A 57,671-nucleotide genomic window follows, 5' to 3' on the forward strand; every position below is an offset into this window, starting at 1 on the left:
CATAAGAGGTCCATCTATTCCATCTGGGAAGAATTTACTTTCGATATCTTTTTGTTCTTCTTGCGTGATGTTATACCGATCGTCCACCATCGTTGCAGTCTTATGAAGCGGTAAAAATGTCGGCGCATGATTATCTTGTGCCTTTAACAATTCCATCATCGCTAAAAACACTTTTGCTTGTCGCTCCTTTTCCTTTAATACGAAACGATGATTTCGAATCGTAGAAGAGCTTCCAATTCCTAGCTCTGTTTGTATTTCTGCATCACTTTTACCCTCATAAAAGAGGCGTAATAGGCTATTTTGATGATCGGTTAAGCCAGTAAATTTTTTGTTAAGCCCTATTAGATATTGAAAAACAGAGTCATGCTCCGTTTCAATATGATGCTTCATGAATTTTCCTGCTTCATATAACATATTATTCTTTGGATAAATGAATCCCTTTTCAACTTTAAATCCGCACATAATACATACATACATTTCGTCTTCTTCAACATAACCTGACTTTAACTGTTCTGAAGAGGCATTCCAAAGTAATTCCGACACTTCCATATACAAACACAACCAATCTTTGTTTATTAATATACAAACATTATATAATAACGTTTGTATATTATCAATATGTAAATATGTGGTTGCTATTTATCTGAAAATAAGAAACAATATAAATACGACGTTTCGGAAATCGAAACGATAGAGAGGGGAATTACAATGGTTACATTCAAGGATTATGAGTATAAACGGCCAAATTTAGAGCAAGACAAATCTACATTTCAGGGGTTATTAACAAAATTTCAGGAAGCCTCTTCAGTAGAAGAACAAAATGAAGCAATTGAGAATATCAATGCATTTCGCAATGATTATTCTACACACGCAAACTTAGTTTATATTCGTGCGTCTATTGATACGAATGATGAGTTCTATCAAAAAGAGCGTGATTATTTTGATGAAACAAATCCTGAAATAGAAGAAATGATTACGGAATATTACAAAGCATTGGTTGAATCTCCGTTTCGAGCTGAATTAGAAGATAAATGGGGCAACCAGCTTTTTGATTTGGCAGATTACCAGATTAAAGCATTTTCCCCTGAAATCATTTCTCTTATGCAAAAAGAAAACAAGCTTGCATCAGACTACTCAAAGTTAGTTGCCTCTGCACAAGTAGAATTTAATGGAGAGACACTAACACTTGCACAACTTGGGCCATATGCCGAATCAACTGATCGCGATACTCGTAAAAAAGCGAAAGAGACTAGTAGTGGTTTTTTCCATGGAAATGAAGCTAGATTTGATGAAATTTATGATGAACTAGTAAAAGTACGTCATGAAATCGCAACGATACTTGGATACAAGAACTTTGTAGAACTGGGCTATATTCGTATGAACCGTATTGATTACAATGCGGAGATGGTAAAAAAATTCCGTGATCAGGTCCGTGATTTTATCGTTCCTGTGGCGACTAAGCTTTATGAGCGACAAGCAAAACGCATAGGCGTAGACAGTCTGAAGTATTATGATGAGCCTTTTAACTTCTTAAGTGGGAACGCAACACCACAAGGTTCTCCGGAGTGGATTGTAGAAAACGGCAAGAAAATGTACGAGGAGCTCTCTCCTGAAACAGCTGAGTTCTTCCAGTTTATGATTGATCGTGATTTGATGGATTTAGTTGCGAAAAAAGGGAAAGAAGCTGGTGGTTATTGTACATTCATCGATAACTATGAATCTCCATATATCTTCTCTAATTTCAATGGAACATCAGGAGATATTGATGTATTAACGCATGAAGCAGGTCATGCTTTCCAAGTATATACAAGTCGTAACATAGGTATCCCAGAGTATGTTTGGCCGACTTTTGAGTCCTGTGAGATCCATTCGATGAGTATGGAATTCTTTACATGGCCTTGGATGGAATTATTCTTTAAAGAGCAAACCGACAAATATAAGTTTGCCCATTTAAGTAGCGGTCTTCTTTTCCTACCCTACGGAGTCGCAGTGGATGAATTCCAACATGCTGTTTATGAAAATCCGGAGATGACTCCCGCTGAGCGTAAGGCTACTTGGAAGAAGATAGAGGAAATTTATTTACCTCATCTTGATTACGATGGAAATAGTTATTACGAAGCTGGTGGGTTCTGGCAACGTCAAGCACATATTTATGCTAGTCCATTCTATTATATCGACTACACACTTGCTCAAATATGTGCATTCCAATTTTGGAAACGCTCAAGAGAGGATCACGAAGCTGCTTGGAAGGATTATTTATATCTTTGCCAACTTGGAGGATCGAAATCATTTACTAAATTAGTAGCAGAAGCGAATTTAATCTCTCCATTTGAGGATGGTTGTGTAGAATCAGTCATTGGTTCAATTGAGGAGTATTTAAATAGTGTGGATGACTCTGCATTATAGGTATTGAAAGGAGTTGGAGAATTTGAATCCAGCTGGTTTTTGGATAAGATTTGGTGCTAGTTTATTCGATGGCATTATCATGGCGGCGCCGCTAGCCATTATTAGTTATCTTATATTTGGGGAAAGTGATACATGGTTTACTACTATTGGGTCGTATATATATTTCATATTGCTACCTGTCGTTTGGACTGGATACACTGTAGGTAAGAGAATTCTTGGGATTCGTATTGTGAACTTAGATGAGACTGATGTTAGTTTTTGGACAATGATTAAACGACAATTAATCGCTGGTCTTATTTACGCGTTAACATTTGGCATTGGTGTTATTGTTAGTGCCTTTATGGTTGGCATTCGTGAAGATAAACGAGCAATTCATGATTTTATAGCAGGAACTTACGTAACTTTCTATCCACCTTGGAAAGAATAGTATTTAGAACAAGCATTCATTAGGATGCTTGTTTTTCTTTGATATTCCTTACATTTCTATAGCTTTCTTACTTGATGAGATTCTGATATATAAGCAGAAACTCATTTTTTTATCTCTTACATTACTTTTAGTAATCAAATATATTGTGTTTAGTTAATAACTATATTATATTAAGTTACGTTAAGTAACTTATATGGAGGATTTTTATTATGAAGAAGCAACAACTTGCAACACTTATTTTACGTGTCGTGTTTGGACTTATGTTCTTAATACACGGCATAGCAAAATTCCAAGGGGGGATTTCAAATACTGTTGGATATTTTGATTCTCTTGGTTTACCAGGATCTCTAGCATACGGAATTGCAATTATTGAATTAGTCGGTGGATTATTATTAATAATTGGGTTTGGAACACGTATCATTGGGGCTCTATTTGCGGTAATAATGCTAGGAGCAATTTTCTCAGCGAAACTATCATTAGGATTATTAGGCGATGGTGTATCAGCTGGATACGAATTAGAATTAGTTTTCTTAGGAATCGGTGTCTATTTTGTCTTAGCTGATCCGATTAATTTATCACTTGATGAAAAACTGTCACAAAAAAATAAATATTGATTAGAGGGAATAACATGAGCTTTATGAAAAAAATATTCGGATCAAATTCAAATGATGAGCAAACAGGAGGAAATAACATGATGAAAATTGGTATTGTTTTAGGAAGTACACGTGAAGGACGCGTTAGTCCACAAGTTGGAGCATGGGTAAAAGAACTAGCGGACAAGCGTGGAGACGCAGAATATGAAATTATCGATATTGCAGATTTTAAATTACCACTGTTAGGTGAAACAGGCGGAGACGCATCCGGTGCAGCAGCTTGGTCAGCAGCGGTTGCAAAACAAGACGGTTTTGTATTCATCGTTCAAGAATACAATCACTCAATCACTGGAGCACTTAAAAATGCATTAGATTATCTACGTGAAGAATGGAACAACAAAGCAGCAGGTATCGTATCTTACGGTTCTGTAGGTGGAGCTCGAGCAACAGAACATTTACGTGGAGTTTTATCTGAATTGCAAGTAGCACATGTACGTGTTCATCCGGCTTTATCATTATTTACAGACTTCGAAAACGGTACAGATTTCAAACCAGCTGCAGTTCAAGCTGATTCAGTCAACCAAATGCTTGACCAAGTTATTCCTTGGACAAAAGCTTTAAAAACTGTACGTAATTAGTCTAGACATTTATAATAATAAAAACTCATCTTCTTGGATGAGTTTTTTTGTTTACTTTTATCTTCTGTACTTCTTCCCTGAATTCAACAAGGATTAGTAGTAAATGAGCTACTAAACTCACTAAATTCTCAAATCCCCAATCTTTTCACATAGATCCTTAGCTCTTTTTGACATTAGAATCTCCTGGTGCAAATATTTGGCTGCCTTAGACCTAAGAAACTCATCTATACACCAAAAGAGACTTGAAGCTAGTAGGGAGGTAATGAAATAAAAGTTACCAAATAAACTCCTGAAATTTGAAAGTAGCAAATCCCTTTCCCATTCTGAAAATAAGATTGGGATCAAAACAAATAAAGCAGCAAGGGATAAGTGAATTAACAATGCCAAACTTCCTCTATGAGATACTCTTAGTTTTTTTGTGACGAAATCAGAGAGAATAGATGCTGGCACTCCATAAATCAATAGAATTGGTAATAGATACATACCCATAATAATTACAAAACCAGTCTGTTCTATGAGGAAATAAATTAACATAACCAATACACAAGCCATTACCGCCGAAACAAGCTTTCTTATAATTATATGGACCACCCCAATCTAAACAATCTCTACCTGCATACGTCCTTTAGCTAATTTTTCCAATCGAATACAGAAATTCACCTGTTATTTTAATAAAAAATAAAACAAAATTGCCACTACAAAACTTGGAATTGCCATTAATGCTGAACGAAAACTAACATTATTTCTTTGATTTCTATCTTCAACAGATTCAGTTGCTAGGTTAGCTCTCATTCTATCTCCACTTACTAATACACCCGAAAAAATGAATGATATCGCAATTAAGAAAAACCCAATTCCACTTGTAATAGTAGTAACCATTTCAATATTCCATATCACAATAGCCACTAAAACACCTAGTAAAGATAGTAGCATTCCAAATAATAAGTATTTCAAGTTATCCCCCCTTGCTATTTAATACGATTATGTATGACGAAGGTTTCAGATATTTAATGAGTACAACTGCTTAGCTTAATAATAGGGGGTGCCAATATTGTTTAGCCTTATAAGGTGACTAATTTACTACTTCCCCTTTGACATTCAATATTTTTATTTCATAAGAGTCAATATGAGATATCGAGTTTAGTTCGTTAGAAAGTAATATTTCATTTGCCGCCTCTTCCATCTCCATTACTAACGTATGTGCATCCTTATCGGAACTTTTTATGGAAGTTTGTATGGTAATGGATTTTTGATACTCAGCATTTATATTGCCGAATACGTCGTAATCTTTAAGCCCTTCCATTAAAGTTGATGTTAAGTGTACAAGTTCTTTGTTTATATTTTCAACTTCTTCGTTAATGAAAGCTAAATCCATTCTCTCTACAACAACTGTATAGTCTTTTAATATGGATGATTTAATTACACTTTTTGCAATAGACTCTATATCATTTTTTACTGTATGAAAATATTCCTCATTCTCTTTAACTTGTACCCTCAATTCTATCTTCGAGTTCGAACTTACACCAAATTCCAACTGCTCGTATTTCTCATGAATTTTTTCAGTTACCTTATTCAATGTAGTAAAAGTTTGTTCACGTTCTTTAGTAGATAAAGGTTTTGGCTCCTCCTTATTCGCAACAGCAGTATCAGCTTCTAAAGGCTTCTCCAACAAGCTAAATGAAACTACTCCAAGCATAAATATTCCAGCTATAATCAGTATCCTTATTAACATATAATCCCTCCTGTTAAGAAGGTATGACCTAAGCGACCAATAAATTCCATGAAAGCTTGATGCCCTCTTCATGAAGTATCTGTATATTTAATTAGTTCTGCAAAGTTTCCGCTCAAATGCTATCTTTATAAATAATATTCTCTAGCTTCTAGTTATGACATTCAATGTTTCGACTAAATGAATATTCATGTCATCAACGGATTCTTCAAAATTAGTCCGATACCATTCAATTATTAATCCAATGATTGCATTTGTCATAAAGGAATATACGAATTTTTTAGACTCATCATACTCTCCGATTTTGCTGTCCTCTATGAAATTCGAACGGATTGCATCAAAAAACATATAATAGTATGTTGTCGATACGTTATCCGATAAAATAATTCGATAAAAATCTTCATACTTTTTGACATGATGAAAAATACGAACTGTTTTTGGATCTATGTTTTTATAATCTAAAGTTTGTACTTGTAGTGCAGAAATATATTTGTATGGCTCTTTGTATGATTCTTCTAGATCTACAATCACCTCTTCAAAAAACTCCTTAAACACATCTCCGACTTCTTCATAGTGAAAGTAAAATGTTCCTCTATTTATACTTGCTTCTCGACAAAGCTCAGAAACGTTGATGTCTGTTAGAAGCTTATCTTTTAATAGTTTAGTTAAAGCTTGGTAGATAGCTTTCTTAGTCTTCACGACTCTTAAATCTTTTACTTTCAATAATATCACTCCCTAATTGAACACTTATATCGATAACTGTTCAATATTATACAATAACTGTAAAAACTGTTGATTGAATACGTTTTCATTTCAAACTATACTGTTATTGTACAACTGTATGATAACATATGAGGAGGAAATAAAAATGAGATTACAAGACAAAGTAGCTATCATTACAGGCGCGGCTTCTGGGATGGGGAAATCTATCGCTGAGGCTTATGCAAAACAAGGTGCAAAAGTGGTTGTTTCTGACTACGATTTGGAAGGTGCAGAAACTGTTGCTGCGGCTATTAAAGCTGCTGGCGGTGAAGCAATTGCTAACCGTGCAAACGTGGCAGAGCTAGCTGACTTAGAAAACTTATTTGCTGAAACAAAGGCAGCGTTTGGTAAATTAGATATTTTAGTAAACAACGCAGGTATTATGGATGGAATGGAGCCTGTCGGTGAAATTTCGGATGAAAAATGGGATCGTTTATTCGCAGTAAATACTACAGGCGTCATGCGTGCAATGCGTATCGCAACTAACATCTTCTTAGAACAAGGACATGGAGTATTCGTTAACAACATTTCTGCAGGCGGATTACGTGGGGCTCGAGCTGGTGCAGCCTACACAGCTTCTAAACATGCAGTTTCAGGTTTAACTAAAAATACAGCTTATATGTACGCTAACTCAGGAATTCGTTGTAATGGAATTGCTCCAGGTGGCGTAATGACTAATATTCAATCTTCTATGACTAGCCTTTCCGAATTCGGTATGGGTCGTCAGCAAACAGGTAGCGGGACAATGCCACGTGTTGGTCAACCGGAAGAAATTGCGCAACTTGCAGTATTCTTAGGTTCTGACGAGTCAAGCTTCGTAAATGGGCAAATTATAGCTGCTGACGCGGGCTGGACTGCTTACTAATAAATTTAACAAGCTAGGTAGACCTATTTCAATATTAACTGAATACCACCAGTTACTGATATTCAATCGGTGACTGGTTTTTTGCTTATATTGATATCAGGCCTGTTTTTTTCTTTGAAATTCGCATACAATGTGAAGGAAGTTTAACCTCCAGTACCGAATTTAAAGGAAAGGGGAGTGTTTTTTATGTGGGGTAAAATAATTGGAGTTTTAATTGGGGTTATGGGTATTATTTATATATTTTTCATACCAAGTGATCCTGTGTCAACAAAGATTATTTTCAAACTTATACCGATGTTGCTTATAATATTGTTTGCGTTTCTACAACCAGTAGGAGAATCTAAAAAGTACAAAACACTTATATTAATCGGACTCACTGTATGCATGCTTGCTGATGGATTAATCTATTGGTTTATTGTCGGACTTATAACCTTTTTAATCGGGCATATTTGGTATATCTTTGCGTTTAAACAGATCAAACAAACATCTATTCCGAAGTGGGCTATCGCCTTACTACTTGTATACGGATTCTCCATGGTTATTTTGCTAGCTGGAACACTATGGTCTCAAGGAGATACCGTATTAGCTTTTGCAGTTATTATTTACATTGTAGTTATTCTGGCAATGGGATGGAACGCTTTCCAAACTGCCAATAAGTATGTGATTATCGGGGCTATTCTATTTATCTTTTCGGATTCAACTCTCGCTATTAATAAATTTATCGTAGATGTTCCTTTCTCACATGCTCTTATCATGATTTCTTATTACGGTGCTCAATTCATGTTCGCTCTTAGTATTCATTATTCCGTAAGTCGAAAGAATCTGTTAAGATAAGAGCAAGCTTTACAAATCGAAAGGAGATTTATTCTCATGAAAGAGACTTTAATCGAGCGACTAGTTCGCTATGCAAAAATAGATACACAATCAGATGCGTCAAGTACAACGTGCCCAACCACTGATGGACAATGGGACTTACTCCATGAACTACAGAAAGAATTAGCTAAAGTTGGCTTAGAGGAAATTACATTAGATGAAAATGGATACCTTTTCGCAACTTTACCTGCTAATACAGACAAAGAGATGCCAACGATTGGCTTCTTAGCACATGTAGATACCGCTACAGATTATACGGGGAAAAATGTAAACCCACAACGAATCGACAGCTATGACGGACAAGATATTACCCTAAACGAAAAGACAATCATGACGGTTCAAGACTTTCCTGAATTAAAAAATTATGTTGGTCACACTTTGTTGACTACAGATGGTACTACGCTTCTTGGCGCGGACGATAAAGCAGGAATTGCCATCATTATGACGGCAATGGAATATTTCATCCAAAATCCAGAAGTAAAACACGGGAAAATTCGTGTTGCTTTCACACCAGACGAGGAAATCGGACGAGGTCCACATAAATTTGATGTAGAAAAATTTGGAGCAAAATTTGCCTATACAATGGATGGCGGTCCATTAGGAGAATTACAATTTGAAAGCTTTAACGCAGCTGGTGCCAAAGTTGTCACAAACGGGAAAAGTGTTCACCCAGGTTCTGCCAAAGACAAAATGGTGAACTCCATTACGATGGCTACGAAATTCCAATCTCATATGCTATCAGATGCTGTCCCTGAAAAAACAGAAGGATACGAAGGCTTTATACACTTGATGAATATTACAGGAGACACAGAAAAAACTGAGCTTAGCTATATAATTCGTGACCATGACCGGGGAAAATTCGAAGCTAAAAAACAATTATTCCTTGATACAGCTGAGAAAATAAAAGCAGAATACGGAGAACATGCTATTTCTGTAGAGTTAAACGATCAATACTACAATATGGGTGAAAAAATTTCGCCTGTTATGGAAATTGTTAATGTAGCAAAAGATGTGATGATTGCATTAGGCATCGAACCACTTATTATTCCAGTACGTGGGGGAACAGATGGCTCTCAGCTTTCCTATATGGGAATGCCTACACCAAACGTATTTACTGGTGGAGAAAACTATCATGGGAAGTATGAGTTCATCTCTGTAGATGCAATGGAAAAATCAACAGAAGTCGTAAAAGGGATTATTCAGTCGTTTGAAAAACAAGCTTAAGTTGGTGCTGATATGCGTGAATTATTACTAGGAGTTTTAGCTTCATTATTTTTTGCAGTTACCTTTATACTTAATCGTTCGATGGAAATATCAGGAGGGAGTTGGATTTGGAGCTCCTCCCTCCGATATTTTTTCATGCTTCCTTTTTTATTTTTCATTGTTTATTATCGAAAAGGTTTGTCTGCTACATTTAAAGAAATAAAATCTGCTCCTGCTCCTTGGTTTCTATGGAGCTTTGTAGGTTTTGTATTATTTTATGCACCACTCACTTTTGCAGCAGCTTATGGACCTGGTTGGTTAATATCTGGAATGTGGCAATTCACGATTGTAGCCGGGGTTCTGCTTGCCCCCTTATTTTTGGTGAAAGTGGAAAACAGAGTCATTAAACAAAAAATCCCAGTTGTTTCATTATTTATTTCTCTACTCATTTTAATTGGAATCATCCTTATACAAATTCCAAATACCGAATCATTAAATTTGCAAATGTTTTTTTTAGGGATTTTACCTGTACTGGTAGCAGCATTCGCCTATCCTTTGGGTAATCGTAAAATGATGGGACATTTAAATGGACGTTTAGATACTTTTCAGCGTGTTTTAGGTATGACTGTTGCATCTATGCCAGCTTGGATTATATTGGCAAGTTATGCTGTTTTCACTGTAGGCTTACCATCTTCAGGTCAAGTATTTCAATCTTTTATTGTAGCTATCAGTTCGGGAGTAATTGCCACTATATTATTCTTTATGGCAACCGATCGGGTTCGTGATCACCAAGGTAAATTAGCAGCAGTAGAAGCAACACAATCAACTGAAATTATTTTCGTTATCATTGGTGAAATGTTCTTACTACATGTGCCCCTACCAACACCAATTGCACTTATAGGACTTGGAATTATTATATTAGGTATGTTCTTACATAGTTATTATACGAAAATATTAAACAAAAAACCTTAAACGAAAATAGAGCAGCAATAATCGTAGAGTATCGTGGGTAGACCATGATACTCTATTTTTTTTATTTCAGGTCATTTTCTGACAAACTAACAGAAGAATGATAAATTTCATTGCAAATTAACTACTAGTAACGGAAATTAGTGCTCTTATTTAGAGTACGTTGGAATAATTGATGGTTTAGTTGGATAAATGAACGCGGTAGTTGGAATAGGGGTTTTTATCCATTTTTAAAATCTATTTCAAAGCGGCTTTGAGTAAATGGCATATAAAAGAGGATTGATAGCTATCATTAGCTGTCAATCCTCTTTTGGCTTTTTAACTCTCTAATACGGGCTGATAAAGTAAGGACACTCCCGATGAAATTGCTACTTCACTTACTGCCGCAGCCACGACTTGAACTACTCTTTCATCTAAAGCTCTTGGAATGATGTAGTCATCCGTTAGTTCGTTTTCATTCACTAGCGAAGCAATTGCCTCGACAGCAGCCAACTTCATCTGTTCGTTAATATCGGTTGCTCTCACATCTAGGGCACCTCTGAAAATTCCTGGAAATGCCAACACATTATTCACTTGGTTTGGATAATCAGACCTTCCAGTTGCTACTACTCTAACTCCCCATTCTTTTGCAAGTTCATATGGGATTTCAGGATTAGGATTAGCTAGGGCGAAAATAATGGAGTCCGCATTCATCGATTGAACTAATTCTTTTGTTAATAAATTGGCTACAGAAACGCCGATGAATATATCTGACCCTTCCATTGCATCTTTTAAAGAACCAGTTAAACCAAGTGGATTCGTTAAATTAGCAATTGATAGTTTAACGGGATTCATGCCTTGTTCTCGACCTTCATAAATAATTCCTGTTGAATCACACATAACAATATTAGTATATCCTAACTGAAGAAGTACTTTTAAAATGGCCATTCCAGCAGCACCAGCTCCATTAATGACAACTTTAACATTATTATTTGTTTTATTTACGAGTTTCATCGCATTTTGAAGCCCTGCACCTACGACAATAGCCGTACCGTGTTGGTCATCATGAAAAACGGGTATATCCAACTCCATTCGAAGTCGATCTTCTATTTCAAAACAACGTGGTGCAGAAATATCTTCCAAGTTTATAGCACCAAAGGTTGGACTTATTGCTTTTACGATTTGAACTATTTCATCTACATTTTTTGTATCTAAACAAATTGGAAATGCATCAACGCCAGCAAATCTTTTTAGTAAAATTGCTTTTCCTTCCATAACGGGTAAAGCAGCCCCTGGTCCAATATCACCTAGGCCTAATACGGCAGTACCATCTGTAACTACCGCAACCAAATTCCCTTTAGCGGTATAGTCGTAAATAGTGGCTGGGTTGTGATGAATTTCAATACATGGTTCTGCAACACCTGGTGAGTAGGCCAAACTTAAATCCTCCATGCTGTCCATTGGAACTTTATAGACAACTTCCATCTTTCCCTTACTTTCGCGATGCAATCTTAATGCTCTTGATCTCAAATCCATTTTCACACACACCATCCTTTTAGTATTTTCCCCTTTGATAAGGATTATTAGAGTTTTCTCTCCAAAATCTTTATATTCTGAGAATTATAGATAGTATTAAAGTGGATGTCAATGATTAATACTTAGTGAACATATTCACAAATAACTTCCTATGTTTATATTTTAATGGAAAATAAAGTTAAATTAATTGAATTATACTTTATTTTTAATAAAAAATTGCGTCAAAAAAATCGGCAACCATTTTATGGCTACCGACATGTTTATGCACTATCTCAACTTTGAGGGGGTTAAGGTGTGCCAATCATCAGCTACAATTTGGAGAAAAGTCGCTGTCTAGAGCTTCTCAACTAGGGAGAAACTTTCTATATGGTAATGATAATCATTTTCAATTAAAAAGTCAACAATTTGTATAAAAGATTGTATACTACATGTATGACAATCTTATCGAATGACCAAATTAAACAATTAAATAACTATAGTGTTTTTACCCAGCCGAATGGAACAACGTTATTCCAGGGAAATAATGTAGCTAGTGCTCTCCCTGTTATTAAGCTAATCACTTCTGCACCTAACGATCCTATTGCTGCCTCTTTCTTTATGAGACGAGTGGGAATGTTCATCTCTATGCAGTTTTACATGATGACTATGTATGATGAAATTTGGGATGGTCCTCTAGATCAGCTTCAGTTTTTTGGCACGACCGAATACGGAAACAAAACAATTAGTACGTTTGTTCCTCCAGAATATTTTCGAGATGTACAAGAAAATCGTAAAGTCGATGTTCAGCTTATTTGGGAGCAACAGTGTTTTCCTATTATTGAACAACTTCGCTCAGCATGCAGTATTTCTCCCTTAACGCTTTGGGAAAATGTTTTTGGTTACTTACTATGGCATTACTATACATTTTTAGAAAATCCAAATTTAGAAGGAAAAGCAAGGCACGACTGGAATCTGTTAAAGGATTCAACAATTTGGAAGGCATTTACTTCTAAAGAATATTTACGCTTATATTTGAAAGACCGAAATCCGATAGACCTCATCAATACAACAGTTAGAACAACTTGTTGCTTTTCAAAGGATATGCCTGGGTTGCAAAAGTGTGGTTTTTGCCCACAAGTAAAATAATTTTCAGATAATCTATGCATGATTGCTCACTCTTTGGACATACCTAAGAAGAGTTCAATAAAAAGGAGTGAGGAAGATTGGGAAACAATATAGACGAACGTGTCGAAGCTAAGCTTGATAGTATTGGTCAAGATGAAAAAGAAGAAATTCTAAAAAATTTTACTAGCTTTAAATCGTATTTGTCCGGAAAAGTAGCGGCCGGCGAGAAAATGGGACTTAGTGATGAAACTTTAGCTAAAGCGACCGAAAAAGTGGCTGGTTATTTAGCCAACCACGAAGAACCAAGGAATCGAGAGGAACACGTTCTTCAACAATTGTGGAAAAGCGGGGATAAAGATCAGCAACAAGCGCTTAGTCATATGCTTTTAAACATGGTTAAGAATGGCTGAAGATATTCGCAAGGATGCAACAGGAAGATTCCTTGACAATCCCGACGGTGTACGCACCACGAAGGAAAGTTTGTTTGATATGCATGAGGATATGCAAACTGTAGATGCCCTCCCTGTCGAGGATATAAATATTGAGTTTCAAGATGAAAAAGACCACAACCACACAAAAAATCGTTCGCTTAGTTCAGAACGATACCCCAAATAAAAAAAGCTTGCTCCTATCCCACTCTGGAGCAAGCTTTTTTATGCGACGAGCTTTGTCCTATCCACTACCCTTATATTAGTCTCGCTGCTACCAGCCTTGTACGAATGATAATACCTATTAAGGCTGCAACAACTGCTTTTGCTAGGTCAGGAAGAATAAATGGCAGCATTCCACCTTTAAACGCAGCATCCCAAGACAGTTCTGCTGCTACCTTAAGCCAAATTGTACCTAGGACTAATATGATAAATACAGCTATTATATTGGCAATTATCGCTTGTTTCTTCGAATGCTTAAAAGTATCTAAATACCATCCAATAAATAAAGCAGCAGGTATTATGGCTACTAAGTATCCACCCGTAGGTCCAAATAGATAACCAAATCCACCTTTCATCCCAGCATATACCGGAATCCCGATTGCTCCCATTAGTACATACACAGTTACCGCAAGAGTCCCATACCTCGCTCCTAATATGGTTGCTGTTAGCATTACCGCAATTGTCATTAATGTAAACGGTACTGGTGGAACATTAATCATGATTTGCGCAGCAACTGCTATGATAGCTGCAAATAAAGCCGCTACTATCATCATTTTTAAACGTTCATTTCTCATAAATATTCTCCCCCATCAAATGTGTTAACCTATTTATAATTATTGGTTAACTCATTTATATTTTAGTGAGAAAATGAACACTCGTCAATACAAATATTTGCGGGGTACATTAATGGACAATAAAAACGCCACAACCCTAAGGATTGTGACGCAGTTCTTATGACCATCTACTACTAGCAATATCTATTGTTTCTAATCTCACAGTTCCTTTTTGCATAGGTGGTGGACAGACTTTGTTGTACTGTATTATTTTCTCATTCACTTTTGTTACTCTAAAATGCAACCCTTCCTTTTCCCCAGTCGCATATTTCTTAGCTATATCCTGTAATTCATCTCTTATCTCATGCTGTAGCGTTAACCAGTACGGTTTATAACCTGCATCCTTCGCAACTTTTTGGAAGTGTTGAAAGATGTCCCCCGAGAAGTACTCTTCTGATATCGGTTTACCTGCTCCCTTTAGATTATCCATACCACCAGTCTTGGCAAAATCTTTTAGAATATCTCCTATCAAATCATTACTTTGTTTATTGAAGTTATCATTATCCATCGTGCACCTCTTTCATGAAAGATTGGTTTCATTTTGAAATGCTATTGAAAATTTCTCTATACGAAAATGATCACATTCTTGCGTAAGCAATATGTGATGCTCTTTCTAATAATATTTTTAAAAACTGTTCTTGATTGTCTGGAGAGATAATAATACTCCCCATTAGTGAATGTTTATAATGAATCTCTAGTGCGTCCTTAGAAGAAAGAATGCGATATCCAGCGATTATATTTGATGATCTATTTACCTTGGTCATATCCTTATACTTTATTTTACTTCGGAAGGGACCACCTTTGACATACAAGTGATTATCGTAAAATATGTAATGGATATCTAAGGAAATCCATATTAGAAAACCTACACATACTAAAAACAAAGCAATCATAATCCAAATAGCAGGAAATTCAGGTGAATTTGTAAAAAATAATTCGTATGCTACCGGCCACAATGTTGCTAATGCAACAATAGCTAGTGTAACCGACATCATAATTATGAATGTCCGATCAATTTTTGAACGGAATTTCATCGTTTTTACCTCCTAAACCGACTTGGTAGCAGCATCCTTTATGGTTACTCGGTGTGCATAAATATTTTTCAATATTACTTTAATGACTGCATATGTAGGAATGGCTAATATAATTCCCCATAATCCAGCGATGTTTCCAGCTGCCAAAATAATCGTAACAACGGTCAATGGATGAATATCCAATGATTTTCCCATTACGTTTGGCGTGATAAAGTTACTTTCAATTTGTTGCGCAACTAACATGATAATCGCAACATAGATTGCAAGCTTTGGCTCTTGGGTTAATGCAATGATTATTGCTGGAATAACGGAAATATATGGTCCTAAAAATGGTATTACATTCATCATCATGCCGAAAACAGCTAGTAATAAAGCGTACTCTAGACCAATAGCAAAGTAGCCAATCAACAGCATTAAGCCAACTAAAAAACTAACGAATAATTGCCCTTGAATATACGAGCGTAATGTATCGTCAATATCAACTAATGTTTTACGTATCCACGTCTTTTTCTCCCCTTTAAAAAATCTAGAGACAAAGGGCGCGAACTTTTCATGATCTTTTAACATATACACTAGGAAAAATGGAACGAGTACAAGTAAGAAAATTCCTTGAAATACATTTTGAATGAATTTAAAAAGTAAAGAACCAGCTGAAACAACTATATCGTTAATCTTACCTGTAGCATCTTTTACTGTACTTTGTAACGTCTCTGGTAAAAGATCCTTCTGAGAGAGTGTGTGTGCATATTTTGTAAACTGCTCGACGTCTTTAACAATCCCTGGAGTATTTTCAACCAACTTATTCACTTCTTTTGTTAGCGGAGGACCAATTAGTGCATAAAAAAGCCACCCAATTAGACCAATAACAACAAACACCGAAAGCATACTAGCCCATCTTGGAAATTTGACTGATTCTAACCAATTTAGGAGCGGACGCGATAGATAAAAAAGAACACCACCTATAAGTAAAGGTAAAAATATTGTTTGTCCAATTATCAAAAGCGGTGAAAAAATGCCTTTGACTTCCATGAACATACGTATAATAACTAATGTTAGTAGTATCGCTACTCCAGTTTGAAACCACAGTTTCTTTGTCATGTGATGCTCACATCCTCTATTTTTTAATAACTACTACTTCTACGCATATTCTACCCGGAAGTTTCAACTATTTATTCATATCGTACCATTCTTAAGGTACACTTTTAAATAGATTACTATCGAAAGGGCGACTTTACATGGAGTACTATAAACAACTAAGGAAATACGTAGGACACCAACCTCTTATACTACCAGGCTCGAACGTACTTATATTGAATAATAAAGGGGAAGTATTACTGCAAGAACGAGAGCCAAGCATTTATGGTCTGCCTGGTGGATTAATGGAACTCGGTGAAAGTTTCGAAGATACAGCCAGACGTGAAATATTAGAAGAAACCGGCCTACATATAGGAACACTTCAGCTTTGCAATGTATATTCTGGTCCAGATTATTATATTGAAAATCCGAACGGCGATAAGTTCTACTCCGTTTCAGCAGTTTACAAAACCTTGGAATACAGTGGTGAAATTATAGCAGACGGAATGGAATCAATTAGTTTAAAATTCTTCCCTCCAACTCAATTGCCTGATGGAATTACGGTGAATTATCGAAAGTTTATTGAGGATGCATTGCTTTAATTAGCATCGGAGAGGTCCGGTAGTTCAATCCCAATACTCTTTCTTGGATTTTACTTGCGGTAATGTATAGTTTACTAGCTTCCATCTAGAGAATACTTGCGGTCATAGGGTGATTACTTGCTCTATATCTATATTTACTTGCGAACTACTCCCTTTTACTAGCGGAAGGGATAATTTTTCCAGTAAAATTATTTTAACGGAATGAAAGAGGCTCTCCTAGTCGGAAAGCCTCTCTTTTATTTTATTTATTGGCAATATGCACTTTTAGTAATTTACCTTTGACTGTTGTATTTCTCATATTTTTCAATACAAGTGAACCCTTGCCGTTTAAGATTTCTACATAGGATACTGTATCTTGAATTGTAATAATTCCAATATCGTCTGCTGTGATTCCTTCAATTTTAGCGATGGTTCCAACAAAATCTACTGCGCGGATTTTCTTTTTCTTTCCACCATTGAAATACAATTTTGTAATATTCGCGTTAAGTTGCTCGCCCTTAGATTTCTTCATTTCCGGCTGCTCCTGCATTTTTACATCAAATGCAGCACGTCCTTTTACGATTTCCTCTTTAGTAGGCTCTGTTGCTGTAGGAATTTCGAAACCAATGAATGATTCGATCTCTCTTACAAACTTATCCTCAAATGGTGTTGCTAGCATAATTGATTTACCACTTCGCCCTGCTCGTCCTGTTCTACCAGTACGATGGACATAGCTTTCTTTCTCTAGTGGTACATCATAATGAATAACATGAGTGATATCGTCAATATCAATACCACGAGCCGCAACATCCGTCGCAATTAGATAACGGAATTGCCCTTTTCGGAAATCATCCATCACTTCGAAACGATCTTCCTGCATCATACCACCGTGAATTTTGTCAGCTGTATAGCCTTTTTCATCTAATACATCTACAAGCTGTTCTACGCCTTCCTTTGTACGACAGAAGATAATACAACTGTCTGGGTTCTCCACAATTGTAAGCTTCTCAAGTAACGAAAGCTTTAACTGCTCTGATACAACATATTTCACATGTTCTATATCTGGCGCATTTTCTTCAGATGCATCAATTTCGATGAATACTGCTGTTTTCATATACTTCGTACTAATTTTTTTTATTTGGTCCGAAAGAGTTGCCGAAAATAACATCGTCGTACGATTTTTTGGAAGCAATTTAATAATCGATTCTACTTGTTCTAAAAAGCCCATATTTAACATTTCATCTGCTTCATCAATAACAAGATATTCTATTTTAGACACATCTAGCGTTCCTTTTTCGATATGGTCTAACACTCTACCAGGTGTACCAACAATGACATGCGTTTTTTGCTTTAGTGCTAATTTTTGTCTCGCAAAAGGTGACTTCCCGTATAAGGCAAGTCCTTTTATACGTTTATAACGTCCGATATTAGTAATATCCTCCTGAACTTGCACTGCCAGTTCCCGTGTAGGTGTTAATACTAATGCTTGGGGTTTGTTTTCCTCCCAGTCTACAAGCTCACATAGTGGCGTCGCAAAAGAGGCCGTTTTTCCACTACCCGTTTTAGATTTCACTAATACATCCTGTTTCTCCAAAACAACTGGTATTACCTTTTGTTGCACTTCTGTTGGCTCTGTGTAGCCTAACTGTTCAATGGCACGTAAAATTTTCTCGTCTAACTTAAACTCTTTAAAATGCACTATGCATAATCTCCTCTTACAAACTAATTTTAGTCACTACTATATCCGAATCTTCTAATGCTTTTAGGGCATGCTTTTCTTGTGGCTTCATATGCAATATGTTCTCTGTTGTTACAATATGTTCCGTGCCTTCAACCATAAATTGTACTTTCCCTTTTCGTACAACAATTAAAACATTGGCGTTAGCATGATGTTCTTTTACTTCTTCCCCAGCGCGTAATTGAATATTCATCACATCAAAATCTTCTTCTTTGAGAACATTTGCTATTTGCTTCTCTTTTTCGTCCAATACATAAGGTGTTCCAATTAAATTCATCTTATGTTCCTCCAATCATATTGGCTCAAACAATTCGCTTCACTCTACCATGTACGTAGTTTCTCCAATATATCAAAAATATTCGACATGATTCCCTTGTATTCGATTATTAATAAACTCTTTTTCTTATTTTGGACCTAATCTATGGTATAATTAAACTATCGCTAATTGCGCAATATAACTAGAAAAGAGGCAGACACATGAGTTTCCAACGACAACCTAAGGAAGTTTCACCCTTCGTGGCAGCTAGGAAAATTGATGAGAAGATCTCTTTCAATCGCAATGATCACGAAATTCAAGGTACTATTTTTAAAATTTTAGAGCAATCGGTAATTGTTGAAATTTCTACCGAGGATGCTAAAAAGATTAATGTCCCTTCTAATCTTACTGTAGTATCTCATAAAAACTACACGATAGTATAATGGTAAATCTCCTCGAGAAAAGCTTGTCCATATTTTTCTCGTTTGTTTGCACCTACTCCGTGAATTTCTAATAATTGTTCTTCGGTTTGCGGGCGCTCTGCACACATCTGCTGTAGAGTCTTATCAGAAAAGATAACGAACGGTGGTACACCTGCTTCGTCCGCAATTTTTTTCCGAAGTATTCTTAGTCTTTCAAACAACGGATCGTTCTTCGCAATTTGTTTCGTTACAGTTACACCTTTGCGCACGACTACTTTATTCCCCAATAATACTTCTTTTCCTACATCTGATACATAAATGGTTGGTAGGCTTCCATGCTTCACTGAAAGAAACCCTTCAGCAATCATAAACTCCATTAAACCAGACACTTCTTTTAACGTTTTACCCTTTAATATGCCATACGTCGATAACTTTGTAAAACCAAAATCGATTACCTTTTTGTTTTCAGAACCAGTCAATACTTGAGCAGTCATCGTCTTGCCAAATCTTTGTCCCATTCTGACCACACAAGAAAGAACCATTTGAACTTCCTTTGTTACGTCTTGGACCTCTCTGGAATCTGTACAGTTTCCACATTGACCACATCTTGTGGCATCTGGCTCCCCAAAATAAGTAACTATAAACTGCTGCAAGCAATTTTCGGTGTGACAATAATCCACCATGCCCTGTAGTTTTTTCAGCTCCTGAGGAATTCTTTCACGATCCATTGCTTGATCTATTAAAAACCGTTGCGTTTGAACGTCTTGCGATGCATACAAAACGACACATTCACTTGGTAAACCATCTCGTCCTGCTCTTCCAGCTTCCTGATAGTAGCTTTCCATATTCTTGGGTAGCTGATAGTGAATCACATAGCGGACATTGGATTTATCGATCCCCATACCAAATGCATTCGTTGCAACCATAACCTGTGCTTCATCTGTTAGAAAACGTTCTTGTTCATTGTTTCTAAGCTTCTCCGGAAGTCCCGCATGATACTTAGCTGTCTGGATACCCGCCTTATTAAGTGAATCATATAAAAGGTCTACCGTTTTTCTAGTAGCGGCATAAATAATTCCTACTTCGTTTGCATTTTTCTTAATAAATTCTTTTAAAAACTTATTTTTATCCTGTCCTAATACGACGGAAAATGCTAAATTTGGCCTTGCAAACCCTGTGATAACTGTATTATCCTCTTGAATTTGCAACAATCGACATATATCATCTCGTACTGCTGGAGTGGCTGTAGCAGTTAGGGCCAGTACAGTTGGTTGCTCCACAAATACTTCTTTTAATCGATGAATAGCACGATAGCTAGGACGGAAATCATGTCCCCATTGGGAGATACAATGCGCCTCATCGACTGCTATTAATGGAACCTTTACTTTTTTTAATTGGTTTAAAAAGTTGGGAGACTCTAATCGCTCTGGGGCTATATAAAGTAAACGATATTGGCCATTTTGTACTTCTTCCATTGTTTGTCTTACTTCTTCTGCAGTTAATGTACTGTTTATGAAGGTTGCAGGAATTCCCGCCTGAATTAACGTATCCACTTGGTCTTTCATCAGGGAAATTAGAGGAGAGATTACAATCGTAGTGCCTTCTAACATCAAGGCTGGGATTTGATAGCAAAGAGACTTCCCTCCCCCTGTCGGCATTACGCAAAGGCTAGAGTTCTCATTTAAAACATAGTTAATAACCGTTTCTTGGCCCTCACGAAAGGAATCATATCCAAAGTAAGTTTGTAATAATTGACGAGCTTTATTTAACACTTAGGTCACTCCAGTCATATATTTGAAAGCCTCTATTTTCTGTTGCTATTTTTCTTGTCGATCTTACTAGTTGTGTAATTAGTTGGTTTTGGGTCCACTTTATCCACATCTGTTCCGAGTAGAAAATAACCAATTACAGAAGATATAATAGCTGCTCCTGCAATAATAAGTATTTTATTTATAAGTGTTACTTCCGAATATTCTTCTTGGTTTAACATAATGGTTGCCAAAACTGCCACAACAATCATAATTGGTGGGATTAATTTCGACTTTTTCATAGCAAACTTCCTTCCACTGCGCATGTATAGTATATTGTACCATAAGACTATCAAAGGTTTTTACCTATACGTATGAGATAATTTATAAAAAAACATATAAGGATGACTAAAATGATGCAAAATGAATTAGATATTAAAGTAACTGAAACACTTGCCCAAGATTTACAAAAAGGCGTTCCAATTTTAATGAAGGACGGTTTCCAGGAGACAGATTCTCTTGAAGAAGGAACTATATTAAAGTTGCAAAATCCATCCGGCAAATTTATCGGGAAAGGCTATGTCGGTAAACAGAATAAAGGTATTGGCTGGCTACTAACGAAAAATGAAAACGAAAAAATTGATCAATCTTTTTTCCAAAAGAAAATAGCTGCAGCGATTAAACATCGTGACGATTATTATCATAATACCGATACAACAGCCTTTCGTGTATTTAACGGCGAAGGAGACGGGATTGGCGGTTTAATCATCGACTATTTTGATGGATACTATTTAATCAGCTGGTATAGTGAGGGGATTTATTCCTTTAAAGAAATGGTTTTGGAGGCACTTGAAGCTTCTACTCCCTATAAAGGTATTTATGAAAAGAAACGTTTTGATACAAAGGGTCAATACGTGGAAGACGATGATTTCGTCAAAGGCGAACGTGGGGAATTCCCTCTCATCATTAAAGAAAATGGGCAGAACTTTGCAATTTACTTAAATGACGGGGCAATGGTTGGAGTGTTTTTAGACCAACGCGATGTGCGTAAAACAATTCGAGATAGCTATTCGAAAGGAAAAACGGTACTGAATACATTCTCGTATACTGGGGCTTTTTCTGTATTTGCTGCAGTTGGTGGTGCTACGAAAACAACTAGTGTAGATCTTGCCAAACGAAGCTTAAGTAAAACTACGGAACAATTTGAAGTAAATGGCATCGATGTAGAAAAGCAAGATATTATCGTGATGGATGTATTTGATTATTTCAAGTATGCGAAACGTAAAGAATTATCCTTCGACATGGTCATTCTCGATCCACCTAGTTTTGCTCGTTCCAAAAAGTATACATTTAGCTCCTCCAAAGATTATACCAATTTACTAATAGATGCTATTAATATTACGGCAAAAAACGGTGTTATTGTCGCATCTACAAATAATGCTACTTTTGGGATGAAGAAATTCAAAACGTTTGTGGAGAAGGCTTTCAAGGAGAGTAATCGAAAGTATACAATTGAGGAAGAGTTTTCGCTTCCTAGCGATTTTAGAACTTCTCCCCTCTTTAAAGAAGGGAATTATTTAAAGGTGTTGTTTGTGAGAGCGATATAGTAGCCACACTCAGACGAAAGCCTATTTTAGATATAAGCCTGTGAAAAGGATAGATCTTTGTGCGAAATGTTCCTAGTTTAAATGGAGGATGGTTATATCTCTCCGGTAAAGGCTAGGCAGCTCTTTTCATCATATTAATCCTTTTCACATTTCAAAAGATGATAGCTACTCGAACTTAATAATTTTAACAAAGCTATACACCAACTAATACATTTGAGAGATAAAACAAAAATTGAAAAGTTCTTAAAAGCCGTAAAGCTTTCAAATAAACAAATAGAAAAAGTAAATAACTTACGACTGAAATGTAACAATGAAATAATCTAACTTTGGAAAATCAGTACTCGCCTGCTTATACATAGAAAGAATAAATTGTATTAGTTGGAACGCCGTATGCGGTGAAGGTCGCACGTACGGTGTAAACAGGGGGAAAAGCTTGCGATAACTCTAAAGCTTACCTATCTGTATCAATAAGAGATTTTATTTAGAGGTTGAACAATAGCTTTAAGTAGTAGAGAACTGGAGAATAAATTAGCACGCTTATAATATGAAAAAGAAGCGTTCTATTGTCTTTGACTACTATTTCGATAAATCGAATTTATACCTTCCCTTTATAAAGTAAATGTAGTTAGATTTCTTGTTTTTTTTGTGGTATATATGTATGTAGTTACTAGGCCATTTAAGCCACTGTTGTGCACTAGATACCGAAAGGAAGAAAAGATATGGAAGTTGTACAGCAAGGTACACAAAATAGATTTGATAATCATGTACATTTCCACAAAATACAAGCATGGGTACAAGATAGCAGACCTTACGCGAACTTAGGGAAATGTGCTAACTACATACCAGCTTTAGAAAGAGCAAATCCTTCACAGTTAGGTATTTGTATCATTGGTTCAGATGGTATGATGGTAAAGACAGGTGATTTTGATACCGCTTTTACCTTACAAAGTATATCGAAGGTAATTGGCTTTATAGCTGCATGTATAGATTATGGTATTTCTTATGTGTTAGAAAGGGTGGACGTCGAACCAACCGGGGATGCTTTTAACTCGATTATTCGTCTAGAAGTTCATAAACCTGGAAGACCTTTCAATCCGATGATAAATGCTGGAGCAATCACTGTTGCCTCATTATTAGGTGGAAGAAATCCTGTCGAAAAGGTGGAATCTATATGCCTACTAATAGAAAAAATCGTAGGAAGACACCCAACTATCAATGAAGAAGTGTTTCAATCTGAGTGGCAAACGGCTCATCGAAATCGTGCTTTAGCTTATTATCTAAAAGAGATGGGATTCTTAGATTGTTCTGTAGAAGAAGCTATAGAAGTATACTTAAAGCAATGTTCAATTGAAGTAACTACAGAAGATGTAGCCATGATTGGCTTAGTCCTTGCAAATGACGGATATCATCCTATCCGTAAGGAGCAAATCTTCTCTAAGGAAGTGGCTAGGTTAACAAAAGCGTTAATGGTGACATGTGGTATGTACAATGCTTCAGGTAAATTTGCTGCATCTGTAGGTATTCCTGCAAAAAGTGGAGTATCGGGTGGTATATTGGCAGCAATTCCTCCAAGAGGTAGATCCGATGATTCCCCATTTATGGATGGCTGTGGAATAGGGATTTATGGTCCTGCCATTGACGAATTTGGTAATAGTGTTGCAGGTGTTATGCTGTTAAAGCAAATATCTAGAGAATGGGATTTTAATATTTTTTAACTGTGGTGTGCTATCACAACAATGGAATAACAAATCCAAAAGAAAATTACGCTAATCGTTAACTTATTCTTCAACTAACGCCTGCATTAGTAAGAAAAATCGGGCAAAAAGACGCCCGGTCCTTTAGGATCTAACCTGTTTCTACTGTTTTCGAAGGGCTTTGTACAGATTAGGTATTTGATTATGCTAATTACAAAACTATAAATCTTCGAATTAGAGAAAAAGACAATACAAAATCAGACTCAGCTCAATTTTTTTCAATCAAAAAACACCGCAATTGCGGTGCTTTTTGATATTCATATTTATTTTCATTTTTGTGTGTAAATTCTAGTCTTGCGATAGCTAACGGAACCCGTTACGCTAATGCTCCTCTTTTTTATATCATGCTTTTCACTACTTTTGACATTGTTGAACCATCTGCTTTTCCTGCAAGTAACGGTTTAGCAATTTTCATTGCGTCACCCATGCTCGTGCCTTTTGTAACACCCGCTTCAGTTAAGAGCGTCACGATTTCTTCTTCACTTAATTGTGTTGGTAAGAAGCTCGCTAGTAGTTTTAGCTTTGCATTTTCTTTTTCTATTAAATCCTCACGATTAGCAACTTTTGCACCGTCTAAAGCTTGGTTTGTTTGTTTCACTTCTCTATTTACAATTGCAATTTCTTCTTCTGGTGTAAGGGCAGAGCCTTTTTCTTTTTCCGCACTATCGAGGGACGATTTTAGTATTGTTAATACTCCCTTTGCTAGCACGTCTTTTTCTTTCATGGCACGTTTTATTTGTTCAAAAACAATCGTTTTTAACATAATTTTCACTTCCTCCTTTATATCTGGAGCTATTCAAGAAAGTTATAATAGTGTTTATTTTACACTATTGGGCAGGACCTTGTTTGCAACAATATATTAAGCTTCATCCGGTGTAAATGTTCTAGCTGATAACTCAGAATCTAGCATAAACATAGCATTTGAGTCATTTTCAATGCGTTTAATTTTATTAATCAGCGTGTCAAATGACGATTCTTCTTCTACTTGCTCATCAATGAACCATTTTAAGAATGCCATCGTTGCATGTTCACGCTCATCTAATGCAATATCAGATAGATGATAGATACGACGCGTCACTTCTTTTTCGTGTTTTAAAGAAGTTTCAAAAACATCTAAAGTCGAAGTAAATTCATTACCAGGCTTATCAAATCCATCAATTGTAGCTCGGTATCCTAGGTCACTTAAAAAGTTATAAAATTTCATGGCATGAAAACGCTCTTCTTCCGCCTGAACTAAAAAGAAATTAGCAAATCCATCGTATGCTTCAGCTGTACAATAAGCAGCCGCCGCAAGGTAGGTATGTGCAGAATAAAACTCAAAGTTCATTTGATCATTTAATGCTTCATGTAAATTTTTTGATAACATAGTAAAACTCCTCTCATAGTAGAAAAATTCAATCTGATCTGTAGTATACAATTTTATATAATTTACATCTTCTCTTAAACCTCTGCTTGTACTTCCTCTACAGTTTGTTCAACCTCTAGTCGGGTCATTTTTTCTTTCCCGCTCTTCAGTGCTTTTAGTGTTTTGTGAGCAAGTGCAAGAGGCAATTTACAGAATAATAATATACTTTTCCGGTTGATACTCTTGATGTATTCATCGGCTTGCGCTAAATTGCCTTCTGCATACTCGAACATATCGGCTCTTGTCCATCCTTCTGGGAAGAATTGTACGCCGCGCTCACTATCTTCATCTTTGTTTCGTAATATATTTACAGCCTGAAGTCCACGTCCGTATGCAATTGCTAAATCACGATCAGTATCAACGTCTGCACTCCACTTCCATAAATCCGACAGCATTACTCCAACTAGACCAGCAACATAATAGGTATACTCATCGAGATCTTCTTTGGTCTTAACTTGCCAGTTCTTATCTACCCATTTTGCCATACCTTCTGCCATTTCGCTCGTTGACTCTTTTACTTTGTCTACTAAATCAACCGGACAAATTTCTAGCCAGTCGCCTAATCTCAATGAAACCGGTGGAAGAATTTCCTGAAATGGTACTACAAGCTGTTCATACTGTTTCTTATCAAACCCATTTTGAAGCATTTTACTAGTAGCATGTAATAGTTCTTGTTTCTCCTGCGAACCTAATGACTCGTGATCTTCAATCTCATCTATCGCACGCATGCATAGATAAGCAGAGGCAACCGCCTTTTTCAGATCAGGTTCTAAAAAAGTAATCGGGATATAAAAAGTCCTACTTGTTTTCTTTAGCATGTCCATCGCTTCTTTTTGTAACTTTGCTATTTCTTGCATGACTAGTCCTCCTTTTCAAACAATCAAGTCTCGGTGTAATTTCATCATTAAGTTAAATTCTATACTCTCTATTGTATCGGACTTTTGCTAAAAGATAAAATGACGACCATTTAACAGTAGATCATTGGTAAAAGAGACAACTATTTTATTTTCCGACGTTTTCCTTAAATATAGGCTTTTGTTCTTTCCAAAATAACGAAATGACAAAGCTAATCGCGAGTATAAACATTGCTAATATATATGGATAATCAATATGCACGTCAAATAATATCCCCGCCATACTAGGTCCAATAATATTTCCTATACTCGTAAACGTAGAGTTTAGCCCTCCAACAAAGCCTTGCTCATTACCAGCTATTTTGGATAAATAAGTTGTCAATGCTGGTCTCATTAAGTCGAACAACAAGAAAATCACAAAGGTTACGAGCAATATGGACCAGTATGCAGAAACCTTTATCATCGCAAAAATGAAAATGGTGGATACACCAATACAAATTTGAATCAATCTAATTTCCCCAATTTTCCCTACAACACGATCAAATGTCAGCACTTGGAATATAATTCCTAGGATACCACTTACCGTGATGATTAAAGCAATATCCTTTGGCGTAAATCCATATTTATGATCTACAAAAAGGGAATACACTGTTTCAAAAGCAGCTAAACCGAAGCTAGATACTAGAATGATAATCATCGGGATCAAATAAATTGGTTCCAATACTTTTCGAAAACGTGGTTTAACTGATTCTCCTTCTCTTTCTACACTAACTCTTTCAGGCTCCTTCAAAATAACTAGCGAAAATACTCCACCTAATATCCCTAGACCTCCGGCAACAAAAAAGGGAAGTCTAGTTCCATATTCCGCTAAAAAACCCCCAATTCCTGGTCCAATGATAAATCCAGCACTGATTGCCGCAGCTACATAACCCATCGCTTTAGGTCTTTCTCTTAGACTTGTTACATCTGCAACAAAAGCTGTTACAGCTGGCATAATGAATGCTGCACTAACTCCTCCCAATATCCTAGATATATACAATACCTTCACATCTTGCCCAAGACCGAAGAGCATTTCCGATACTCCAAATATGAACATACCAATTACAATAATTTTTTTTCGACCAATTGAATCCACCCATCTACCTGCAATTGGAGAGATTAACAACTGTGCGAATGCGAAAGCAGCAACTAAATAGCCCATCGTAGAGCCTTCTAAGCTCATCTCCCGCATTAATGTAGGCATAACAGGGATAATAAGTCCTACTCCTAAAAATACAATAAATAAATTTACTAATACTAAATAAATCACCTTATTTAAACCACTTTTTCGAGAAACCATGTTCAAACTCCTTCTATTTCAAATTCAGCATATGTATAAAAATAAACCCTATAGTAACTGTAGGGTCAAGCAGTTTGAATAGGTATCTTGAGTTCTACTAAAAATTCATCTTCTTTGGAAGCTGAATAATTTATCGGCATCCACACATCATATACAATCGGATCTATGACTACATGGTACTTTTCTATATAGTCAATTAACTTCTGATAGCATTCAACATATTCATTGTCCTTTAAAACAAATGAAATGCTAAGATAGTCACCAGCAGGTAATACACCAATTTCTACATCTTCGTATTTTTCTTCAAAATCTTTATTCGTTACAATATACGTAAATAGATAATCATAGTTAATGTCATTTAGATATTCATACTTTTGGAAAGGAAATGCTCCACCATACAATGTATCAAATATGCTTCCTTCCTCTTCTAACACTTTACTAATACGTCCAAATTCCCTATTGGGAATATCCTCGACTTTCATATTATGTGTCTTAATCTTTACTATTCTTTGTACGGGTAAACTCTTTCTGCTGACGATCATCATATTTGGCTCTAACACAAAAGACTGTATTTGCTCTTTTTTCCTCTGTAATACTTGCTTCGTTTTGCTCAACCTTTGAAACTGTTCTTCTATTCTTTTTTCTTGGTTCTCTAGATATATTACTAGCTCTTCAGGTTTTAACGTTAAGGCTGATTTAACTTCTTCTAGAGACAATCCAAGATATTTTAACGATTTAATAATATCCAAATAATACAGTTGGGTATTTTGGTAGTATCTATATCGATTGTTTGAATTAACCTCGCATGGTTTAAATAAGTTGATCTGATCATAGTATCGTAAAGTTTGAATCGATATATTGCTTAGCTTTGCTACTTCACCTATAGTCAAATAATGAATCTTCAAATAATCCCCTCGTTTCTGCCCAAGCAATTTTTTCGTATTTTAAGCTTCATTATATAGTACCCCCATTACACCATTCAAATTCAAGAATTGAAACCTCTTTTGTAGACAATGTAGTTTAATAATCTTTAAGTTAAGTGGATCAAGAATAAATAGAAGGGATATATGTTTAGTAGAAAAACAAAAATTACTTTAGAAGGTTTTCAAATGGCTAAAGAGCTGCCCGAGATGCCAATGATTGATGATTTGGCAATTGCTACCGATTTACTTGTTACATCAAAGGCAGCAGTACGAAATCTAGCTCTTGCGATTACCGAAACTGCTACACCTTCTGTAAAAAAAATATTAAGACTTGAACTAGATAATGCTATTGATACACACGATAAAATTTCTCAATACATGATTAAGAATGAAATGTATCATGCCTATGATGTAAAGGAACCAATATAACATGACCTTGAAAAAACTGATATTGCTCTTAAAATGACTAAAAGTAAAAAAATAGCAAAATAATCTACACATAAAATCTATCCCTAAAATCCTGGGATAGATTTTTTATATTATTCTTATTCAATTCCTTGAATCGTCAGCTCTTTTACAGGCATGAAAAGTTCCCCCGTGTTTAAGAACGTCACTTGTACCTTATCACCTTCTTGCATATAAACTGCAAGGGGGGCAACTTCGGAAGATACAATATAACTTTGTTTGTCATCTAATAGGAACGATACTTGCGTAAAGTCACCCACACGTTCTTTAAAGACACGTACAATCGTACCTGCTATCGATTTCTCTTCGGCATTGGAGCTACCATCTACGGAACTTCCCCCGCGCTGGATGGCTGTTTTATAAAGTTTTAGTGCTTCATTTGGCGTGTTTCCATATACAGAGATTTCTGGATTTGCAGCTGATACGATAAAGTAATTTTGCAAGAATCCATTAGAGTCTAGTACCGGCGTTAACCAACTAGCTTCTCCATAGAAGTTGTACAATACCGGCATCTCGCCAGACCATTTCTTTTCGATAAATTTCTTTTCAATAATTTGGAGTGCTCCTTGAGAATCCATATAAGAATCCTCTAGATTTCCGGTATAGAAAGTAGCCTCACCTGTTCGACCATCCGTTAAAGAGTAACCAAGCATCGAGTCTACTCCCTCTTTCGGGCTCGTAAAGTCTGTGAAGTAATACATTTGCCCGTCTTCTGCGAAAATTGGACTTACATTTGCTTCCGTTCCTTCATCAGATGGTAGTCTCACATCTTTTTTACCAAATAGACTATTGATAAATCCATGTACATAATTACCGAAATAGCTATTTTGCAAGCTCACCGCTTCCGGTGAAACTGCTCCATCTATAAACGTTGGTACATCGGCAATCTCATAGGAATCTGTCTGACCTGTAGCTGGATCAACCACTACTATTCCTTTTACCTCAAATCCATTTCGTGCAGAGATGAAACTACCATAGGATCTGATGTAAAATGGTTTTCCATCCTCATCAATTTCTAACTGAGGATCCCCATAGAAAATTTTAGTTGGATGCTTCATACGCATATGTCTTTCTAAGTTTTTATGGAAAAAAGAAGATGGTGTATAGCTCATGTCCGCATCTATAAATTTGGGATTATCCGATGAGTCGGTTGCACTCATAGTAAAGTAACCCGGTGTTACATCTCCATTCCACCACTTGAAGAGTCCGGAAAATTCTACTGGAGCAATATAAACATACTCCTCTTTTACCTTTTGAATTTGTAAATTACCTAATTCATAATAACTCGTATTAGGTACTTGCCCAAATGCTTTTTTCATTTTATTACGTGCAAATTGTGGTGGCACACTTGCAGGTGTCTTCGTTTCGTCAAATGCTTCAATTTCTACCTCTTGTTGCATTTCTGCCACTTTAAACTTTTCGTCTGCGTTCCAAAATGGCGCCGTTAACATGAAGATGGCTAATACTAAGCTTCCTAGGAACAGAATACCTTTTGCTTTTTGCTCTTTTCCTTTAGATAGTGACATCCCTGCTAATGTTGCAATAACTAGCAATGGCCATAACGCTGTCCAATTACGATCTAAGTTCGTTACGTAATATATAATTGCGAGTACGATAAAAGTTAAAATCGACAGACCAATGATGGAAGTTACCATGTCTTTTCTTTTAGCTGTCAACGGGACTACTAACAATGCGGTAAGAATCGCTGCAACTGCCGAAATAATAAATACTGTGGTCATCCTATCAAACCCTCTTTCTCTTTTTCTGTATAGTTATTTTACGGATGAGAAGGCAAATGGTTTCACAACAAAAGACTGGCAATCCTTAGGATAAATTTATGCAATTCTTACTAAGCTAAAAAATTAGTGTAAGCTCTCACTAGATATTTGCAGTGACAGGACAATCCTTCTCTTTTACCCTAAAGCTCTTTCTCCATGATGCAACTACGAGGAACAAAGAAACCATTAAAATCCCACTTAACACAATAAAGCAATAAATGATAAGATCGGAGGATACCATTTCAGTAAACAGAGCGAGTAATAGAATTCTGATTAAAAGACCTAATGTACGAAACAAACTATCGACTCTCCCTATTATGTTGTTAGGAATTTGGTCCATTAAGAAAGAGTTTCTAGCGACCCTAGCACTGCTATTGCCTATCGCTAAAAACAGCATCAATGACAGATAAACCGGTAAATCAACGAAGACAATTAATGATATAGCTATCGTATAAACCAAAACCCCGAAGATAATCGTCTTTTCATTTCCAAATTTACTTGATAATGTAGGTACGAAAACCCCTGCAATTATTGCTCCTATTGCATAAATCATTCCTTCAATTCCATAAACACTTGCATCCGCTTTAAATACATCTACTAAATAGACAGGGAATAAATAATTCGTTAACATCACCCCTATAAAAGGCATGAAAGAAAACAACAGAAAAATAAACACGGAAGGACGAGCCAACATATATCTAATTCCTTCGCTTGCTTGTGATTTAACATCTTTTTCTGTCTTTTCAATGGATAATCTAACATACGGTAACTTTAAGTAAAAATAGATGGCAGCACCATAAGATATCGTATTTAGTAACAGGATATAGTGCAAATCCCACTTCATCAATAAGATACTAGCTAAAGCACCCGCGATCATACTTGATAGTTGTCCTTGTACTTCCATCGTTCCATTTAAGGATTTATATTGGTCCTTCGTAAATATTTCTTGATTTAAAGCAAACATCGTTGGATAAAAAATAGTGTAATATAAACTACCTATTATATAAATAATCGTATAATGCCAAATTTCATATGATAAGCCAATAAAACCTATGAGGGAAAATATACTCAATAGAGAAAAGCATACGATTTCGCTAATTATTAATAATTTCTTTCGAGATACTTTGTCCACCAGGTTCCCTATAAATGGCGTAAGGATAAAACTTAAAATGGTCATACCAATCGTTATATAACCGAATACCTTATTGCCATTATCACTTGATACAAGCATCCAAGGTATCGCAATCATCGTTATTCCTGATCCAATGGAGGAAGCAATATTAGCAGAAACAATGAGACGAAATCGGGAGTCATTGTATAGATTTTTCATTTGAAACACCCCTTAACTTATTCTTGTTATTTCACTATAATTGAAAATTCAGCTTTTTAGTTCAGTCATAGGTCTTGAGTCTTCCTCATACATTCGACGGAATAAGTGGAATAGAATTCCTAGAGTTATAAAAGTTCATACAGAAAAAGCCACTCAGTGAGTTTAATCACCAAGTGGCTTGAGTCTAAATGTATGTTCCTTTTTCCTCATAGACTACATACCATGTATTCTCTTTTTGGAAAATAGCTGTACCGATCCAACCATCCGCAATTAGTTGCTGTTGTTTTTCAATGGCATCCATAGGAATTTCTAAACAGTTTTCTCCGTTAGTACGATTCACATGAAGTTTTTTATAAAATACGTATCGTAGCATACCTCCGTATTTATTCTTTAATGCGCCCATTACCATTCCTTGGCTTAGTTTATCCTTTAAGCTAGCAATATTGAATGGTGCAACTGTTGCACATATATGTGTATAGGAGGAAGCATCTAGTATTTCCATAACGATCACGCCAAGTTTCTTTTGTAAGCCAAATCCTCGATAATAAGGATGAACATTCGTAATTTCTTGATAAATGACCTGCTCAAGCTGCTCTTTTGAAAGACCAATATCATATCCTAAATGATCATCATCGATTGGTGGTAATGCTAACGCTCGGAAAGCGATTAGTTCATTGTCTACAAATGCTCCAATCATTAAATTGCGAGCTAATAAATCTTCAAATTCTTCCAATGTTAGTGGAGATAAAAAGCTGTCACTTTCCATCGTTCGTAAAACAACTTGCTGTAAACTTAAAATACTATCCAGATGCTCGAGAGTCAATACTCGAACAATATATTCTTCTTCTCCAAGTTTACCTTTCCATTCTTTCATGCAAATACACTTCCTCTTAAATTGTTACTTTTGTAGAGAACTTCGTTAACTCTTGAAGGATCTTTTCATCTACATCGATTCCTAGTCCAGGACGTTCATTTAATTGTATAAATGGAACGTCATAATGTAAATCCCCAACATCTTTAGAGAATTTTAATGGACCTGTTAGCTCTACACTAGTAAACACTTTCTTAGAAAATGCTACTTGAAAACCTGCTGAAGATCCAATAGAGGATTCCACCATAGAACCGATTTGACACTCGATGCCTGCCATCTCTGCCATATGGGCTAGTTTCATAGCCGGATAAATCCCGCCACATTTCATCAGTTTAATATTCACTTTATGTGCAGCCTGTTTTTCAATTAACTCACGCATATCTCGAAAGCTTCGCAAGCCTTCATCCATCATAAGAGGAGTATTTGTTTTTGCCTTTACTTCTACCATTCCATTGAAGTCATCAGCTATTACCGGCTGCTCTAACCAATCTAGCCCTTCTTTTTCTAACTGACGCATAGCCATAATGGTAGTAGCACTATTTTTCCAGCCTTGATTTACATCTACACGAATAGCAATGTCTTCTCCTACTTTTGCACGCACTGCTTGAATACGTTTCACATCAACCTGTACGTCTGTTCCGACCTTCATCTTAAAGGAGGAATATCCTTCTTTTATTCTTCTCGCTGCTTCTTCTGCCATATCATCTGGGTTTCCGATACTTAATACATGCGTGACGGGGAACTTTTCGTGATAGCGTCCACCTAGTAATTGGTAAACAGGAACACCAAGTTTTTTTCCTGCCAAATCGTAGCACGCAATATCAATTGCCGCTTTTGCTGCAGGTGCTTGATAAACAGCCTTATTCATTTTTTCATGTAAGCGCTCAAACTCCATAGGATTTTCGCCAATTACAGCTGGAGCTAACGTATATTTCAATAATGCATACGTACTTTCCCAAGTCTCACCTGTCACATGCTCATCGGCAACAGCTTCTCCGTAACCTACTAAACCATCATCTGTTGTGAGCTTTACAATAATAGATGGCATATCATCATAAGTATGGTAACTTATGATAAATGGATCGACTAGAGGTAATCTAATTGCGTAAATATCTATTTCTTTAATTTTCATGTGAATTCCCTACTCTCTTTACATTCTGAATTAGATTCGTTATAGTTGTCGTTAAATAGTCGCTAAAAGAATAAGGGGTGTCCAATGGTAACACGTATCGCTGTATTAGGGTCAGTTGGTTTCATCAAACGTTTAAGGCAATTGGAGCATGAACTTCCATCCATTAGTTTGGACTATTATACATATAATAGTCCGTCTGAGGCAAAAAATATAGTACAGAATATTAAGCCATGTGATGCTGTATTTTTTTCAGGTTCATTTCCTTTTTTTCACGCAACTGAATCTATCGAAAAACTACCCATACCAGCTTATTATTTAAAACAAGATGAAACCGCTATCACGACCACCTTATTATCTCTTTGTTCAGCTCGTCCAATCTCCATCCATAAGCTTTCAATGGATTTAATACATCCTGAAAGTGTGCAGAGTGTTTTAGAGGATATCGGTCAAAACAACCAAGCACCTTTTCTAATGAAAATTGATACGTCTTTTGATTTGGATGAGATTGTCGCATTTCATACCAGTTTACAAAAAAGTGAGGAAGCTGTGCTAGCAATTACGAGTATTCATGCAGTCTATCAAGCATTAAGAGACAACAATCTGTCTGTCATTCGAATGATTGACCCTAAACGGTCTATTATTAAAGGTATAGAAGATACAAAATCACTCGCACTTCTTTTCAAAAGTCAGTCAGCAAAAGTTGCAGTAGGTTATATCCAAACAACTTTAGATGATCCCGTTTCCGAACATATCATTAAGCAAATGGCGGCTTCTATTCAAGCTACTATGGTAAAGGAAGCCGACCATTTGTATACGTTGTTTTCTACTCAAGGTGATGTTCAGGAAGCTTTAACTAAAAACACTATTACTGCCTGGATGAATCCGTCTTCTTCGCCACTTAAAGTTGCATTTGGCTATGGAAAAACAGTTATGGAAGCTACTCAAAATGCAAGGGATGCCTTATCTTATGCAACTGATAATACGGCTTACTTATTAACCGATTCTAAAGAATTACTAGGGCCGTATCCAAATAGTATCACGCAGGTGCGTTTGAAAAATAATGATCCTGTGCTTGTGCAAATAGCGAAAGAAACTACTTTAAGTCCAGCAAACTTATCCAAGGTAATACAGTTTAGTCGTTCGAGAAAGTCTATCGAGTTTACTGCATATGACTTAGAACTCTATTTACAGGTTAGTAGACGTACGACCGAACGTATCTTAAAAAAACTGACGGATCATGGATATGCACAAGTTGTGGGAGAAGAAATGACCTATCAGCAAGGCCGCCCACGCGCTATATATAAGCTTACCTTTCCAACCTATCAATAGTTAAATATGAATTACAACCAAAACCGGGCAAAAAACTCCCGGTCCTTTATGTTCTAAACCTGTTTCTACTGTTTTCGAAGGGCTTTGTACAGATTTATTGCTATATAATTACCGTTTGATTTTTTAAAGATGCCGTTCGTGACTGAAGTCACGAACAGCATCTTTTTTCTCGGTAATCTTATGGCTATTGACTGTCCGTCACCCATCTACAACTTTTAGAAACAGGTTAGTTCATTTTTGGGATAACTAGAGAAAAGATACTATCCTAATAATTGAGGATAGATGATGACAGTCTAAGTACGCGACATCTTGGTGCTCCTGCGCAAGGCTCGTCGCAAAATAAAAAAACATTTCGCAACGACTGCCTGATGAAACCGAAATCAGTAGTTTTAATCATTCTTAAAACCCTGTAAAACTGGTGTTCATGCTGTATTTTTATTTTCAGCTCTTGCACATTTCCTTTTTATGCTTCCATAGTTTCTCTATTTAATATCTCTAGCTTTTTAGACTCCGATATTTTTTCAATTGTAAAGCCTGTCATTGCATAAATAATAGAAATTATTGGAACTACAAAGTTTAAGATGGCAAATGGTGCATATTCTGCTACCCCTACACCTAATGTCCCCAAAATAAACACTCCACACGTATTCCAAGGAATGAAGACCGAAGTAAGTGTTCCTCCATCCTCTAAAGCACGCGATAGATTTTTAGAATGTAATCCCATTTTTGTATACGTCGTTGAAAACATACGCGCTGGAACAACAATCGAAATGTATTGCTCTGAGCAAGTAGCATTTGTTGCAAAACAAGCAATAATTGTTGATGCTATAAGCGAACCGGCTGTTTTAGCAAATTTTAAAATTTGATTCATAATGGATTGAAGCATTCCAGAGTATTCCAATATACCTCCGAATGTCATCGCAACAATCGTCATGGATACCGTGTACATCATCGAATCTAAACCACCACGGTTAAATAACTCATCCACCATCGCATTTCCAGTATCAATAACATATCCACTTTGTAGGGCACCAACTGCATCTGCAACGCTTCCACCTTGGATGAGTATTTGGGATAAGAATCCTAATAAAATCCCTACGATCAATGCCGGAATAGCTGGTACTTTAAGTGCTACTAGTACTATTACTGCAAGTGGAACTAATAATAACCATGGAGAAATGACAAAGCTTTGATCTAGCATGGATATTGTTTGATTGATACCTTCTTGGTCAATATTACTTGATTTGTACCTGTTTCCCAGGAACGCATATACTCCTAGGGCTATTAGAATTCCTGGTACCGTTGTAAATAACATATGTTTTATATGTACAAAAAGATCTGTTCCTGTTAACCCTGCTGCAAGGTTTGTTGTATCAGATAATGGAGACATCTTATCTCCAAAGTAAGCGCCTGAAATTACGGCGCCGGCGATCATTCCGGCTGGAATCCCCATACTAAGTCCAATACCCATTCCCGCAACACCGATTGTTCCCATAGTCGACCAAGAACTCCCGATTGCAAGAGAAACAATTGCACAAATAATACAAATAGTTACTAAGAAGAAAGCTGGAGTAATAATTTTCAATCCATAAAAAATCATTGTTGCAACAACGCCTCCACCTATCCATGCACCAATGATTAATCCTACTAAAATAATAATAACTACCGCTGGTAATGCCAGTTTAATACCTTTATACATCATTTCTTCAATATCAGACCATTTAAATCCATGCTTCCATGCAACAATCGCAGCAACAGTTGTTCCTACGATTAATGGAATATGTGGTCCCTGTTCTAAATTTATAATTGTAATAACCATAGTAATAATCATGACTAATAATGGCGTAATCGCCCAAATCAATGACATCTCTTTTTTAGTAACCGCTTTCTTTTCGTCCAATGTACTTCCCCCTTGATGACTGTCAAGACAATTCTAAATTGCCGTTTAATGGTCGCTAATATGTAATAATAAATGTAAAAGCAAGGGTAGTCAATACTATTTTGTATTATTTGAAAGCGTTTTCGCTATAACTTTAGCTCCCAGAAGTAATGAATCTCTGTTAAAAGTCATATTAGGATGATGCAATCCCGGTGACAAATCAGCACCAATACCAATCATTGCTGCTTTAACTTCAGGATGTCTAATAGTATAAAAATGGAAATCATCACTGCCGGAAGTAATTACTTCTTCTGCCAAGTTTTCCATACCTACAGTTTCAATAATGGCTGCTTTAGCAATTGCTACTGCTTCCTTTGATACTTCAGCGCCTGGTGTAATGTCTTGAAATTCCCACTCAATTTCTATATCAAATAATTGTTGAATTGTATTTAAGTCTTTGTCAATTTGATCCTTCAACTGAAATAAAACACTATTCTTCGTCGCTCTCACATCCATTGAAAACGTTGCAATACCTGGAATGATATTAGCATTTTCTCCACCAGCTTGAATTTTTGTCAGTTTTGCAGAGTACGACTCGAGTGGTGAAAAATACATATTTTTCAGTGCTTGATGAATGGCCATTGTTACATCAATTGCGTTATTTCCTTGATGAGGTCTAGCACCATGAGCATCCATCCCTTTTATCTTACCTTCCACAAATAACGCTGCTCCATGATGTATAGCAGGTGAAACTTTCCCAAATGGAAGTTCCTCAATTGGTCGTAAATGGACACCAAAAAGATGTGTGACATCCTCCAGCGCCCCACGGTCTATCATAGAGTTTGCCCCATTACCTTTTTCTTCAGCAGGTTGGAAGATAAAGCGAATTCGTTTGTTTAGTTTTTCATCCTTTAATAGTAATAACGCACCCAATACCATCGAAATATTGGCATCATGTCCACAGGAATGATTGGCACGGAACTCGCCATCCACTTCTTGCCATAGTGCATCAATATCAGCACGAACAGCAATAACTTCTGGTCCTTCCCCAATTTCTGCTAGTAATCCAGTTACATCATTAAATCTACGATAGGAAATACCTAAACCATCTAATATTTCCGCGAGCTTATTCGTCGTTTCATATTCCTTCCAACTAACTTCAGGATATTGATGAAAGTGGTTAAACCACTGCAAAATTTGAGTTTCTACTTGCACTTAACTACACTCCTTTTCATGCTGCAATTTATCCTATGATTTCACAAACTCGTCCTATTTGTCCATCTGTTAAACGAACCTTTATGCCATGTGGGTGAAAGGAAGAATTCGTTAATAAGTCTTTCACGATTCCTTTCGTTTTCTCTCCTGATCGTTGGTCTTTTTTTAATATTATATATACTTCCAATCCAGGTTTTACATCTTTTTTATTTTGTCCATTCATTTGAATCACCTCTTTTTGTATCGTACCACTTTCAAGGCCTAGTTTCAGTATTTTGTTACACAAAGTGCAACAATTTTACAAACGCAAATAATGTGTCTTTTATCATTTTTTTCTTTGCAAAATAAGAGAAAAATCATTCAATATTCCCTTCAACTATGAATTTTAATAAGTGCTAATCATGAAAAAGACTCATTTACATTAACATAAACTACATTATCTTTTCCATTTTATTAGAATAATAAAAAAACCCAGGCATATATTTAAACATGAATAATGTTAAAAACAGACAGATTACCATATTAGAAATGTTAAATTCCTCAAATAAGTTGTTAATAAAAGATTTATTAAAAGTATTTGGAGTATCTGAAATGACACTTCGTCGGGATATTGAAACTCTAGAGAAAAAAGGAGTTATAAAAAAAATAAAAGGAGGCATCGTTCGTAATTTTAAAGATTCGTCTGATATACCTTTTGAAATTCGAAATGAAAGAAGATCCTTAGAAAAAATAGCTATTGCTAAAAAAGCTGCCTCTTTAATCCAGGAAGGGGAAACTATTGTTATTGATAATGGAACTACAGCTTTAGCTTTTGCAAATGAAATAAAAGATATCGACAACTTAACTGTTGTTACAGCTAACTTACGAGTAGCCTGGGCCTTATCCGATAGAAGTAATATAAAACTAATCCTTTTAGGAGGAATCGTTAAAAACGGAGAACGTTCAACCTATAGGAAAGTCGGTTTAGAAACATATGAAAATTTGTTTCCAGATACCTTTGTTATGGGAGCTAGCGCCATAAGTATTGATAGTGGTATTACTGATTTTGATATCGAAGATGCAACAATAAAATCAAAGGCAATCCAGGCAGCAACAAGGACTATTGTCATTGCTGATGAGAATAAGTTAGGAAAGACGGCCTTTGCAAAAATAGCTGATTTAAACGCTATTGACGTTCTTATTACAAATAAAAGTTTATCTAAACAAATTTTTACAGAATTACAATTAAAAAAAGTTACCGTAATCTTGGCTTAATTTCAGGGGGAATATAGTTGGAAAAATTCTTATTAGGAATAGATATCGGTACTACATCAACCAAATTAGCACTTATTAATACCAGTGGAAATATTATTACTAGTATCTCTAAAGAAGTTCATTTAATTTCTCCTCAACCAGGATGGGCTGAAGAAGATCCCCACTCCTGGTGGGAAAACGTTAAGTTTTTAATTCCGGAAATTTTAATAAAATCTTTACTATACCCAGAACAAATTGCTGCAGTTGGAGTTAGTGGTATGGTTCCTACTTTAATTTGCCTTGATGAAAAAGGAAATCCTCTTAGAAATTCTATTCAGCAGAATGATACACGTGCGTGGAAAGAAATTGAAGAATTAAAAGTTATAACCTCACACCTTGATATTCTAGAAGACACTGGTTCAGAAATCACACAGCAATCAATTGCTCCTAAAATAATGTGGCTTCAAAAAAACGAACCAAATATATTAGCACAAACAAAATCAATCTGTGGTTCTTATGAGTTTATTACTAGAAAGCTAACCGGTAATACAATTAAATATAATGAAAATAATTGGGCTTTAGAAAGTGGGCTATTTAACTTTAATAATAGAACTTGGCATAACGAATTATTACATATCGCTAACATTAAGTCTGAATGGCTCAGTCAAACTTACGGTTCTCATGAAATAATCGGTTGCATTCAAGGTAGTCATGAAACTTGCTTAATAGAAGGTACCCCTATAGTTGCAGGAGCTGCTGATCATGTAGCAAGTGCGTTTTCAGCAGGTTTAATTAATGATGGTGATATGTTAATTAAACTCGGGGGGGCTGGGGATATTTTAATCACTTCACAAACACCCGTTAGAGACAAAAGACTATACCTGGATTACCATTTAATACCGGGATTATATCTCCCAAATGGATGCATGGCGTCAAGTGGTAGCTTAATTAAATGGTTCCAAAATGAATTAACTAATAAAACTGCATTAGATGATTTAGAAGCAGAGGCACAAAAAACATCTAGCGGATCTGACGGGCTAATTACATTGCCTTACTTTTTAGGTGAAAAAACACCTTTAAACAATCCTAAAGCTAGAGGAATGGTCATTGGCCTTCATTTAGGACATACTCGAGGCCATATCTATAGGTCTATTTTGGAAGGAATCGGTTTTGGATTTTATCATCACATTGAAGTATTTAAAGAACTTGGCCTTCAATTAAACAAAATACGAATTACTAATGGTGGATCAAAATCAAAACTTTGGAGACAAATAATTGCTGATATAACAGGCTTAGAACTAGAATCTATCATTGAGCATCCGGGATCGTCTTTAGGGGCTGCCTTTATTGCAGGAATGGGTAGTGGTGAAATTCAAGAATGGTCTGATATCCATAAATATATAAAAATAGAAGAAACAATATTTCCCGATTCCAATAAATATGATGGTTATCAAAAACTATATAAAATTTATAGATCATCTTATGAAAAGTTAATTGAAGAACAAGAAATGTTATCTAATTTTTCTTTACATTAGGAGGGAATATTAATGATCACAAAACCAAGTAAAGGATTAGCAATAGTAACTGGTGCCGGGAGTGGTATTGGTAAAGCTATAGCCATAAGACTAGCTCGAGACGGTTTCACAGTAGGCTTAACAGATTTAAATTTACAATCAGTACAAGCTGTGTCCGACGAAATCTCTACTTTTAAAGGTCAATCTTATGCTTTAATGATTGATGTGACAAAGCAAAGTAGTATAGAAAAAGCTACAAATCAGCTAATTGAAAGATACGGAGATCTTAAAGTTTGGATTTCAAATGCAGGCGTCTCTTCTATGAATCATTTTATAAATTTAAGTGAAGAAGATTGGAATTTTAATATGAATATTAATGCTAAAGGCGTATTTTTATCAGGTCAAGTTGCCGCCAGAAAATTCATTGATCAAGGAAAAGGAGGGAAAATAATTAATACAGCTTCAATGGCAGGTAAACAAGGAAATGTTCCCTTCCTAAGCCATTATGTTGCTTCGAAATTTGCAGTAATAGGATTAACTCAAGCAATGGCTCATGAATTAGGTAAGTATAATATTACTGTAAACGCTATTTGTCCTGGGTTTGTCGATACTCCAATGCAGAGTCGTGAGTTAGACTGGGAAAGTCAGCTTAAGAATCTAACTCCTGAAGCAGTTAAGTCGGGTATGGTAAATGTTACCCCATTAGGTAGGCTTCAACTGCCTGAAGATGTTGCTCAAACTGTTTCATTCTTAGCAAGCACTGATGCAAATTTTATAACAGGTGAATCAATTGCTACCAATGGTGGCGCATATATGGATTAAATAAATTATAACGAGGTGAAATGATAATGTTAAGAAAAATAATGGCTTTCACGTTAATTACTTTTCTTTTAGTAGGATGTAGTACTTCAGAAACAAATAATTCTGATTCTAAAACTGAAGAACAAATTACATTAAATGTATTGATGGAAGAAGTACCAGATACAGATATAGCAATTGAAATGGTAAAGTCTTTTAATCAAGAAAATGAGAATATTGTCTTAAATATTGAAACATTACCTTATGATCAAATGAGAGATAAACTTGTTTCCTCTTTTCTAGCTCCTGAAGCTGCTTATGATATCATTGTTGTCGATAATCCTTGGATGTACGACTTTTCTAATGCCGGATATTTAGAACCATTGGACGATAAAATAGAAACCTCAGGTTCAGATTACGATTTTTCTGATTTCTCAGACTCATTAGAGGATATTGCAATAGTTAATGACCAAAAATTTGCAATTCCTTTCTATAATTATGCAACTGGTCTTGTATATCGTAAAGACGTCTTCGAAGAACAAGGTATTTCAATACCAACTACATTAAAAGAATTATGTACAGTTGCACAGACTTTAACAACGGATGAAGCATATGGAATTGCCGCACAACCTCAAAAAGGGTATAAAATTATGGAAGAATGGATGAATTGGCTATTAGCTGCTGGAGGTGCTTTACAAAATGATAATGGAGATATTATTTTAGACTCTCCAGAAGCTAGAGAAGCACTGAAAGCTTATATAGATACTATAAATTCTTCGGCACCAAAAAACAGTACTAACTGGGCTTTTGATGAAGCCTTACGCTCTGTTGCGAGTGGGGATAGCATGATGACACTTAATTATAACTGGATGCTACCTACTTTAAATAATCCAGATGGTGAAGCTGGCAGCCTCGCGGGGAACTTTGCCCTAGCTGAAGTACCTGGTGGGCAAGCAGCATTAGGTGCTTGGTTTTGGGCGATCTCCTCTAATAGTGAATATAAAGATGAGGCATGGACATTTATTGAATGGATTTCATCACCTGAACAAGAAAAATCTCGCGTTATCTCTGGTGGCGCACCTGTTCGTGATAGCATACTAGATGATCCAGAAGTTTGGGAACAAGGTTATGGTGAAGAGTATTATGTGACTTTAAAAAACATATTAGCTGATGCAATTCCATTAGCTAACGGTCCGAACGCAGAAGAACTTATCCAAGTGGTTGGAACAGAACTAAATGCAGCTGTAACAGGGCAAAAAACTGTAGATGAAGCCATTACAGATGCCTCTAATCTAGCAAAGGAAATTATGAATGAGTAAAAGCAATTCCCCAAGCCTAACTAATGATTCAGTTTCAATATATAAGTGGAAATTACTATTTCCACTTATATTGATTTTATTTGTTATATTAGTTTTCCCACTTGGATATTCACTATGGTTAGCTTTTCACGATTTCTCAATTATTGATCCAGACTCTAATAAATTTGTAGGAAATGCACAATTTCAAAAAGTTTTAACTAATCCGATGTATTGGACAGTCATGAAAAATACTTTTCTTTTTGTTTTAATAGCAGTTAGCTTTGAAGTTATATTAGGTGTATTAATAGCACTTGCTTTAAGTAAACAAAGAATATTAAAAAACTTTACTCGAGCAGTTATACTAGCCCCTATGTTTGTAACACCTATTGCAGTCGGGCTTATGTTCCGTTTCATCCTTAATAACCAGCTTGGGTTTATTCCAGCCTTTTTAGCAAAATTCAACATATCCATAGATTTTTTCGGTTCAAATTATACATTATTAACACTTGCTTTAATTGATGTTTGGCAATGGACGCCTTTCATAATACTTATGATTTTATCTGGCCTTGAAAGCCTTCCTCAAGATCCGTTCGAAGCAGCTTATGTAGAAGGTGCTAGTAAATTAACCGTTTTTTTAACAATAACTTTACCGTTATTGAAACCAGTATTATTAGTAGCTATTCTAATCCGCTCTCTCGATGCATTAAAAGTATTCGAATATGTTTATGCAATTACCAAAGGTGGTCCAGGAACTTCTACCGAAACTTTGCAATTCTATATTCATAAGTTAGGTTTTGGATATTATCGCTTATCCGAAGCGGCAGCCGTATCATGGACAGTGGTAGTTATTATTATGATTGGACTTATTATTATGTTGAAATCCCCTAAAAAGGAGTCCACATAAATGAATAGTTACCAAAAAGAGACCCTTCTTCTCAAAATGGTACGCATCCTTCTTATTTGGATTTCGATATTAACTGTTTTAATACCGTTTATTTGGGTAATTTTATCATCATTCAAATCACCCTCCGATTTATCCGATGCAACTAATGTCTTTTTTACACCTATACTTAATAATTGGACAAATGTATTCAATAGTGGAATTCCAATAAATTTTATTAATAGCTTTATCGTAGCCTTCATAACTATTTTAATATCGCTAATTGTTGGTCTCCCAGCTGCCTATTCCATTAGTAAATTTAAAACAGGAGGTAACTTTACAAAGCTTGGAATTCTAATTGCGGAAGTAGTACCATCAGCAACATTAGTGGTTCCAATTTTTCTAGCATCATACTTTTTAGGGATAAACGGTAGTATTTTACCTGTAATTTTCGCTCATTTAACTTTTATCTTACCTATTATCACCTGGTTTTTAATTGGATTTTTTGATGCTGTACCAAATTCTTTAGAAGAGCAAGCTTTAATAGATGGATGTACAAGATTTGGTGCATTTATAAAAATAATCATTCCACAAGTTCTCCCTGGAGTAGGGGCAGCAAGTATTTTCGGTTTTGTTCTTTCATGGAATGACATGTTTTATGCTCTAATCCTCGGAGGTAAAGATACGCAAACATTACCAATGGCAATAGCTGGATATAATACATTTAGAGGAGTTCAATTGGGTGAGATGTCTGTAGCAATTTTGGTATCCGCTATCCCTACCATTATTTTATCTTTCTTTATTCAAAAAAGATTGATAAAAATGATGGGTGGTGGAGCTATTAAAGAATAAAGGAGCATTAAGCTATATGCAAAATTATTCAGAAGAACTTAAAGTCATTAAACATATCCTCTCTCAAGCCGGACAAATCCTATTAAACTGGAAACAACCATTAGACATTCAATGGAAAGGAATAATAAATCCAGTTACAATGGCGGACAAAGCCTCAGAAACCTACATTATTAATGAATTAATAAAGCACTTTCCAAAAGACAATATTATAAGTGAAGAAAGCCTCAATTTAAGTGGAGAATCTGCAAAAAACAAAAGAAGATGGTATTTGGATCCTTTAGATGGAACCGTAAACTTTAGTAGATCAATTCCCAGATGGTGCATATCACTTGCTTTAGTAGATGCTAAAAACCAGCTTGTTCTGGGTGTAGTTTATAGTCCGCATTCAAATGAACTATTTTCTGCAATAAAAGAACAAGGTGCGTATTGTAATGATATTAAAATTTCAGTAAGTGATGTTAAAGAATTAAATAAATCCGTTATTGCTTCTGGATTTCCTTATACATTTACAAATCCTTCGAAAACAAATTTGGTCGAATGGAGTACCTTAACCCCATTAGCTTTAACAGTTCGTTGTATTGGTGCAGCTGCCTTAGATATGTGTCAAGTAGCAAGTGGTAAAATAGATATTTTTTGGGAACAAGGTTTAGAATACTGGGATACGGCTGCAGGTATTCTAATCTGCAAAGAGGCAGGGGCTATTGTAAGCGATTTAAAAGGAGAAGTTTTAGATCATCCATCTACACAAGTTTTAATTGCAAATGCTAATTTACATTCCAAAGTAGTAGAACAGTTTAATAAAATTAGAAATGAGGTTAATATATTATGACATGGTTAAAAGAAGTAATCGGTACTGAAAAAGCAATAATTGCAATGTGTCACCTTTTACCATTACCAGGTGATCCTTACTTTGATAAGGAAAAGGGAATGGATTACGTAGTTGAAATGGCAAGAAAGGATTTGCATGCGCTACAAGATGGTGGCGTCGATGCTATTATGTTTTCCAATGAATTTAGTTTGCCATATCTTACAGATGTTAAAACCGAAACTGTAGTAGCTATGGCCAGAATTATTGGGGAATTAAAATCAGAAATTAAAGTTCCTTTTGGTGTTAATGTACTTTGGGATGCTAAAAAATCTTTAGATTTAGCTGCCGCAACAGGTGCCACGTTTGTACGAGAAATTTTCACTGGAGTATATGCAAGTGATTTCGGTACATGGAACACTAATGTGGGTGAAACTATCAGACATCAGTATAGAATAGGTGCAGAAAATGTAAAACTATTATTTAATATAGTACCTGAAGCTGCCAGATATCTAGCCGACAGAAGTATTGAGAGTATTGCAAAGTCAACAGTATTTAATAATCGTCCTGATGCTTTATGTGTGTCTGGACTAACAGCCGGTGCTCAAACTGATTCACAGTTATTGAAAAAAGTTAAAGATATTGTTCCTGATACAGTTCTATTTGCAAATACAGGTGTACGTTTATCTAATCTGGAAGAACAATTAAGTGTTGCAGATGGTGCTGTTACAGGTACCACTTTTAAATATGATGGGAAATTTGAAAACCATGTAGATATAGTACGCGTTAAAGAATTTATGAATAAGGTTAAAGAGTTTCGTAATTCCTTATAATTTCAATCCAAAAAACAGGAGACATGGAATTGTCCCTTTGAAAAATTAAGAACCTGGTTTAGTGTAACAATACAAACTTCGTAACATAAAAATCGACAACCGAATATTCTAGAATTAAAAACTGTTCAAAATCAAAACGCAAGAATGTTGATTTAATTACATTCTTGCGTTTTCAATATTTATTATAAGTGGCTAAAATAACCCTTTTAGGACTGCCCCTTGCCTATTTTATCTTGAAAACGGTCGTTAAATAAATTTCATCTGTAACTTTTGGATTTTAATAGTCTCCACTATCGGAAATTTCAGAAATACATTTCTGAAAAGAGATTTACAATTCCTATCAGTTTAGTTAGAGTTAGAGTGTGAGTTGGAATTTTCAAAAAATAAAAGGAAGAAGGTTTATATATTGGTCACAATAAAGAATTCACATTTAACGTTAGGCAATGCAGAAGCAAGAATAAAAATGGAGGTGTTTTTAAACCTAGCTTGTCCTTATTGCGCATCCTTCTATGAACTAGTAGATGGAGCACTTCAACCATACATAAATGAGAACAAAGTTGAATTGATTGTAAAGCATTATGATAAACCACGAGAAATGCTCTTACCGGGAGCGCTAATTAACCTCAACTTAGACTATAATAATCCTGCAAAAACATTAGATAACATTAAGTCTTTATTCAAAGAACAGGAAACATGGGATAAACTTTCAAGTCATGGGATTAAAAAATATATTGAACATAGTTATGGATTGAAAGAAGAAGAGCAAAACATTGAAATTAGTCTTCAAGTCATTTCAGAAGCAATTGAACGAGGAGTTAAAATGGTTCCAACTGTATTTATTAATGATTTAGAATTCCAATACCCACGTGAAATTTTCTTAGAAGAATTAATACAAGTATTAGACCAACAGCTGTATTTCCAAACAACGACAAATAAAAATGCCTAAAGCATTCTTTGAAGCTCTAGATCTTCAAGAAGAAGTGTCGGTGGAAATGAACAGAAGAAGTTCGCAGAACATCAACTAGGTGGAGATAAAAACATATATATTATGCCTCTAAGATTTGAAGATAACTTTGTCATTAATAAAATGGAGGGAGTATCATATAACGATAAGGATATATGATACTCCAGATAGGCACTTCCTTTAGTGAAAATATGTTAAAGTATGTAGTTGCACATGAATATCACCATGCAATAAACATACTGGCAAACGGCGAGATATCTTTCTATACTGTTTTAGATAGGATTCTTTTTGAAGGAAAAGTGGATTCCTTTGCACGTATCGTCTATCCTGATTTAAGTTCTCCCTGGACAGAATCGTTATCAGAGGAATCTACAGCGATATTTTTAGAGGGGCGATTAGTATCTAAAACGAAAGGGTGAGCCATTTGCGTATAGTTTTACCAATTTTAACAGTGTTTTTAGTGGCTTTGTTAGGTGTTGGTATTTTTAATCTCCTCTCCTTTCCGATGCCATGGATGCTGGGCTCCCTATTCGGTGTCCTTTTATCCCAGTTTCTGCTCAAAGTTCCTTATCAGTGGCCAGCTTTTTTTAGAAATATCGGGCTAGCCATTGTCGGAACTTCGATTGGACAACTGTTTACTTTAGAAATTTTGTTATCGATGAAACATTCACTGGTTTTTATGCTCATTTTCAATACTTTTCTTAGCATATTTTGTTTTTTGTTAGCATATATCGTCCATCGATTTACAAATATCTCTCTGCCTACTGCAATTACAGCTAGTATTCCAGGTGGACTCTCCCAGTTAGTAGTTTTTGCGGAAGAACAAAAAAATCTGGATGTAACTGTCGTGACATTTTTTCATGTCGTCCGTGTCATTTCCGTTGTCGGATTTATTCCCTTTATTGTCTCAGTAACAAATCAGACTAACACAGTAGTAACCATTGAAACTCCTCATTATTTGTATAATCTGTTAATTATTTTTCTTGGCTTTTTAGTTATACCTTTCGGGAAGAAGTTACACCTTCCCGTACCATATTTTTTAACACCTGTTATTTTAGGGCTATTACTTAGCTTTACTCCTCTGGAACCAGTAGCAATGAATGATTTATTTTTACATATTGCTCAGGTGGCGATTGGTGCTTATATTGGATTAATGATAAAACCACAAGCAATACGTTTAAAGAATTCTATTTTAATAAGTGCCGTACTGAGTGCCTTATTACTACTGGCACTGACGTTTGGAATTGCCGAAGTTATGGTCTATTTATTTGACATGGATTTTAAAACGAGTTATTTAAGTACAGCTCCTGGTGGCATGGATCAGATGGGATTAATCGCAACTGCTGTTCATGCAGATGCTACCCAAGTAACAATATTCCAATTGTTTAGAATGCTTTTTATCTATATTGTGATTTTACCCATATTGAAATGGTGGTACATTAAGGAATAGTAAAAATTTATGGTCAACATTGAGAATATCGTATTTTAAAGAATTTTTAAACTGAAAAAGTTTCCCCTTTATCCAAGTTCAAAGTGTGATTGTTGATTGTGATAATATGGTTATTTGTCCAAACCACATCTGCTTTGTCCATCTTGTCATCATAGTAGATATTCTTCTTGAACCAAAGAGGACCATTTACTTTTCCTGAGGTAGCTGCACCACCATTTAATCTGTAGAAGTTGATTGTCGTTTTAGAGTCGGGTGATTGGGTTGTTACAATGGGTTCCGTTGCAACTGTATTCACTGCTATTCCTAAAAAAAATTGCTGTAAGGGGAAATGCAATTATGCCAGGCGGCCAACTTCTCTATCTTGCTGCCCTGCAGCTTTTGTCTCTAAATCCGGAAATACCCATAAAAATTCCAAGAACAGAGAGCAACTCGACCACCTTCTAATTGTTAAACATCTTGGAGGCTCTGTTTGATTTTGGATTTATATTGTGTACCTAAAAGTGGCACGTATGTATTCAATTATATATGTTTTTCAAAAGTTTAATTGAGTAGCTTTGAAATTAATTCTTACGTACTATCCTCACACCTGAACACAAAATTAATACTGTAAATGAATTGGACATCCTAAGGTTACGGTAACAGAAGAGTTTCAAGAGGCATATGATCGTTGAAAATCAGGAGAGATTGCTGCAGTAAAAGCAATGCAAGAAATTGGGTTCAAAAACAACTTTATATAAAATAGCCAAAGAGTATGAAGAATGGTTATATAGAGGAAATTCTTTAATAATTTGGGGACCCACGATTTAATATTTGATTTTTATATTATAAAATTCTAGTATTCTATACGGCGCCCACTCCGGGTTAAATTAATTCTGCTTATTGATTTAAGTGAAAAGGGTCCGAAGATTTTTAATCGATGTCAAAGAAAAAGCAAGAGTAGTAACTACCCTAGCTTTTTTTATAAATTAAAATGTTTTATTTTACTCAAAAGAATACTTTTTTATCTATTCATAAGTACCCGAATTTATAAGGACTTATTGGGCTGATTAGTCTATATTTACAATAAAAAAGTACTTATTTGGGCACATAACTCTCGATTGCTAACAGTGTTGTAGTATAGCTATTTCGAATATGTTCTCGCATAACAGATTCTACTAAATCAGCATTCCCAGTAAGAAATGCTTTATATATTTCCTCATGTTCAAGAATAGGTCGATTTGGGTCGTAATAAGGATTAAATTTACCACCAATTCTTCTGTATCGATTAATATGATGATCAATTTGTTCAATGAAGCGCATCATTGTTTCATTTTCACTTAACTGATGAATCAACTCATGAAATTCGGTCCCATATTTTACAATATCCATTATTCTATTTTCAGAAGCAGCTAGTTTCATTAAGTAGATTTTATCATATAACTGCTGTAGCTCCAGTTGAGTAATGCGCATACTTGCTTCACGAGCTAATGCACCTTCTAATACCTCACGTGCACAATAAATCTCTTTTGCATGCCTTAGAGTAATATCTGTTACATGTATTCTTCCATTAGACGCTTTAAACACCAATCCTTCAAGTTCCAAACGATATAAAGCCTGACGTAGCGGGGTTCGACTAACAGAAAATTGTTCAACTAACTGTTCTTCTAATAAATGTTCTAATGGCTCAAAGTACCATTCTACAATTTTTCTTCGAATTTCATGATAAACAATATCACTAGTAGATTTTCTTTTCGCTTTTTCGAACATTTAATCATTCCTTATACCGTTGTTTTTATTTCACTTATAATATAAGGAAGAAGACCCCCTTTTAAATAGGTTTCTACTTCCACACTATTATCTAATCTAATAATAACCCGTTTTTCACTATTTGTTCCATCTGCTTTTATAATATTTAATAATGTACATTGTTTAGCGTGTAATGTTGGTTGACTTAATTTCAATTGTATAGTTTCTTCACCAGTAAATACATAAGGAATTTCATCCTCAGCATAAGTAATTGGTAAAATTCCCATTCCCACTAAGTTACTTCTATGAATTCGTTCAAAACTTTCTGCCAGAACTAATCGTACTCCTAATAACTTAGTACCCTTTGCTGCCCAATCTCGAGAACTTCCTGTGCCATATTCCTTTCCAGCAACAATAAAGAGACCAATTTGAAGCTGCTTGTATTTTTCAGTTGCTTCATATATTGACATTACTTCTTGCGTGGGGAGAAATTTTGTATAGCCACCTTCTACATTGTCCAATAGTTTATTACGAATTCTAATATTGGCAAATGTTCCTCTTACCATTAGTTCATGATTACCTCTACGAGCACCATACGAATTGAATTCATTAGATGGAATTTCGCGTTCCAATAGATAATGTCCCGCGGGGCTTTTTCGTTGAATGTTTCCAGCTGGAGAAATATGATCTGTTGTAATTGAATCGCCCAAAACTAATAAAGGGTATAAATTATTTAAATATCCTTCTTCATGACTACGGTTTTGTAAATCTAGAAATGGTGATTTTTGTATATATGTTGATTGTATATCCCAAGAGAAAGTATCACCTTCTGGATACTCAATTTCTTCCCATTTTTCATGTGAGTGTACTGTTCTATATTGCTCTTTGTAACTCAATAAATTTACAACTTCTGTTTGGCATTTTTCTATTTCTTCACTCGATGGCCAAAGGTCTTTAAAATACACTTTATTCCCCTTACTATCTGTTCCAATCGCTTCTTTACAAATATCAATATTTGTAGTCCCAGCAAGAGCATAAAGGACAACTAGTGGAGGTGAAGCTAAATAATTTGCTTTAATCGATGGATGAATACGACCTTCAAAATTTCTATTTCCACTTAAAACTGAACTAACAACTAAATTATTCATATGAATGTCTTTCTCATATTTTTCATTGAGTGGACCACTATTTCCACAACAAGCGCCACAACCAAAACCATCAATGTAAAATCCAAGTTTCTCTAGGCAATCTAAAAGACCTAATTTTTTCAAGTAATGTTCAACCATCTTTGAACCTGGTGTCAAAGAAGTTTTTACATAAGAAGGAATCTTTAATCCTAAACTATTTGCTCTCTTAGCAACAAGCCCTGCGGCAATCATAACAGAAGGATTAGATGTATTCGTACAACTCGTAATGGCCGCAAGAACAACATCACCATGTTTTAAATATTCACCTTGATTTTTTATTTCTAGTTCTGTTAATGAATAACCTCTATCTTCAATAGAAGCTTTTAAACTTCTTTGGAAAGAATGTTTCATTTCTGTCAATGGCACTCGATCTTGCGGACGCTTTGGCCCCGCTAAACTTGGCTCAATTGTAGTTAAATCAAGAACTATTTTACTTGTGTATATAGGATCCTCTTCACCATCTTCTCTGTATAACCCCTGCGCTTTATGGTAATGACTCGCTAAAATAGCGGCCTCTGTCCTACCAGTTTGTAGTAAGTATTGTTCAGTAATATAGTCAAATGGGAAAAATGATAATGTTGCACCATACTCTGGTGCCATATTTGCAATTGTAGCACGGTCTGCTAATGAAAGATGAGATAGTCCATCGCCGAAATACTCTACAAATTTTCCTACTACCCCTGTTTTCCTAAGCATTTCTGTAATAGTTAAGGCTAAATCTGTTGCAGTTACTCCTTCTGCCAATGCACCAGTAATTTTAATACCAATTACTTCAGGATTTAACAAATACAGAGGTAAGCCTAACATAGCAGCTTCTGCTTCAATACCTCCAACTCCCCATCCAACAATACCTAAACCATTAATCATTGTTGTATGTGAATCCGTACCAACTAATGTATCTGGATATAAAAGATTCTCTTTTTGTAGAACACTCGATGCTAAATATTCCAAATTTACCTGATGAACAATTCCAGAACCAGGTGGCACAACATAAAAATTTTCAAATGCTTGTTGTGCCCATCTAACAAAGCTGTAACGTTCTTGATTTCGTTTGTATTCAATGTCTAAATTTTTGTGGAGTGCATCTGAATTACTTGAGCTCTCCACAATTAATGAATGATCAATTACTAAATCCACACGTACTTTTGGATTTATCTTTTTGGGATCGTCTCCCAACTCTTTCATTTTAGATCGGAGCGCTGCTAAATCTACAATCGCCGGGATGCCAGTATAATCTTGGAAAATAACACGCCCCGGAACAAATGGAATTTCAACTTCTCCACCATTATTCGTCTCCCAGTTGATAAGTTGCTCTATATGCTCTATTGTCACATTAACCTCATCATAATTACGTAGAGCACCTTCTAATAATAAGCGAATCGAATATGGTAATTTCACACTATCTTTAAATCTTTTAATATCGTAATAGCTATAAAATTGGTTATTAATATTTAAAGAAGAAAGCTCTTTATACTTCTGATTATCTAGCAATTCGTCACCTACTTATCCTTTTTGAGATTCTAATACCGTTTTTGCAATCGTATTATCTAAATCTTCATAAGCATAATATTCAATTGTTTGATACAAGTCCTCACGCGTTTGCATGTTTTTAACTTGGTCTACTTGTGTACCTTTGTTATATATATCTTTAAATAGTTCTTCCACCGCATAAGCAGCCACACGTAAAGAAGATACAGGATATATAATTAATTTATATCCCCATTCTTCAAATTGTTTAGCTGAATAATATGGTGTCTTCCCAAATTCAGTCATATTTGCTAATAAGGGTATGCTAATTTCCTTTGAAAACTGAATAAAATCTTCTTTCGTCCTCAGAGCTTCTGGAAAAATAATATCTGCCCCAGCTTTTTCATACGCCTTAGCTCGTTTGATTGCCTGTTCCATCCCCTCTACTGAAAAAGCATCAGTTCGAGCAACAATCACCATATCTTTACTTGCTTGTCGACATGCTTGAATTTTTTGGACCATTTCTTCTTCACTTATGAGAATTTTACCATTTAAATGCCCACATTTTTTAGGTAAATCTTGATCTTCAATTTGAACAGCAGCTGCCCCAGATTCTTCTAGCTCCCGAATTGTTCGAATAACATTAAGTATGCTACCGAAACCAGTGTCTATGTCCACTAAAATTGGTATATTCGTTGCTCGATATAGTTCTTTTGTTTTTTCTGCCAATTCACTTAACGTCACTAAGCCTACGTCTGGAATTCCTTTACTTGCAGAAAACGCTCCTCCTGATAAATATAAAACTTCAAACCCTGTTTTTTTAGCTAAAATAGCACTTAGACCATCATGGGCACCAGGAACTTTTATTACTCCTGGATTATTTAATATTTCTCTAAATCGACTGCTTGGACTTTGATCTCTATTCTGTAATAACCAACTCATAGAGTTACCTCCTGTTGAAGTAATAATGCATTAAAAACCTCATGTAATGAAGATTGATTCTGAAAATTTAAGACAAAATCAACCACTCTTTTTTGTTGAGTTTCTGTCAATTTCCCTTGTGTAATACGGTTAAATTTTTCAATGATTTGTTCATTACTCATTGGGTTACTAGAATGGCCTAAAGGTTTAGATACCATTTCACTCACAACTAAACCATTTTTAAATTGAATCGTAATTTTATTAGGATTACCGGCTGGATACCCATTTTCCATTTCTTCTGTAACACGGACGGTTACAATGTTTTTGATTCGCTCTAAAGTTTGTTCATTTTTTAAGCGTTCATCACTAAATGTATTTAAATCAATTTTTCCATCTTCTAATGCCACAACAACAATATACGGTAAAGAATGATCCGCAGTTTCACGGGTTTTAGGATTCCACTTTTGTGTGTCTTTTGCTAACACATCATAAGCTAGTTGAAACGTTTCTATTTCTATTTTTTCAATATCATTTAAGGAAGACACATGCTCTCGAATTTTCAATGTGGCTTCAATAGCACTTTGTGTCATATATTCTACAGCCCAATTTTTTATATATGTTCGTGTAATAGCATTGGGTGAATCAATGCTATTAATCATATCAGCTACTTCTTCAATTGATAGTTTACTATTTAACAATAAAGCATTCATCCCCATTGAACCTTGTAATGCCTCAAAAGGACCAGACATTCCTGATTTAGCAAGTTTAACTGCGAAAACTGCATTTTTAGCTGCATTAGCTGCCGCTATCCCTTTCCATTCACTAATTTCTCCATTACGAGTTTGGCGCATTGCTGCATGCGGAACAATCGCTAGCGCTATTGCATTAACCGTTTCTCGCTCTGTTAATTCTAATAAGTGACTTGCCCCAACAACTGTTGCAAGTGTAATATAATTAACGTGATCCCACCCGTTTTTCTTTAAGCTAGCGGCATCACAAAATAGCACACCTATTTCATAACTAATTGCAATCGATGTGGTAAGCTTTTCAATAGAGATGTCATATTGTTCACTCAATGCCAGTAAAGGTGCAATAACATCGGATGGATGTAATGGTTCGATCGATAAATATGTATCATTAAAATCTAAGTAACGAATTGCGCCACCATTTGCTAATGTTGCATATTCCGAAATTACTTTTTGATTTGTACCAATTACCGTTGCGCCATTTGGATCTGGATATTGGAGAGAAAACTTACGAGCTACACTCGATGCATGGCTATCGTATCCGGCTACTAAACAACCTAGTGTATCTAGTATGCGCCGATTTACTTCTAAAATAACGTTCGGATGTAAAGACGAATAACTTATTCTTCTAGAAAAGTTAGCTAAGCTTTGAGAAATTATATCCATTCTTACAATACCTCCATATACGTAGATTTTGTGATAAAAATATTCCCCTTCATAATGCGTCTTGCTGTACGTTCTAATCCAACTGCTGTTACATCTGTATAAGCTTCATTTAATTTAACTCTAACTTCTACGATACCGTCTGCATGGGCAACTCGTACTTTTTCTGCAGATGATGGTAAACTACAAAATTTATTTGGAATAGTACCACTTAATAACGCAGCAGCAGCTATGTTATATAAACCTGAACCTGCAAATGTTTTGTGTACATTACCCATAGATAACATTGTTGCAAAAATGTCATACTGTTCTTTTTTTATTTCTATGCCAGATGTTGTAACATAATCATGTGGCGACGCTACTAAAGCAACTTTAGGTACCGCTGGATATTTTTTTGCTTCATTAATCGAAACTTCCATTCCGGCAATTACAGCTGCTTCGCATCTACGATCATTTAATTCTGCCAACACATCAGTCTGGTTCTCTAACTGCTGTTTTAATTGCTTCCCTTCAAATCCGAAATCTTTAAATGCTAAGTATAGAAATGGATTAACAATATCAACAAATGAAGCTGGAATATCCATCGCAAGAGTTGGGCCTAATGGTAAAGTTTTACCTGTTTTCCCTCCACCTGGTTGCAAAATATCGACAATATATTTTGCACCTTTTGTTACAATTCCAGGCATATGAAAATCACCAACTACTTTTGCCTGTCCTTCAGTTACTGGTACGGTGATTTCAATGATCTTAGAGATGTTAGTATTAAATGCATAAACTGTAACACTATTCGCTCCGTATGGTACGTCTACCAACCCTTCATCTACTGCAAAAGCACCTACCGCTGCCATTAAATTTCCACATGTCCCCTTTATATCTGCAATGCGCTGACTAATGCCCATTTGATAAAAAGAATAATCCACATTGGCATCTGAATGAGTAGGTGGCCCTATTACAACAATTTTACTTGTGTGAGAAGTACCACTGCCTAGACCATTTACTTGTGAACTATTATAAGAATCAATTGCATGATAAAAGATATGCTTCATTTCACTTTGTTCTTTTGGCAGGTCATGTTGATGAAAAAAAACCCCTCTACTTGTACCGCCTCTATATACAATTGCTGGTACTGAAAACTGACTCATAGATTCCACCTCTTTAATATTATCCTTCTTCGTTAACTATTAATTTTTTACCTTTCATTTTTAGTACAAATGGTACAATGATCCATAAAGCTGCAAGAATTAAGAATGCTG

General features: G+C 35.6%; 60 protein-coding genes (2 of these 60 cut by a window edge). 28 read left to right on the forward strand and 32 right to left on the reverse strand.

Annotation, left to right across the window (positions count from 1 at the left end; all coding sequences use genetic code 11):
- On the reverse strand, positions 1-549 hold the 5' portion of the coding sequence (locus tag LDK52_RS03700) for a DUF2087 domain-containing protein (protein ID WP_277584601.1). Its footprint begins 207 nt before the window's first position; 549 of the gene's 756 nt are visible here — the first part of the coding sequence; it begins with the start codon at positions 547-549; its stop codon lies beyond the left edge, outside the window.
- A gap of 159 nt (positions 550-708) precedes the next feature.
- Here LDK52_RS03700 and LDK52_RS03705 point away from each other — a divergent pair, with 159 nt between their 5' ends.
- The 4 genes from LDK52_RS03705 (at position 709) to LDK52_RS03720 (ending at position 4,064) form a co-directional block, all read left to right on the forward strand.
- Positions 709-2,406: a M3 family oligoendopeptidase gene (locus LDK52_RS03705; RefSeq protein WP_277584602.1), complete on the forward strand. Its 1,698-nt coding sequence runs from the start codon at positions 709-711 to the stop codon at positions 2,404-2,406.
- 13 nt (positions 2,407-2,419) lie between these two features.
- On the forward strand, positions 2,420-2,833 hold the full coding sequence (locus LDK52_RS03710) for an RDD family protein (RefSeq protein WP_277584603.1): 414 nt from the start codon (positions 2,420-2,422) through the stop codon (positions 2,831-2,833).
- 209 nt (positions 2,834-3,042) lie between these two features.
- Positions 3,043-3,447, forward strand: coding sequence for a DoxX family protein (locus LDK52_RS03715; protein ID WP_277584604.1), 405 nt, complete (start codon positions 3,043-3,045; stop codon positions 3,445-3,447).
- A 14-nt stretch (positions 3,448-3,461) separates the two neighbouring features.
- Entirely contained in the window at positions 3,462-4,064 is a 603-nt protein-coding gene (locus LDK52_RS03720; RefSeq protein ID WP_277584605.1) for an NADPH-dependent FMN reductase, read from the forward strand.
- A gap of 663 nt (positions 4,065-4,727) precedes the next feature.
- Here the strand turns inward: LDK52_RS03720 and LDK52_RS03725 are convergent.
- The 3 genes from LDK52_RS03725 to LDK52_RS03735 all read right to left on the reverse strand — a co-directional run bounded on the left by LDK52_RS03725 (position 4,728) and on the right by LDK52_RS03735 (position 6,516).
- Positions 4,728-5,018, reverse strand: a complete 291-nt coding sequence (locus tag LDK52_RS03725; protein WP_277584606.1) for a DUF5316 domain-containing protein — start codon at positions 5,016-5,018, stop codon at positions 4,728-4,730.
- 118 nt (positions 5,019-5,136) lie between these two features.
- Entirely contained in the window at positions 5,137-5,796 is a 660-nt protein-coding gene (locus tag LDK52_RS03730) for a hypothetical protein (protein WP_277584607.1), read from the reverse strand.
- A 141-nt stretch (positions 5,797-5,937) separates the two neighbouring features.
- On the reverse strand, positions 5,938-6,516 hold the full coding sequence (locus tag LDK52_RS03735) for a TetR/AcrR family transcriptional regulator (protein WP_277584608.1): 579 nt from the start codon (positions 6,514-6,516) through the stop codon (positions 5,938-5,940).
- A 145-nt stretch (positions 6,517-6,661) separates the two neighbouring features.
- On the opposite strand from LDK52_RS03735, the gene LDK52_RS03740 reads away from it, so the two are divergent.
- The 4 genes from LDK52_RS03740 (at position 6,662) to LDK52_RS03755 (ending at position 10,468) form a co-directional block, all read left to right on the forward strand.
- Positions 6,662-7,420: an SDR family oxidoreductase gene (locus LDK52_RS03740; protein ID WP_277584609.1), complete on the forward strand. Its 759-nt coding sequence runs from the start codon at positions 6,662-6,664 to the stop codon at positions 7,418-7,420.
- Positions 7,421-7,606: 186 nt separating this feature from the next.
- Complete coding sequence (locus LDK52_RS03745) at positions 7,607-8,254, forward strand: lysoplasmalogenase (protein WP_277584610.1); 648 nt, start codon at positions 7,607-7,609, stop codon at positions 8,252-8,254.
- Between the two features lie 36 nt (positions 8,255-8,290).
- The gene (gene pepT, locus LDK52_RS03750; protein WP_277584611.1) at positions 8,291-9,517 is read left to right on the forward strand and encodes a peptidase T; all 1,227 of its coding nucleotides are present in this window, start codon (positions 8,291-8,293) and stop codon (positions 9,515-9,517) included.
- A 12-nt stretch (positions 9,518-9,529) separates the two neighbouring features.
- Entirely contained in the window at positions 9,530-10,468 is a 939-nt protein-coding gene (locus LDK52_RS03755) for a DMT family transporter (RefSeq protein ID WP_277584612.1), read from the forward strand.
- 315 nt (positions 10,469-10,783) lie between these two features.
- On the opposite strand, the gene LDK52_RS03760 is transcribed toward LDK52_RS03755, so the two are convergent.
- Entirely contained in the window at positions 10,784-11,980 is a 1,197-nt protein-coding gene (locus LDK52_RS03760) for an NAD(P)-dependent malic enzyme (protein WP_277584664.1), read from the reverse strand.
- A 432-nt stretch (positions 11,981-12,412) separates the two neighbouring features.
- Here LDK52_RS03760 and LDK52_RS03765 point away from each other — a divergent pair, with 432 nt between their 5' ends.
- The 3 genes from LDK52_RS03765 (at position 12,413) to LDK52_RS03775 (ending at position 13,699) form a co-directional block, all read left to right on the forward strand.
- Positions 12,413-13,105, forward strand: a complete 693-nt coding sequence (locus tag LDK52_RS03765) for a hypothetical protein (RefSeq protein ID WP_277584613.1) — start codon at positions 12,413-12,415, stop codon at positions 13,103-13,105.
- A gap of 77 nt (positions 13,106-13,182) precedes the next feature.
- Positions 13,183-13,494, forward strand: a complete 312-nt coding sequence (locus tag LDK52_RS03770; RefSeq protein ID WP_277584614.1) for a DUF3243 domain-containing protein — start codon at positions 13,183-13,185, stop codon at positions 13,492-13,494.
- On the forward strand, positions 13,487-13,699 hold the full coding sequence (locus LDK52_RS03775; RefSeq protein WP_277584615.1) for a hypothetical protein: 213 nt from the start codon (positions 13,487-13,489) through the stop codon (positions 13,697-13,699). Before LDK52_RS03770 ends, LDK52_RS03775 begins: the two co-directional genes overlap by 8 nt.
- A gap of 70 nt (positions 13,700-13,769) precedes the next feature.
- On the opposite strand, the gene LDK52_RS03780 is transcribed toward LDK52_RS03775, so the two are convergent.
- The 4 genes from LDK52_RS03780 to LDK52_RS03795 all read right to left on the reverse strand — a co-directional run bounded on the left by LDK52_RS03780 (position 13,770) and on the right by LDK52_RS03795 (position 16,480).
- Positions 13,770-14,309: a biotin transporter BioY gene (locus tag LDK52_RS03780; protein ID WP_277584616.1), complete on the reverse strand. Its 540-nt coding sequence runs from the start codon at positions 14,307-14,309 to the stop codon at positions 13,770-13,772.
- Positions 14,310-14,466: 157 nt separating this feature from the next.
- The gene (locus tag LDK52_RS03785; protein ID WP_277584617.1) at positions 14,467-14,856 is read right to left on the reverse strand and encodes a DnaJ family domain-containing protein; all 390 of its coding nucleotides are present in this window, start codon (positions 14,854-14,856) and stop codon (positions 14,467-14,469) included.
- Between the two features lie 70 nt (positions 14,857-14,926).
- Positions 14,927-15,382, reverse strand: a complete 456-nt coding sequence (locus LDK52_RS03790; RefSeq protein ID WP_277584618.1) for a PH domain-containing protein — start codon at positions 15,380-15,382, stop codon at positions 14,927-14,929.
- Positions 15,383-15,394: 12 nt separating this feature from the next.
- A complete protein-coding gene (locus LDK52_RS03795) occupies positions 15,395-16,480 on the reverse strand; it encodes an AI-2E family transporter (RefSeq protein ID WP_277584619.1) in 1,086 nt (361 codons plus the stop codon).
- Positions 16,481-16,617: 137 nt separating this feature from the next.
- On the opposite strand from LDK52_RS03795, the gene LDK52_RS03800 reads away from it, so the two are divergent.
- Positions 16,618-17,058 (forward strand): NUDIX hydrolase, encoded by a 441-nt coding sequence (locus tag LDK52_RS03800; RefSeq protein WP_277584620.1) that lies wholly within the window; start codon positions 16,618-16,620, stop codon positions 17,056-17,058.
- A gap of 241 nt (positions 17,059-17,299) precedes the next feature.
- Here the strand turns inward: LDK52_RS03800 and LDK52_RS03805 are convergent, their stop codons facing one another.
- Together LDK52_RS03805 and LDK52_RS03810 are read right to left on the reverse strand one after the other, a co-directional pair.
- Complete coding sequence (locus tag LDK52_RS03805; protein WP_407081777.1) at positions 17,300-18,736, reverse strand: DEAD/DEAH box helicase; 1,437 nt, start codon at positions 18,734-18,736, stop codon at positions 17,300-17,302.
- A gap of 16 nt (positions 18,737-18,752) precedes the next feature.
- A complete protein-coding gene (locus tag LDK52_RS03810; protein ID WP_277584621.1) occupies positions 18,753-19,052 on the reverse strand; it encodes an AraC family ligand binding domain-containing protein in 300 nt (99 codons plus the stop codon).
- Between the two features lie 200 nt (positions 19,053-19,252).
- On the opposite strand from LDK52_RS03810, the gene LDK52_RS03815 reads away from it, so the two are divergent.
- A complete protein-coding gene (locus LDK52_RS03815) occupies positions 19,253-19,474 on the forward strand; it encodes a DUF2187 family protein (protein WP_277584622.1) in 222 nt (73 codons plus the stop codon).
- Here LDK52_RS03815 and recQ read toward each other — a convergent pair.
- Positions 19,459-21,225: a DNA helicase RecQ gene (gene recQ, locus LDK52_RS03820; protein ID WP_277584623.1), complete on the reverse strand. Its 1,767-nt coding sequence runs from the start codon at positions 21,223-21,225 to the stop codon at positions 19,459-19,461. The two genes, LDK52_RS03815 and recQ, sit on opposite strands and share 16 nt — an antisense overlap.
- 32 nt (positions 21,226-21,257) lie before the next feature.
- Positions 21,258-21,503 (reverse strand): hypothetical protein, encoded by a 246-nt coding sequence (locus LDK52_RS03825; RefSeq protein ID WP_277584624.1) that lies wholly within the window; start codon positions 21,501-21,503, stop codon positions 21,258-21,260.
- 114 nt (positions 21,504-21,617) lie between these two features.
- Between LDK52_RS03825 and LDK52_RS03830 the strand changes: the two genes are divergently transcribed.
- Positions 21,618-22,808, forward strand: a complete 1,191-nt coding sequence (locus tag LDK52_RS03830; RefSeq protein ID WP_277584666.1) for a class I SAM-dependent rRNA methyltransferase — start codon at positions 21,618-21,620, stop codon at positions 22,806-22,808.
- Positions 22,809-23,527: 719 nt separating this feature from the next.
- Complete coding sequence (locus LDK52_RS03835) at positions 23,528-24,523, forward strand: glutaminase (protein ID WP_277584625.1); 996 nt, start codon at positions 23,528-23,530, stop codon at positions 24,521-24,523.
- A 376-nt stretch (positions 24,524-24,899) separates the two neighbouring features.
- Here LDK52_RS03835 and LDK52_RS03840 read toward each other — a convergent pair whose 3' ends face one another.
- The 5 genes from LDK52_RS03840 to LDK52_RS03860 all read right to left on the reverse strand — a co-directional run bounded on the left by LDK52_RS03840 (position 24,900) and on the right by LDK52_RS03860 (position 29,065).
- Complete coding sequence (locus tag LDK52_RS03840; RefSeq protein ID WP_277584626.1) at positions 24,900-25,325, reverse strand: GatB/YqeY domain-containing protein; 426 nt, start codon at positions 25,323-25,325, stop codon at positions 24,900-24,902.
- 96 nt (positions 25,326-25,421) lie between these two features.
- Positions 25,422-25,928: a ferritin gene (locus tag LDK52_RS03845; protein WP_277584627.1), complete on the reverse strand. Its 507-nt coding sequence runs from the start codon at positions 25,926-25,928 to the stop codon at positions 25,422-25,424.
- Between the two features lie 74 nt (positions 25,929-26,002).
- On the reverse strand, positions 26,003-26,824 hold the full coding sequence (locus LDK52_RS03850; RefSeq protein ID WP_277584628.1) for a phytoene/squalene synthase family protein: 822 nt from the start codon (positions 26,822-26,824) through the stop codon (positions 26,003-26,005).
- Between the two features lie 145 nt (positions 26,825-26,969).
- On the reverse strand, positions 26,970-28,160 hold the full coding sequence (locus LDK52_RS03855) for an MFS transporter (RefSeq protein ID WP_277584629.1): 1,191 nt from the start codon (positions 28,158-28,160) through the stop codon (positions 26,970-26,972).
- Between the two features lie 65 nt (positions 28,161-28,225).
- Positions 28,226-29,065: a MerR family transcriptional regulator gene (locus LDK52_RS03860; RefSeq protein ID WP_277584630.1), complete on the reverse strand. Its 840-nt coding sequence runs from the start codon at positions 29,063-29,065 to the stop codon at positions 28,226-28,228.
- Positions 29,066-29,227: 162 nt separating this feature from the next.
- On the opposite strand from LDK52_RS03860, the gene LDK52_RS03865 reads away from it, so the two are divergent.
- Positions 29,228-29,512 (forward strand): spore coat protein, encoded by a 285-nt coding sequence (locus LDK52_RS03865; protein WP_277584631.1) that lies wholly within the window; start codon positions 29,228-29,230, stop codon positions 29,510-29,512.
- Positions 29,513-29,628: 116 nt separating this feature from the next.
- On the opposite strand, the gene LDK52_RS03870 is transcribed toward LDK52_RS03865, so the two are convergent.
- From LDK52_RS03870 to LDK52_RS03885, 4 genes are all read right to left on the reverse strand, one after another.
- The gene (locus LDK52_RS03870) at positions 29,629-31,287 is read right to left on the reverse strand and encodes a hypothetical protein (protein WP_277584632.1); all 1,659 of its coding nucleotides are present in this window, start codon (positions 31,285-31,287) and stop codon (positions 29,629-29,631) included.
- A 139-nt stretch (positions 31,288-31,426) separates the two neighbouring features.
- The gene (locus tag LDK52_RS03875; RefSeq protein WP_277584633.1) at positions 31,427-32,656 is read right to left on the reverse strand and encodes an MFS transporter; all 1,230 of its coding nucleotides are present in this window, start codon (positions 32,654-32,656) and stop codon (positions 31,427-31,429) included.
- A gap of 184 nt (positions 32,657-32,840) precedes the next feature.
- Entirely contained in the window at positions 32,841-33,530 is a 690-nt protein-coding gene (locus tag LDK52_RS03880) for a GNAT family N-acetyltransferase (RefSeq protein WP_277584634.1), read from the reverse strand.
- A gap of 16 nt (positions 33,531-33,546) precedes the next feature.
- A complete protein-coding gene (locus LDK52_RS03885) occupies positions 33,547-34,659 on the reverse strand; it encodes a mandelate racemase/muconate lactonizing enzyme family protein (protein WP_277584635.1) in 1,113 nt (370 codons plus the stop codon).
- Positions 34,660-34,743: 84 nt separating this feature from the next.
- Between LDK52_RS03885 and LDK52_RS03890 the strand changes: the two genes are divergently transcribed.
- Positions 34,744-35,988, forward strand: coding sequence for a hypothetical protein (locus LDK52_RS03890; protein WP_277584636.1), 1,245 nt, complete (start codon positions 34,744-34,746; stop codon positions 35,986-35,988).
- A 463-nt stretch (positions 35,989-36,451) separates the two neighbouring features.
- Here LDK52_RS03890 and nhaC read toward each other — a convergent pair whose 3' ends face one another.
- The 3 genes from nhaC to LDK52_RS03905 all read right to left on the reverse strand — a co-directional run bounded on the left by nhaC (position 36,452) and on the right by LDK52_RS03905 (position 39,305).
- Positions 36,452-37,855, reverse strand: a complete 1,404-nt coding sequence (nhaC, locus tag LDK52_RS03895; protein ID WP_277584667.1) for a Na+/H+ antiporter NhaC — start codon at positions 37,853-37,855, stop codon at positions 36,452-36,454.
- 129 nt (positions 37,856-37,984) lie between these two features.
- Positions 37,985-39,082, reverse strand: a complete 1,098-nt coding sequence (locus tag LDK52_RS03900; RefSeq protein ID WP_277584637.1) for an amidohydrolase — start codon at positions 39,080-39,082, stop codon at positions 37,985-37,987.
- 28 nt (positions 39,083-39,110) lie between these two features.
- Positions 39,111-39,305, reverse strand: coding sequence for a YwbE family protein (locus LDK52_RS03905; RefSeq protein WP_277584638.1), 195 nt, complete (start codon positions 39,303-39,305; stop codon positions 39,111-39,113).
- A gap of 266 nt (positions 39,306-39,571) precedes the next feature.
- On the opposite strand from LDK52_RS03905, the gene LDK52_RS03910 reads away from it, so the two are divergent.
- The 11 genes from LDK52_RS03910 (at position 39,572) to LDK52_RS03960 (ending at position 49,709) form a co-directional block, all read left to right on the forward strand.
- A complete protein-coding gene (locus LDK52_RS03910; protein ID WP_277584639.1) occupies positions 39,572-40,336 on the forward strand; it encodes a DeoR/GlpR family DNA-binding transcription regulator in 765 nt (254 codons plus the stop codon).
- Between the two features lie 17 nt (positions 40,337-40,353).
- A complete protein-coding gene (locus tag LDK52_RS03915) occupies positions 40,354-41,850 on the forward strand; it encodes an FGGY-family carbohydrate kinase (RefSeq protein WP_277584640.1) in 1,497 nt (498 codons plus the stop codon).
- A 12-nt stretch (positions 41,851-41,862) separates the two neighbouring features.
- Positions 41,863-42,651: an SDR family NAD(P)-dependent oxidoreductase gene (locus LDK52_RS03920; protein WP_277584641.1), complete on the forward strand. Its 789-nt coding sequence runs from the start codon at positions 41,863-41,865 to the stop codon at positions 42,649-42,651.
- 26 nt (positions 42,652-42,677) lie between these two features.
- A complete protein-coding gene (locus tag LDK52_RS03925; protein ID WP_277584642.1) occupies positions 42,678-43,946 on the forward strand; it encodes an ABC transporter substrate-binding protein in 1,269 nt (422 codons plus the stop codon).
- A complete protein-coding gene (locus tag LDK52_RS03930) occupies positions 43,939-44,829 on the forward strand; it encodes a carbohydrate ABC transporter permease (RefSeq protein ID WP_277584643.1) in 891 nt (296 codons plus the stop codon). Before LDK52_RS03925 ends, LDK52_RS03930 begins: the two co-directional genes overlap by 8 nt.
- Complete coding sequence (locus LDK52_RS03935) at positions 44,830-45,657, forward strand: carbohydrate ABC transporter permease (protein WP_277584644.1); 828 nt, start codon at positions 44,830-44,832, stop codon at positions 45,655-45,657.
- A 16-nt stretch (positions 45,658-45,673) separates the two neighbouring features.
- A complete protein-coding gene (locus LDK52_RS03940) occupies positions 45,674-46,486 on the forward strand; it encodes an inositol monophosphatase family protein (RefSeq protein ID WP_277584645.1) in 813 nt (270 codons plus the stop codon).
- Positions 46,483-47,295 carry a BtpA/SgcQ family protein gene (locus LDK52_RS03945; protein ID WP_277584646.1) on the forward strand — a complete coding sequence of 271 codons (813 nt, stop codon included), beginning with the start codon at positions 46,483-46,485 and terminating at the stop codon, positions 47,293-47,295. Before LDK52_RS03940 ends, LDK52_RS03945 begins: the two co-directional genes overlap by 4 nt.
- Positions 47,296-47,701: 406 nt before the next feature.
- The gene (locus LDK52_RS03950) at positions 47,702-48,241 is read left to right on the forward strand and encodes a thioredoxin domain-containing protein (protein WP_277584647.1); all 540 of its coding nucleotides are present in this window, start codon (positions 47,702-47,704) and stop codon (positions 48,239-48,241) included.
- Positions 48,242-48,414: 173 nt separating this feature from the next.
- Positions 48,415-48,678, forward strand: a complete 264-nt coding sequence (locus LDK52_RS03955; RefSeq protein WP_277584648.1) for a DUF2268 domain-containing putative Zn-dependent protease — start codon at positions 48,415-48,417, stop codon at positions 48,676-48,678.
- A gap of 5 nt (positions 48,679-48,683) precedes the next feature.
- On the forward strand, positions 48,684-49,709 hold the full coding sequence (locus LDK52_RS03960) for an AbrB family transcriptional regulator (RefSeq protein ID WP_407081778.1): 1,026 nt from the start codon (positions 48,684-48,686) through the stop codon (positions 49,707-49,709).
- A gap of 46 nt (positions 49,710-49,755) precedes the next feature.
- On the opposite strand, the gene LDK52_RS03965 is transcribed toward LDK52_RS03960, so the two are convergent.
- The 7 genes from LDK52_RS03965 to LDK52_RS03995 all read right to left on the reverse strand — a co-directional run.
- Positions 49,756-50,004: a DUF5412 family protein gene (locus tag LDK52_RS03965; protein WP_277584650.1), complete on the reverse strand. Its 249-nt coding sequence runs from the start codon at positions 50,002-50,004 to the stop codon at positions 49,756-49,758.
- A gap of 779 nt (positions 50,005-50,783) precedes the next feature.
- The gene (locus tag LDK52_RS03970; RefSeq protein ID WP_277584651.1) at positions 50,784-51,455 is read right to left on the reverse strand and encodes a GntR family transcriptional regulator; all 672 of its coding nucleotides are present in this window, start codon (positions 51,453-51,455) and stop codon (positions 50,784-50,786) included.
- A gap of 11 nt (positions 51,456-51,466) precedes the next feature.
- On the reverse strand, positions 51,467-54,112 hold the full coding sequence (acnA, locus tag LDK52_RS03975) for an aconitate hydratase AcnA (RefSeq protein WP_277584652.1): 2,646 nt from the start codon (positions 54,110-54,112) through the stop codon (positions 51,467-51,469).
- Positions 54,113-54,124: 12 nt separating this feature from the next.
- Positions 54,125-55,030 (reverse strand): methylisocitrate lyase, encoded by a 906-nt coding sequence (gene prpB / locus LDK52_RS03980; protein WP_277584653.1) that lies wholly within the window; start codon positions 55,028-55,030, stop codon positions 54,125-54,127.
- Positions 55,027-56,421 (reverse strand): MmgE/PrpD family protein, encoded by a 1,395-nt coding sequence (locus LDK52_RS03985; RefSeq protein ID WP_277584654.1) that lies wholly within the window; start codon positions 56,419-56,421, stop codon positions 55,027-55,029. The genes prpB and LDK52_RS03985 overlap by 4 nt, the downstream gene beginning before the upstream one ends.
- Before the next feature lie 2 nt (positions 56,422-56,423).
- A complete protein-coding gene (locus LDK52_RS03990; RefSeq protein ID WP_277584655.1) occupies positions 56,424-57,560 on the reverse strand; it encodes a PrpF domain-containing protein in 1,137 nt (378 codons plus the stop codon).
- Positions 57,561-57,579: 19 nt separating this feature from the next.
- Positions 57,580-57,671, reverse strand: the final stretch of a protein-coding gene (locus LDK52_RS03995; RefSeq protein ID WP_277584656.1) for a tripartite tricarboxylate transporter permease. Its footprint extends 1,435 nt past the window's final position; 92 of the gene's 1,527 nt are visible here — the last part of the coding sequence; its start codon lies beyond the right edge, outside the window; its stop codon occupies positions 57,580-57,582.

The sequence above is a fragment of the Psychrobacillus antarcticus genome, assembly GCF_029533155.1.
GTDB lineage: Bacteria > Bacillota > Bacilli > Bacillales_A > Planococcaceae > Psychrobacillus > Psychrobacillus antarcticus.

Excerpts from the sequence above, each read along its gene's own strand:
- LDK52_RS03705 (WP_277584602.1), top strand. The coding sequence starts at position 709 with ATGGTTACATTCAAGGATTATGAGTATAAACGGCCAAATTTAGAGCAA.
- LDK52_RS03715 (WP_277584604.1), top strand. The coding sequence starts at position 3,043 with ATGAAGAAGCAACAACTTGCAACACTTATTTTACGTGTCGTGTTTGGA.
- LDK52_RS03720 (WP_277584605.1), top strand. The coding sequence starts at position 3,462 with ATGAGCTTTATGAAAAAAATATTCGGATCAAATTCAAATGATGAGCAA.
- LDK52_RS03730 (WP_277584607.1), bottom strand. The coding sequence starts at position 5,796 with ATGTTAATAAGGATACTGATTATAGCTGGAATATTTATGCTTGGAGTA.
- LDK52_RS03740 (WP_277584609.1), top strand. The coding sequence starts at position 6,662 with ATGAGATTACAAGACAAAGTAGCTATCATTACAGGCGCGGCTTCTGGG.
- LDK52_RS03745 (WP_277584610.1), top strand. The coding sequence starts at position 7,607 with ATGTGGGGTAAAATAATTGGAGTTTTAATTGGGGTTATGGGTATTATT.
- pepT (WP_277584611.1), top strand. The coding sequence starts at position 8,291 with ATGAAAGAGACTTTAATCGAGCGACTAGTTCGCTATGCAAAAATAGAT.
- LDK52_RS03755 (WP_277584612.1), top strand. The coding sequence starts at position 9,530 with ATGCGTGAATTATTACTAGGAGTTTTAGCTTCATTATTTTTTGCAGTT.
- LDK52_RS03760 (WP_277584664.1), bottom strand. The coding sequence starts at position 11,980 with ATGGATTTGAGATCAAGAGCATTAAGATTGCATCGCGAAAGTAAGGGA.
- LDK52_RS03765 (WP_277584613.1), top strand. The coding sequence starts at position 12,413 with ATGACAATCTTATCGAATGACCAAATTAAACAATTAAATAACTATAGT.
- LDK52_RS03775 (WP_277584615.1), top strand. The coding sequence starts at position 13,487 with ATGGCTGAAGATATTCGCAAGGATGCAACAGGAAGATTCCTTGACAAT.
- LDK52_RS03780 (WP_277584616.1), bottom strand. The coding sequence starts at position 14,309 with ATGAGAAATGAACGTTTAAAAATGATGATAGTAGCGGCTTTATTTGCA.
- LDK52_RS03785 (WP_277584617.1), bottom strand. The coding sequence starts at position 14,856 with ATGGATAATGATAACTTCAATAAACAAAGTAATGATTTGATAGGAGAT.
- LDK52_RS03790 (WP_277584618.1), bottom strand. The coding sequence starts at position 15,382 with ATGAAATTCCGTTCAAAAATTGATCGGACATTCATAATTATGATGTCG.
- LDK52_RS03795 (WP_277584619.1), bottom strand. The coding sequence starts at position 16,480 with ATGACAAAGAAACTGTGGTTTCAAACTGGAGTAGCGATACTACTAACA.
- LDK52_RS03800 (WP_277584620.1), top strand. The coding sequence starts at position 16,618 with ATGGAGTACTATAAACAACTAAGGAAATACGTAGGACACCAACCTCTT.
- LDK52_RS03810 (WP_277584621.1), bottom strand. The coding sequence starts at position 19,052 with ATGAATTTAATTGGAACACCTTATGTATTGGACGAAAAAGAGAAGCAA.
- LDK52_RS03815 (WP_277584622.1), top strand. The coding sequence starts at position 19,253 with ATGAGTTTCCAACGACAACCTAAGGAAGTTTCACCCTTCGTGGCAGCT.
- LDK52_RS03825 (WP_277584624.1), bottom strand. The coding sequence starts at position 21,503 with ATGAAAAAGTCGAAATTAATCCCACCAATTATGATTGTTGTGGCAGTT.
- LDK52_RS03830 (WP_277584666.1), top strand. The coding sequence starts at position 21,618 with ATGCAAAATGAATTAGATATTAAAGTAACTGAAACACTTGCCCAAGAT.
- LDK52_RS03835 (WP_277584625.1), top strand. The coding sequence starts at position 23,528 with ATGGAAGTTGTACAGCAAGGTACACAAAATAGATTTGATAATCATGTA.
- LDK52_RS03840 (WP_277584626.1), bottom strand. The coding sequence starts at position 25,325 with ATGTTAAAAACGATTGTTTTTGAACAAATAAAACGTGCCATGAAAGAA.
- LDK52_RS03845 (WP_277584627.1), bottom strand. The coding sequence starts at position 25,928 with ATGTTATCAAAAAATTTACATGAAGCATTAAATGATCAAATGAACTTT.
- LDK52_RS03850 (WP_277584628.1), bottom strand. The coding sequence starts at position 26,824 with ATGCAAGAAATAGCAAAGTTACAAAAAGAAGCGATGGACATGCTAAAG.
- LDK52_RS03855 (WP_277584629.1), bottom strand. The coding sequence starts at position 28,160 with ATGGTTTCTCGAAAAAGTGGTTTAAATAAGGTGATTTATTTAGTATTA.
- LDK52_RS03865 (WP_277584631.1), top strand. The coding sequence starts at position 29,228 with ATGTTTAGTAGAAAAACAAAAATTACTTTAGAAGGTTTTCAAATGGCT.
- LDK52_RS03870 (WP_277584632.1), bottom strand. The coding sequence starts at position 31,287 with ATGACCACAGTATTTATTATTTCGGCAGTTGCAGCGATTCTTACCGCA.
- LDK52_RS03875 (WP_277584633.1), bottom strand. The coding sequence starts at position 32,656 with ATGAAAAATCTATACAATGACTCCCGATTTCGTCTCATTGTTTCTGCT.
- LDK52_RS03880 (WP_277584634.1), bottom strand. The coding sequence starts at position 33,530 with ATGAAAGAATGGAAAGGTAAACTTGGAGAAGAAGAATATATTGTTCGA.
- LDK52_RS03885 (WP_277584635.1), bottom strand. The coding sequence starts at position 34,659 with ATGAAAATTAAAGAAATAGATATTTACGCAATTAGATTACCTCTAGTC.
- LDK52_RS03890 (WP_277584636.1), top strand. The coding sequence starts at position 34,744 with ATGGTAACACGTATCGCTGTATTAGGGTCAGTTGGTTTCATCAAACGT.
- nhaC (WP_277584667.1), bottom strand. The coding sequence starts at position 37,855 with ATGTCATTGATTTGGGCGATTACGCCATTATTAGTCATGATTATTACT.
- LDK52_RS03905 (WP_277584638.1), bottom strand. The coding sequence starts at position 39,305 with ATGAATGGACAAAATAAAAAAGATGTAAAACCTGGATTGGAAGTATAT.
- LDK52_RS03910 (WP_277584639.1), top strand. The coding sequence starts at position 39,572 with ATGAATAATGTTAAAAACAGACAGATTACCATATTAGAAATGTTAAAT.
- LDK52_RS03920 (WP_277584641.1), top strand. The coding sequence starts at position 41,863 with ATGATCACAAAACCAAGTAAAGGATTAGCAATAGTAACTGGTGCCGGG.
- LDK52_RS03925 (WP_277584642.1), top strand. The coding sequence starts at position 42,678 with ATGTTAAGAAAAATAATGGCTTTCACGTTAATTACTTTTCTTTTAGTA.
- LDK52_RS03930 (WP_277584643.1), top strand. The coding sequence starts at position 43,939 with ATGAGTAAAAGCAATTCCCCAAGCCTAACTAATGATTCAGTTTCAATA.
- LDK52_RS03935 (WP_277584644.1), top strand. The coding sequence starts at position 44,830 with ATGAATAGTTACCAAAAAGAGACCCTTCTTCTCAAAATGGTACGCATC.
- LDK52_RS03940 (WP_277584645.1), top strand. The coding sequence starts at position 45,674 with ATGCAAAATTATTCAGAAGAACTTAAAGTCATTAAACATATCCTCTCT.
- LDK52_RS03945 (WP_277584646.1), top strand. The coding sequence starts at position 46,483 with ATGACATGGTTAAAAGAAGTAATCGGTACTGAAAAAGCAATAATTGCA.
- LDK52_RS03955 (WP_277584648.1), top strand. The coding sequence starts at position 48,415 with ATGATACTCCAGATAGGCACTTCCTTTAGTGAAAATATGTTAAAGTAT.
- LDK52_RS03970 (WP_277584651.1), bottom strand. The coding sequence starts at position 51,455 with ATGTTCGAAAAAGCGAAAAGAAAATCTACTAGTGATATTGTTTATCAT.
- prpB (WP_277584653.1), bottom strand. The coding sequence starts at position 55,030 with ATGAGTTGGTTATTACAGAATAGAGATCAAAGTCCAAGCAGTCGATTT.
- LDK52_RS03985 (WP_277584654.1), bottom strand. The coding sequence starts at position 56,421 with ATGGATATAATTTCTCAAAGCTTAGCTAACTTTTCTAGAAGAATAAGT.
- LDK52_RS03990 (WP_277584655.1), bottom strand. The coding sequence starts at position 57,560 with ATGAGTCAGTTTTCAGTACCAGCAATTGTATATAGAGGCGGTACAAGT.